The sequence below is a fragment of the Fodinibius sediminis genome (assembly GCF_900182555.1).
Taxonomy (GTDB): Bacteria; Bacteroidota; Rhodothermia; order Balneolales; family Balneolaceae; genus Fodinibius; species Fodinibius sediminis.
The window spans coordinates 115344-173014 of the sequence record NZ_FXTH01000010.1 but is presented as its reverse complement, the minus strand read 5'-3'; the positions used below and the strand labels follow the sequence as shown (position 1 = coordinate 173014).

Genomic DNA, 57671 nt, shown 5'->3' with positions numbered 1-57671 from the left:
TGCGGTATGGGAGGTCCCGCGGGATATATTTTTTACGGGGCGCTATGCACATACTTTAAGTGATCCCTCAGGCAAATCATACGCCAGGGGATGGCTTAACAATACTAATCTGCTGTTGTCGGTGCAGCGTCGCTCCCGGGTAGGGTTCTTCTACACCTTCTCGGTTAACAGGGTAGGGCGGGACTACAGCCCGGGTCTGGGTTTTTTGGATCGCTGGGATTTTACCAGGTACGGTGACCGCATGGCCTATGGCTGGGTAGCACCGGAGTCGTCGGTTTTTCAAAAAATCCAGCTGATTGCGGATGCCTTTGTATACACAAAGAATACCGGCAATGAAATCGAGAGCTCCTCTATAGGACTGAAAAATTATATTTCCTTTAAATCGGGTTTTTCATTACAGTTTGGCCTCAAGCGGCAGACCGAAAAACTGTATGAGGGCTACCCGTTGTCACCTGCGGCTGATATTCCTGCCGGAGGCTACCGGTTTGGGGAACTATTTTTAACGCTTTCATCCGGCCAGGGCCGAGCCTTTCGATTTAACACTACCACTTCAGTGGGTTCCTATTTTGACGGAAGGGGAATTGCCGGCAGCTTTTCCCCGGAGTGGACGATAAACTCCAATATTGAGTTGAGCGGTGAACTGGAATATTATAACATACGTTTTCAAAAGCGGAGTCAGCATTACAAAAGCCTGCTGATTCGCGGCAGGCTGGATTTTAAACCTGTTTCGCGTATGGCGGTTTCCGGCTTGGCCCAGTATAGCAAGCTCACCCGCATCTTTTCCTCCTTTGCCCGGTTGCGGTTTAATATTGTTGATGGGGCAGACCTTTTTTTAGTCTATAAACACGGGCGGAATTCCTCACCACTGGAACGGATTCGAAACGGTGATTTTACAGGGATCCATTCCGTGCGGGCGAAGTTCAGCTATACCTTTCGCTACTAAGGATGCCCAGCGTATCCATTGGGTCAGAGAGCGGAATTGATAGTATGGATGGGATTTTCGGTGATCACTTTCACAGCAGCGAGAATGTTGTTTGGGCCTATCTGTACGCCGGCTATCCCAACCGGTTTCTCGACGAAAATACCTGCCAAGCCACAATGGACGGCGGTGAACAGCAGGATGACAGCATACATTTTGAAAGAGTGGTGCAACATTTTTCAGAAGTGGCGAAGATCGTTCAATACATTGATAACCAACATCTGTACTATGCCTTTATCAGGCACGGCTTTAGTTCGTGCAGCGCTGGGCGACTGGGAGGCTGCTGTGGTCGATGTATCGTCAGTTCCCGCCGATTACCGATTTGAGTCTGTTTCTTCCATTAACAGCGGCAAAAATAATGATTGGCCTGAAATAGCAATAGAGCGAGGTGAATACAGCGCCTGGGGTAGAACATGAATGAAAATTTATAATCTTGTCTGAAAATTTGAATATTGTCTCTTGGAGAATATGGTAATTAGAATTGGGTGTTTATAGCCGCGGATGATCAAATGAAGGAAAACCATAAGTCTATGAAACTGTTGACATCACTGTTCAATCCCAAAACAATTAGGTACTACGCGGTACTGCTTGTGTTTTTGTTTTTGGGCTGTTCGCCAGAGCCATCCGGTAGGGATCTTCGCAGTAGCCACTCAGATCGGGGAAAACGCCTGGTGGCGGAACAGGCGATGGTGAGTTCAGCTCATCCCCTGGCCAGTGAGGCCGGACTTGAGATGCTTGAAAAAGGCGGAAATGCCGTGGATGCCGCGGTTGCCACAGCTTTTGCGCTGAATGTAGTGGAACCGAATATGTCGGGTATTGGCGGAGGTGGGGGCATGCTGATATGGAAGCAGGAGCAAAAACAGGCAGATTACGTTGACTTTTACACCGCCAAGAGGGGCGAATCGTATAAGGGGTTGGATTATGAGCAGTATGAAAAGGGGGCGTTCAATCTTTTGTCTACGGGGATCCCTGGTACGGTTGATGGGCTGCTGCAGGCACTGGAGCGCCATGGGACCATGAGCCGCAAAGAGGTCATGAAGCCGGCGATCAACTATGCCAGGGAGGGCTTCCCGGTCTATTTGACGCTTGCCCAGTTCATTCGGAACAGCGAGGAGAAACTGAACCGGTATGAAGGAGCCCGGAAGATCTTCTATCCCGACGGGGAACCCCTTGATGTAGGCGAAATGCTGAGGCAGCCCGAGCTGGCCCGGACACTGCAGAATATTTCTGACAGGGGGGCAGCAGCTTTTTATGAAGGACAGAATGCTGATGATATTGTGGAAGTGCTGAATGAGGCAGGTAATCCGGCTACTTTGAAAGATCTTGCCGAATATGAGCCGCAGTGGGATAAGCGACCCCTGCGTGGTAATTATAAGGACTATGATGTTATTTCTGCGCCGCTCCCCCAAACGGGGTTCTACATCATTCAGGCTTTGAATATACTGGAATCTTTTGATCTGGCTCGGAAAGGGCTGCCCACCGAATCAGCTGAAGCCTTTGATATCATCAGTTCTACCATGCGGTTGAGCTCTGCAGACCGAAGAGCCTATGTGTCGGATCCCAACTGGGAAGAAATACCTGTGGATGGGCTGATCTCTGAACCGTATGCATCCGAACGCCGGAAGCTTGTGGGAACGGGCTCGGTCCGGGAAGAGGTGACGTCCGGCCGGCCCGGAAAATCCCTGTCACTGAAAAGCCCGATGGTCGGATATCCAATCGTGGGTGATGAAGCTGAATCAAGGAAAGCCCGGGATCAGCATTCGGTTCCGCTTGCGTCGGCAGGCCCTGGTACCTTGGGATACGATGAAGCCGGGGGGACGGGCGAAACGACCCACATATCCGTGGTGGATCCCCGGGGAAATGCGGTTTCCCTGACCACTACCCTGAGTCATGTTTTCGGATCCGGCGCGTGGGTGAACGGTTTTATGCTGAACAACTCCGGATTTAATTTCTCTCACCTGGAAAGTAAGGAAGAATGGCGGTCGAGTCATCCCTACAGGATCCGTGCCTCTACTATTTCACCCACCATCATCCTGGATGAAAACGAGCAGGTCAGACTGGTGATCGGTGCTCCGGGCGGAGGGCGCATTCCCACGGCTATCCTTCAAAATATCCTGTATGTCGTTGAATACAACCTGGATCCGCTCGATGCGGTGGAGATGCCCCGGATATTTCCAGCTTCTTCGAGCCCGGAGGTACAGATAGAGAAGGGGTTTGCCCCTGATGTATTGGCCGAGGTGCGCCGGATGGGATACGACCTTCAGGCTCTTTCCGAAGGATATGCACGGCTATACCTGGTATCCAGTGAAAACGGGAGGCTGATCGGTGTTGCCGATCCCCGTCACGATGGAGAGGTCAGGGGATTTTGAAATGACCACAGGGCAGCCCGGATGAAGCGAAAAGGCTGTTATGGCGGCATCAATCTGCTGTTGCGTAGGTCAGCTGCTGGCCGGCATATCTTGTTAGTTGCGTCCGAAAACGGTTCCGTATAACTTTTCTCTGTAGGCACGGCAAACATTTCTGCCGGGCTCTGCAAGGTTCATTTGACTAACGTGCAATCAGGTGTTGAGAAGCTCCATCAGGTACTTGCGGGTTGCCGCATCAAACTGACCGGATATTTCCAGCTCAAAATTGGTGGCTTGCAGCTGTTTAACACCGCCCTCCGTCTTGGGACCATAAATACCGTCGGATGTGCCAATATCAAATCCGGCTATTTTCAAGGCATCCTGCATCGCGACGACGGCTTGTCCTATATCGCCCCGTTTCAGTTCCCGGTCCGGCAGGGATATTTCTTCCTGGTTGGGGAGCCTGCGAAAATCCAGCAGCCGCTCCCTGGGATAGGCAGAAATAGAAACCGAGTTATTCTGGTTGCCGCCCAGGGTATAAATGCGATCATGATCACTTGAAAATCCAAGGAAAATCCCTACGTGTCCCTTGTGAGATTCCGGATTCCCGCGCCAGTACACCGCAATATCTCCCGGTTCCGGTTTTTGAACGGAAAAGCCCACATTCAGCCAGGATCGTGCAGCTGCTGATTCGGATTGTTTGACTCCGGCCTTGAGAGCTACCCAATTCATGAAAATACTGCACCAGGGAGTCTCATCATCGTTGATCCATGAGAGACCAATATCTTCAGCATATTGAAGAATGCGTTCATTATGGGTCTCGCCCCCTATTTCGGTCACGCCGAGCTCGCCGGTGGCAATTTTGAGTAGATTATTCATAGTGACTGGATCAGGTTGAGATTGAACAGGAACAGCCGTTTAAGGCTCCTGTGATTTTATGGTACAATTACAGCCTGCAGGGGCTTTGCTTGGTTCATGCTCCCCCTGCTTGAGGGCTGTTTATCCTTATTATGATAGATGAAATTTGTATAAAGTTATAAGTTTTGTTTGTTTATTGTTATTATAAAATAAGATATACGTAGGGATTATCTTTTAAAATTGAGCGAAAACCGGGGAACGCTTCCTTTCCAATCCACCAAGGCGATGGTTTCGTTCAGCACATGTTGGATCATGACATGGAAATATGATCCCATAGGGAAGTAATATAAAGTAATAAGTCAGGGAAAAATCATGAGTGCTGAGTCATTACACATTTCTGAATCCGTTGAGAGATTGAATGCGAATCTTCGACAGGTTGCTCAAGTGGTTGAGTGGGCTGATCTGATGGGATATCAAAACCCCAAGAAGTTTTCACGCAGGTTTTTGAGGCATTACGCGGTGCGCCCGTGCAGGATGCTGGTTTCCGTTCGCCTGCAAAGCATATACAAGTTGCTGAAGGCCGGCCAGTATTCAAATTTTGAGATCGCCCGCCGTCACAGCCTGCCCGATGAAAAAGCTTTGAATAAATTTGTCAACTATCATCTCGGTTGTTGCCCCAGCAAATTAGAGGCGATGAACGAAGACCGCTTCGAAGAGAAGATGGAAAAATTTGGTAGTAAAATTCGGTAGTGTTACTCTGCAATTTTTTATTTAGTCTTCCTTTTTGCGTTCAAAAGTAGCAAGGGGAAACTGAAGATTCAGTCATAAGGGTACACTGCATGATTCATTCATCGCTTTCTTTTCTTACCCAACAATTGAATGAGTATTTACAATTAAAAACGGGCACCCCTGATATAGACCGGGTGTTTCTGACCAGTGTGGCAACAGAAAAAGACGGAGTAGTGATACCGGACAGCTCATTGGGATTATCTCTTATTAATATTGAAGAGGAGCGTGTTTTAAAGGATCAAAAGACAACCGCAATAAATGGGGATGGCATTGCCCATAATCAGAATCCGGATATCAAGCTGAATTTATATATCCTTATTTCGGCCAATTTTCAGGATACTACCGGACAGGAATCCGACGATTATGTGGAGGGACTGAAGCAGTTATCCTACGCCATCTCGTTTTTCCAGGCGAAAAATGTATTCACCATTGACAACTCTCCGGCGCTGGCTGAGTTCGATCCGGCAATCCAGAAATTGATAGTTGAGCTTTATTCCTATTCATTTGAACAGCTTTATAATTTCTGGACGGTGGTGGGAACCAAATACCTGCCTTCGGTTTTGTACCGGGTTCGCCTCTTGCGCATTCAGGAAGAAGCTATTACAGATTCAAACCTGCCTATAGAAAAGATTGGAATCGACAGTCACGGGAAACAATGATTAGTATAAATTACAACCGTCTCTTCAATCTGCGGCTGGCTCATACCTATTATCAAAATGAACGGTTCCGTGGATTGACGCTGCAGCCCACCCGCAATACCCGGCGGCTTCTGCGGGGCGGAAATATGTTGTTCAAAGCTATTCCCTTCGGTATTACTGTGCTGTACCGGGCTGCAGGGGATGAAGTGAGTCCTGTGGTTTCTCTTCCGGATGACCTCACGCTCACGTTCAGCCTGAAAGCGAATGACAGGGCGGAGTTTCTCAATATTACCGATCTCGATGAAAGGCCTGCGAGAACGTATACGGCTTCTGATATCCTCTATTTTACAAACGACCCCTCTGCGGCTTCAACCGACCCTGAGAATCCTGAAGAAATTTCCCATGAACTGCTGGCGGGGATCAGAAATAGCCTGTTTATGTATGAATTTAGTCTTGGAGGTGCCCCCGGAGAAGTATTGATAAGGGTGAGCGATGCTGCCGGTAATCTGGTCTCTATAGGTCAGACGGCTGATGGTGACCCGTTGCCCACAACACTTACACTTTCAAAAAACGATGATGGGAGATACATCCGTCAGATCGATCTCGGGAACAATCCGGCCGGCCGTTATGTCGTGACTATTCGTAATACCGAAGATGATACCACACTGAAAGAAGAGGTCTTCTACGTACACGATGAGCTGGCGTCGCAGGATGTGTTGGGCATTGTTGATATTACCTACGATTCGGTCACCAATCTTTTGTACGCTGATACCGAGGAATATGAACTGCGATTTTCAAGGAAAGAGACGATCTGGAAGTATTTCATTGTGAACAAGAATAAAAAAGTTCGGTTTTCCACCGAAACCCTCACGATCAATGATCTTGGTTCGCCCGACTACGGGGCAACCAATTTTACCAGAGAAGGGGCCGCCCCGCATCCCGGCGTACAGATTAACGGGTTGGAAACCGTCATCTTTAAATCCGATGATCCCATTCCTTTTTATGAAATTCCGAAGACCTCCATACAGCTGGAGAAAGATCCGGGAGATGTTTTAATCGGTAATCTTCCCAATCCGTCACATCGGGGCGTGGTTAAAAATCGGGGAGGTACCCTGGAAAGCGAAATTTACGTATTCATTTAATATAAATTCTAGATCCCATGGCAGACTATAAAACACCCGGCGTATATATTGAGGAAATATCCAAACTCCCTGCATCGGTCGCCCCGGTCGCAACGGCCGTTCCGGCTTTTGTGGGATACACCAGCAAGATGGTGCGTGATGGTGAGACACTTGATCCGAATACCCCCGTGCGGATAACATCACTCATGGAGTTCGAAACGATATTCGGGGGACCTTTTCCCGAGGACTATGCCGTTACGGTCGGGGATCCGTCTTCCGGAGAAACAAATCCGACGGTTGCTGTTGAAGCCGATCCTCCCGGGCTTTCGCCCTACCGGCTTTACTACCAGGTACAGATGTATTTTGCCAATGGGGGTGGTCCCTGCTATATCATCTCGGTTGGTACCTATATCGAGACGGATCCCATTCCGAGCAATATTTCAGAATCTGAGCTTATTTCAGGACTCGCCGCCTGCGAGGAAGAGGATGAAATCACGTTGTTGACTGCCCCGGAAGCTATCTGGCTGGATGCCAATGGCAGGAAAAAGATCAACAACGCCATGCTCAGCCAGTGTAACAAGCTGCAAGACCGGTTTGCCATCCTGGAGGCGTTCACCGATCCTGCGGAAAGCCCCGTTGATGACGGCAGTAACTTCAGAGACGATGTAGGTACCAGCTACCTGAAATACGGATCGGCCTATTATCCCTCCCTGGAATCGACGATCTCGTTTTTTTATGAAGATTCGGACGTAAGCATTACCGACAACCGCGGGGGTGCAAGTAGCGGCTTTTTCCATGGTAATACGTTAAACGAGCTGATTGACGGCTCTAAAACAGGTGAAAAAGCAACGGGTTCCATAACCATCGATGACAATGCCAAGATTGTCGGTGATTCCTTTCTTCTCAACGGAATTGAGTTTAAGATCGTCGGCACCGCCTCTGAACCGAGAGAAGTTGAAGCGGGGGCCTCAGCCGCAGGTACTGCCAGCAACCTGGAATCTGCAATCAATAGCGCCGGTGTTGGGATAACAGCATCCCGGACCGCAGGCAGCGATCAGGTAGACCTTGAAGCCGCATCGGCGGGTAACAGCGGCAATGCCATAACGCTGGAATATATCGACGGGGGAACCGGCAAAGCCGCCTCGCTTTCGGGGCCTACCCTGACGGGCGGGCAGAGTAATATTGACCGCACGTTGTACAGTCTGATAAAGGCCGAGCTCGACAAGCAGCTGGTGACCCTTTATCCCTCCGGAGCGATAGCGGGCGTCTGCGCACGGGTAGACCGGGAACGCGGTGTATGGAAAGCCCCGGCCAACGTAAGTCTTAACCTGGTGGAGGAACCCACAAAACTGCTCACGGACGATGAGCAGGCTTCTCTGAATGTGGATGCGGATACCGGAAAGTCGATCAACGTCATCCGGAAGTTTCAGCAGAAAGGGACCATCGTGTGGGGCGCCCGGACACTGGCCGGCAATGACAATGAATGGCGATACGTACCGGTCCGCAGGCTGTTTATTTTTATTGAGGAATCCATACAGAAAGCCACCGAACCGGTCATATTTGAACCCAACAACGCCAACACCTGGTCGAAGACCAAGTCCATGATAGAGAATTTTCTGACGGGGCTCTGGCGCGACGGCGCCCTGGCAGGCGCCACCCCGGAAGAGGCCTTTTTTGTAAAGGTGGGGCTCGGACAGACCATGAGCTCCGTGGACATCCTGGAGGGGCGCATGATTATCGAGGTGGGCCTTGCCGCTGTACGGCCGGCCGAATTCATCATACTCAAATTTTCACACAAGCTCCAAGAAGCCTAAAATCCAACCAATATGAATTACAAGACCCCTGGTGTATTTATTGAAGAGATCTCGACCCTGCCGGCTTCCGTAGCCGGTGTGGAAACCGCCGTTCCCGCTTTTATCGGCTATACCGAGAAGGCGGAAAAGGACGGGGACAGTACTGCCCTGCATTTTGTACCGACCAGAGTTACTTCGCTTCTGGACTACAGGGAGAAATTTGGCGGGCCGGTGCCCGAAACGTTTAACCTGACAATCGAGGATGAATACAACAGCGATGCCGAGCTCGTATCGCGGAAGTTCAGCGCTTCCCCGGCTTCGCCTTCGGATTTTATCCTCTATTACAGCCTTCAGTTTTATTTTAATAACGGGGGCGGTCCTTGTTATATCGTCTCGGTCGGGGAGGCGACTTCGGGAGGCTCCGTCAGCAAAGGTTCGGCCGATCCGATGGACGGACTGCTGGGCGGGATCAAAGCCCTGGAGAGGATGGATGAACCCACCCTGATTGTGTTTCCGGATGCGGTGAACCTGGGCTCTACAACCGATTACGGGGAAGTGGTCAGGGCAGCGCTTGCCCAGTGCAACAACCTGCAGGATCGGTTTACGATCAGCGATACGTACGATAACGGAACCTCCAGCGCGGTTGAAGACTTCCGGGATGCGGTTGGGATGTCGTTTCTGAAATATGGTGCAGCATATCACCCTTACCTGGAAACGTCCCTTAATTATGCCTTTGATGCATCGAATTCGACAATATCGCACAATATAAATCTTCCGAGTTCTGTCTCGCTGCCCGGAGATGCTCTTGACCTCACATCGGGGCCAAGCCTGGCATCTATCGAAAGCAGCAACCCGAATATCTACCGTTCGCTGGAGGCCGAGATCAAGAAATCCTACATCACCCTGCCTCCATCCGGAGCGGTGGCCGGAGTGTATGCTCGGGTGGACCGGAACCGCGGCGTGTGGAAGGCCCCGGCCAACGTAAGTGTAAATTCTGTTATCCAGCCCACCGTAAAAATTACTAACGAGAGGCAGAACACACTGAATGTGGATCCCACTTCCGGCAAGTCGATCAATGCGATCCGGTCTTTTACCGGCAAGGGAACGCTGGTATGGGGCGCCCGGACGCTGGCCGGTAATGACAACGAGTGGCGGTATGTACCGGTGCGCAGGCTGTTCATTTATGTGGAGGAATCTGTCAAAAAAGCTACTGAGTTCGTGGTGTTTGAACCCAACGATGCCAATACCTGGGTTCGGGTTCGGGCCATGATTGAAAACTTCCTGACCGACCTGTGGCGCGATGGCGCCCTGGCAGGTGCCACTGCGGAACAAGCTTTTTATGTAAAGGTGGGACTGGGCGAGACGATGACCTCTCAGGATATTTTGGAAGGACGGTTGATTGTAGAGATCGGCATGGCCGCCGTGCGACCGGCCGAATTCATCATCATCCGCTTTATGCACAAGCTTCAGGAATCCTAATCAATTAAAAAACACAGATCACTATGGCTGTTAACTATCCAGTATCCGCTTTTCACTTTCAAGTAGAATGGGGAGGCACCCGCATTGGTTTTACCGAGGTTTCGGGGCTCACCGTCGAACTTCAGTCTATCGATTACCGCGAGGGCAATGCCAAAGAGTACCAGGTAACGAAGATGCCCGGTATTCCGCAGTATAGCAATATTACCCTGAAACGCGGCATATACCGGGGCGACAACGAATTTTTTCAGTGGCTCAACACCGTACAGATGAACAATATTGACCGCCGCGATATTACCATCAGTCTGCTTAATGAAGAGCATGAGCCGGTCACCGTCTGGAAAGTGAAAGAAGCCTGGCCCTGCAAAGTGGAAGGGCCATCGCTGAATTCAACCGGTAACGAGGTGGCTGTTGAGTCGATTGAACTCTGTCATGAAGGGTTAACCATTGAATTCACATAGAATAGACATTATGGCAAGCTATTATCCTCCGGTAGGGTTTCATTTTCGGGTCAATATCGAGGGCCTTACCTCGGGTACCAGGGATATAAGCTTCCAGGAAGTCTCCGGCATCAATGCCACGGTGGGAGAATTCACTCACAAGGAGGGCGGCGAAAACCGTTTTGTACACCGCCTGCCCGACCGGGTCACATACGATAAACTCACGCTTAAACGAGGCATGCTGGTCGGTTCGGAGATGATCGGATGGTTCAGGGATGCTGTGGAGTCATTCAGGTTTGATCCGCGGAATGTGCTGGTTACACTTCTCAACAGCGAGCACGAGCCCCTTGAGTCCTGGAGTTTTGTGAAGGCCTACCCGGTCAAATGGTCGATAGGAAACTTCAACGCCGAACAGAATGAAGTGGTGGTGGAAACCATTGAACTATCGTTTCAGTATTTCAAACGCATGGAAGTATGAAATATAAATCGTCAACCTGTTTTTATGGCTATAGAAATCAAAGAACTGGTCATCAGGGCCACCGTTGATACTGAGAAGACGTCAACGGAGCGCCCGGACCGTGGGAGAAACAAACACATTAATGAACTGCATCGGAGGATGGAGCAGCTGCAGCAAATGATCAAACTGAAAAACGAGCGGTGATGGGATTAACCGACGGCAAACTTTCCAAAATGATGATTCTCTCCTTTGCCACCGACAATGAGGGGCAGAAGAAGGGACCGCCCCGGCCGTTCCCGGTGATGTATAACCCGGAACGATTCTCCAAGAGCGTCAGCACTCGTTATCAACCCCAGTATGAACCGGGTGACAGCGGTGAAGAACAGGCTTTTGAGCGTATTGAGGGCAGTGAGGTGTCTTTTGAATTCCTGTTTGACGCCACCGGTGCCTCGGTCAATTCCATACAGGGGGAAGCGGCCAGTAAACGGGGAGGTGTTGATGCTCAGATTGAGCTGTTCCTTCAGCTTACACATGAGCGGGATGCCCAGGAACATCAACCGCCGAAACTGACACTGGTGTGGGGAACCTTCATTTTCGACTGTCGGCTGGTTAGTGCAGATATTGAATATATGATGTTCAACCCCTCGGGCCGTCCCCTCAGGGCCAAAATAAATGCAACATTCAAGGGCGATCGTCCCCGTGGCCTGCAGGCGGCTGTCGACAAGCTTTTTTCTGCTGATCTCACGCATGTACGCGTAGTGAAGGCCGGGGAAACGCTGCCATTAATCTCCGAAAAGGTCTATGGCGATCCAAAATACTATCTGCAGATTGCCGAAATAAACGGTATTACGAATTTCAGAAATGTTAATCCGGGTATGGAGCTTATCCTCCCACCCATTGATAAACAGAGCACCTGATGCTGAACCGATTGCTCAATAACAACGTGGTTGATAATCCACGCTATACCATTTTTTCGGATGGAACGGAATTGCCGCACGATTTCATGATTCATTCTCTGTCCATCAGCAAATCGGCCAACAGGATACCGCACGCGCGGCTGGTGTTGAAGGACGGGGATCTACCGCGCGAGGATTTCCCCGCCAGTAATAGTGAAAAGTTTGTACCGGGTGCGGAAATAGAGATCCAGTTGGGGTATCGTGATGAGCAGCAGACCGTTTTTTCCGGTATCGTTATCAAGCATGGAATCAAGAGTCAGTTTGAAGAGTCTTCACAGCTTATTGTGGAGTTGAAAGATCCGGCCGTCAAAATGACGGTGGGACGCAAAAACAAGTATTTCAAGGATTCGACCGACACCGACATCATTGAGAATCTTATCCAGCCGTACAGCCTGCAGGCGGAGGTGGAAAGCACTTCGGTCAATCATGCAGAAATGGTTCAATATTATTGTACCGACTGGGATTTTATGGTGACCCGAGCCGAGGCAAACGGTAAACTGGTTTTTGTGGATGACGGTACGATCACTGTCAAAGCCCCCTCTCTGTCTGCCGAACCGGTGGCTGAGCTGGTATACGGGCAAAATATCAAGGAGTTTGATGCTGAAATGGATGCCCGCGACCAGTTTGACGGGGTTACCGGCAAATCGTGGGATTTCTCGCGGCAGTCCGTTATCGAATCGGAAGCTGTGTCACCCGGTCTTCCGGAGCAGGGGAATGTAAACGCCGATGATCTGGCCGCCGTCATAGGCCTCGATCAGCTGCCGTATCAGCACAGCGGCCGTTTGGATTCCGAGGAGGTACAGCATTGGGCGGATGCGCGATTTTTGCGAAGCAGACTGGCCAAGATCAAAGGCCGTATCCGGGTGTTGGGGCTGACCGAGATCAGCCCGGGCGATGTAGTACGGCTCGGCGGGCTGGGCGACCGGTTTAACGGGCTGGCTTTTGTTTCGTCTGTGGCTCATTACTACGGGCTGGAATCTTCCTGGTATACCGATATTCAAATCGGCCTGTCGGCAGACTGGCTTATGGAGTTATATGACAATGTAATGGAGAAACCCACCTCGGGCCTGCTGCCGGGTATACACGGACTCCAGGTCGGGGTTGTCACCGCCATTCACGAGGATCCGGACGGGGAAGATCGCGTACAGGTGCGCGTGCCAATCATCGATCCCGAAGACAGCGGCATCTGGGCCCGCGTGGCCGCCCTCGATGCCGGTGAAAACCGAGGCACCTTTTTTCGTCCCGAAGTGGATGACGAAGTAATTGTCGGATTCATCAATGATGATCCGCGTGACCCGGTTATCCTGGGAATGATGAACAGCAGTGCCAAACCTGCTCCGATTACTGCCACTGAAGAGAATAATGAGAAAGGCATCATTACCCGCGAGGAATTGAAGTTGTTGTTCGACGATGACAAGAAAAGTGTCACCATCGAGACGCCCAATGGCAATACGGTGGTGATCAGCGACGATGAGGGCAGCATTAGCCTGAAAGATGAAAACGGGAATGAGGTGGTGATGGATTCCTCGGCCATTACCCTGAAAAGTGCCGGGGATATATCCCTCGAGGCCACCGGAGATATCAAACTGGAAGGCAGCAATATTAATCAGAAAGCGAATATGAGTTTCAAGGCCGAGGGCGCCTCGGGAGCGGAACTATCCTCCAGCGCATCGGCCGTGATCAAGGGATCTATCGTTCAAATCAATTAAAAGACAATTCGATTTATGCCACCAGCAGCCAAACTTGGAGATGTAAGTACACATGGAGGAACCATCGTGGGACCCGGGGAGCCAACCGTACTGATCGGGGGCATGCCAGCCGCCGTTGTGGGCGACATGCATGTATGCCCGATCCCGCCATCCCCGTCCGGACCGCATCCGCCGACCCCCTTTTCAATGGGCAGTGCCACGGTGTTCATCGGCGGCAAACCGGCCGTGCGGGTCGGGGATGTCTGCGGATGCGGGGCCAGTCCGGCCGCAGGTGAACCAACAGTAATGATAGGCTAGGAGAAATATGACCGACACGAACAATCAAAAGGAGCAGGGGAAGGCTTTTCTGGGACGGGGATGGAAATTCCCCGTACAGTTCAAGGAGGGGACCGCACAGCTCAGCCAGTATGAGCATGACATCAAGGAGAGTCTCACCATCCTGCTTTCCACCACACAGGGAGAGCGTATCATGCGTCCCGGCTACGGTACGAGGGTTCAGGACCTGATGTTTGAACCGCTGGATGTTTCTACGGCTACCCTCGTTGGAGAGGAAGTCAAGAAAGCAATATTGGTTCACGAGCCCCGTGTGGATGTGAATAATGTGGATGCGGTGCAGGAATCCCTGAATGGATTTATCGAACTGACCATCGACTATACCATCATTGCCACCAATACCCGGGCCAATCTGGTATTTCCCTTTTATTTGAATGAAGGAACGGATATCGAACAATGAGTGAAAACTGTCTGTCTCAAAATCCTTTGGTGCGGGACGGCACCAGCCGCCGCCAGCGACTGCTGAAGACGTTGCTGCCATCCTATGCTCCGGTGGATGAGCGAAGTATGAAAGATTTGGTCAACTTCGCCCGCAAATTCGCGGGCGAGATCAACTACTTTGAGTCCGACAGCGCTGCTCCCGACGGAGAGTGGGATGACTTCTTCAGGTTTACCGACCGGGACTGGCAGGATTTTTCGCTGGAGGAATTCATTCAAAAACTGAAGGAGACAGGGGAAGCTGCACCGCACCTTGCCCTGTTTCTGGGTTTCCTCTATATGTTTAAAACGGCTCAGGATGACCTGAATACGCTGACCCGTCGACATCTTGAATTTTACTACCGGGACGTCCTGCAATTGGAGCAAAAGGCAGCGGTGTCTGATCAGGTTTCTGTTATTTTCAGGCTGGCCAAACATGTGGACCGCCATTTGGTAAAGGAGGGGACCGCCCTGAAGGCGGGAAAAGATGCGCTCGGAGTAGAACGGATTTACGAGGTGGAAAGAGATCTCGTGGTCAGTGAAGCCGAGATTGCATCACTGAAAACTGTTTTTGTGGATATTAACGACCGGTTTAGCAGCGACCTTGAAACGGATCCGGAGGTAAGTCACCGTATTTTCAAATCTCCGGTGGCTGACTCGGCAGACGGGCTGGGTGCCGACATCGAGACCGAAGAAAAAAGCTGGCGTACGTTTGGGGAACCTCATTTCCCAAAGCTGGGCACTTCCGCTCCCGATTCCGCCGAGCCGGACCGCAAGCAGGCGGAGGTGGGATTCGCCCTCGCTTCCCCCATCCTGTTCATGGCCGAAGGGGACCGGACCGTGACCCTTAAGGTCACGCTGGAGGAAGAGCTGGATGAGACCGTGGACCCCGAGGATTTCAAGATCCTGTTCAGCGGGGAAAAAGAATGGATATCCGCCGAAATTACCGGCGCAGCCGCCCACCCCGTTTCTTCCGACTATCAGCTGGTTCTTACCTGCCGTCTAACCCCCGCTGATCCTGCTGTTGTCCGCTGCAACCCAGAGGAGCTGGAGGACCCTTTCTCCACCAATTGGCCGGTAATTAAAGTATTGCTCGATCCGGGACGTGATCGAAATCCCTTTTCCTATTCCCTGTTCCGTGATTGCCAGGCGACCAACATTCACATTACAGTGGATGTGGAGGGCGTAAAAAACCTGGTGCTCCAGAACGATCAGGCGGTGCTCGATGCAGGAAAGCCCTTTCTGCCATTCGGCAATCGTCCCTATGTGGGCAGCAACTTCTACATCGGGAGCCGGGAAGTGTTCCGGAAGAAGCTTAGCTCACTGGACGTCAAGTTTCGGTGGAATGATTTACCCCAGCATGAAGAGGGATTCAAGGATCATTATAAAAATTATCAGGATTCAGTCAGTGGTTGGCTAAGAAGCAACCACGACTTTCAAATAGACATCGATATTCTGGACGAAAAGAATTGGCACCAACTAAGGGGCAATACCTATTTGTTGACCGACGGGAAAGGAGATCCTCTGGGTAATACCGAACAACTACCCGGTCCTGATGCTGACCGCAGTACGTTAAGTGTGTCTGACAACCCGGATCTTGAAAACATAACAAGAGACAGTGAACTCGGTTCACTCACTGGCTATAATGTGGATACCCAGAAGGGATTTCTTCGCATAACCCTGAAAAACCAGGACTTCGGGCATAATTCCTTTCAAAATTCCTATGCGAAAAAAGCGATAGATCTGGCCAAAGGCGGCTCCGGGGATCTGCCCAGGCAGCCCTATACACCCGTGGTCCAGGATCTTTCGCTCAGTTATGTCTCCAAAGTAGACTATCCGCTTACCGGAGAAGCCGATAAGGTGGAACAATTTTTCCATATCGAGCCCTTCGGAGTGTGGGCGGTTGACGGATCGCTGCAGAACACTCCCCTGATGCCCCGATTTACCCACGAAGGAAACCTCTATGTTGGTATCAGCGACCTGCAGCCCCCGCAAAGCCTGTCGGTGCTTTTCCAGGTAGCCGAAGGAAGTGCCAACCCCGTAAAAGCCAGTCCCGATATCGAATGGAGCTATCTTTCCAATAACGAGTGGAGAACATTTGACCAAAAGAGCATTCTTTTTAACACGACCAACGACCTGCTGACCTCGGGTATCATCCGGTTTGCCTTTCCCAAGGATGCAACTGATGAGAACAACCGGCTCCCTGCGGGTAAACACTGGGTCAAAGCCTCAGTAGAGGCCAATTCGGATGCTGTCTGCCGTCTGATCGATGTAAGGGCACAGGCAGTTCTTGCCCGTTTTGAGGATCGGGGCAATGATCCGGACCATCTGAAGGATCCGCTGGAAGCCGAAACCATCAATAAGCTTCTACGAAGCGACTCGGCCATCGACAGCGTGATGCAGCCCTATGCTTCTTTCGGGGGCAAGGTGAAGGAACAACAGTCTGCTTTTTATACGCGGACGAGCGAACGGCTCCGCCACAAGCAGCGGGCTATTGCCATCTGGGATTATGAACATATTATTTTGCAGCGGTTTCCGTCGGTGTACAAGGTAAAATGCATCAACCATACGCGTTTTGGGGGTAACCTGACCGACTACTCGGAAATGGCGCCGGGTCATGTTACCTGCATTGTAGTTTCAAATGTACAAAATAAAAACGCTGTGGATCCCCTGCGTCCCATGACCAGCCTGAATATCCTTGATGAAATAGATCGGTACCTGCAGACCATTATCTCCGAAAGTGTCGATTTGCATGTCAAAAATCCGATTTATGAGGAGGTTATGGCTGACTTCAGCGTAAAATTCCGTTCCCCGGATACTGGTTTCTACAAACAGAAGTTGCAGGAAGACCTTAAAGAATATCTTGCACCGTGGTCGTCGGATTGCGGTACCGACATCTCCTTCTCGGGGCGTATTCACAAATCGATGATCCTGAATTTTGTGGAGGAGCGTCCATATGTGGATTACGTCAGCTGTTTTAAGATGTACCATATTGTTCCCACTGATCCAGAGAATAACTCCAGTAAGGATGTGGAGGAAATAAGGGCAACGACGGCCGTTTCTATCCTGGGATCGGCGGAAAGCCATAAAATCAATGTCATTGACTTCTCTTCTGAAGACTGTGACTGTGAGGATAACGTCATTAAAAGTTCCGAGGAATGGATTTCGGCCGACGACTGCCCCTGTCAGGAAGAAATAACATCATTGTCGGAAGAATCGACTGGCTAATTTTTTAAAAGGAAACATGGAAGACAGTTCGCTGACCATATCGAAAAAGCCATCTGAATTTAAAAGCATGCAGTACGATACGCTTCGTGAACTGGCGATCCAGCATATTCAGGAGATGGCTGGCAAGCTATGGACCGATTACAACAGTCACGACCCTGGTATCACCATACTGGAGGTGCTCAGCTATGCCATCACTGATCTGGGGTATCGCAGCCGTTTCGATATAAAGGATCTGCTGGCCCGGGAGAAGGCCAGTGATCCCGATCCCGGCAATTTCTACACGGCGGCCAGGATTCTGCCCAACCGTCCCCTGACCCTCCAGGACTACCGCAAGCTGTTGATCGATGTGGAAGTAGTGGACAAAGAAGATGAGGGCTGCCGTTATGCCGGCGTCAAAAATGCCTGGCTTCAAAAGTCGGATGAGGCTGAGGAAGAGATTTTCGTCAATACCAAAGACAGCCAGCTTTCGCTCGATCCGGTTTCGGGTAAAGGGGAGCAGGAGAGTTACTATATAAAAACATTATACGATGTACTGCTGGAATTTGATGAGTGCGAGAAATTTGGTGATCTCAACGAGAATACTATAGAAGAGGAGTTCGTGCTCTATGAGCACCCGCTGGACAGCACACTTGAAGGACTTATTTTCAACATCAAAATTCAGTTTCCGGTGTGGGATCATTCCGGGGTCGACTGGGACGATCCTGTCAGCGTGCGCAGTAACATTCAGTCCATACAGATCGATATTGCTAACCTCCCTGGTAATTATTCGCTTACGCCGGTGGTCTCGAACCTGAATAAAATCATTTTAAAGGGAAACAAAACATCCGGGGGCACCAGCAGCGCCATTGCGGGAATAACAGAGATCATCGACAAGCTGAACAATTTCCTGTACCATCCGGACACGGGTCTGCTGGCCCTCTACATCGAGAAGGTGAACAAGATTTTCGAAATCGTGGCGGCCGCCCGGTCCCGGTTACAGGCCAACCGGAATCTCTGTGAAGATTTTTTTCGGTTCCGGGCCGTAAGAGTGGAAGAGATCATTCTTTGTGCCGATATTGAAATTGCTCCTTCCGCCGACGTTGACCGGGTAGAGGCCCACATTTTTCACCTGATATCCCGGTTTTTATCGCCCACCGTGCATTTCTATACGTTGGAGGAGATGCGCAATAAATGCCGGAGGGGCACTCCATTTGATATCGTAGAGATAAATCCGGCTAAACAATTATTTACCGTTGAGGCAGCAGATAATGATAAGTTGCCGGTCAAGGATGAGACGATTACAGTTTTCGGGCTGGGCGCCAGTCCGCAGGAGTTCACGGTGCGCTGCGTGGATCCTAATCACGATGAGGTGAACAGATATGAGATTGAAGTGGCGGAACAGCTGTTGGGAAATGACCTTCAGGAAGACGCATATCTGATCAGGGGGCGTTTCGAGGAAAAAGACTGCCTCACTGTTGATCAAATCTTTGAAGGTCCCCTCCTGAAACACGGCTTCATTGACGAGGAGGAGCTGGCCTCGGCCGATCGTAAAAAAGTGATCCGCGTGTCCGATCTTATTCAGATCATCATGGACGTTGAGGGGGTTGTTTCTGTCAAGGAGATCCAGATTGCTAACCGTCCGCAGAACAATGATTTCGATATTGAATCCAAAAGCGTACGCTGGTGCCTGGAGCTGGCCTTTGATCATGATTATGTACCTCGGCTGAATACCGAAAACTCCAAACTCACCTATCATAAAGATGATCTGCCATTCCATGCGAATGATGCAGAGGTTGAAACTCTTATTCAAGAGTTTGGGTCTGAAGAACGCGGGCAGAAAATCCGTTATCCCAAACAGGATCTGTCCGTCCCGATCGGACAGTATCGGGATCCAGCCGATTACACCAGTATCCAGGAAGATTTTCCCCTTGTCTATGGCGTGGGCTCGGAAGGAATTCCCGGACTGGCGGAACTCTCTCCCGGCGACAGGGAGCAGCGCAAGATCCAGGTTGCTCAATTGAAGGGCTACCTGCTCCTGTTCGACCAGTTCCTGGCCAACTACCTGGCACAGGTAGCCAATGTGAAGCATCTGTTTACGATGGAGAGCCGGATCGGGGATACCCATATCGACAAAACCTATTACACCCAGCCGCTTAGCGATGTTGTACCGGACGGGGGACCGCTGTACCGCGATCTGAACGATCATGAAGAAACGCTGCAGCAGATAACCGAAGATACTCAGCTTTTTGAGCGACGGCGCAACAAGTTTCTGGACCACTTGCTGGGACGATTTGCGGAGACGTTTGCCGACTATGCAATGCTCTCTTCCAAAATATCGGGTCCGAAGGCGCCGCGGGAGATGATTGACGACAAGCTGAATTTTCTGGGGCAATATCCCGAATTAAGCAGCGGAAGGGGCATGGCCATCAACTACCGCGACAAATGCAGTATCTGGCATGTCAACAATGGGGCCGGACTCGAAAAGCGGGGGGGTCTGCTGCTGGGGATGTCCCCCAAAGAGGCCGAAGAGCTTGTCTTCCGCGATCCTTTTATTATTGCCAATCCTTCTACATCGGTCTACCGGGTGATTATCGAGGATGGTTCTTCGACCACAGTGATGTATGCCGATCAGGATTTTGAGTCTGAGGGTGTTGCGCGGGCCCATATGGAACAAATGATTGTAACGGGCGTGTTTAAACAAAACTATGAGATCCGGGCAACCGACAGCGGAGGGTTCCATTTTGTACTCCGCTGCGGAGACAAGCTGCTGGGCGTCAGCGAAAACAGGAATTATACCAGTGAGACAGCCGGCGGAGATGCCGATACGGCCATCGACCAGCTGGTGGCGCTGTTTAAGGAAGAACTGTACGGAAATCCCGAAGCAAATCGCAAGAACCTGACGTGTCCGCTCGAAAATTATATCGATCATGAAATTAGGGTGGATATGTCGCCCCTTCCCGACGCTCCACCGACTTATACGGTCAGCTATACGCTATACAAAAAGGCATTTGAATTTACGGAAGAACACGAACTGTTGACCGGATCGGTAACCCGTGAAACTGAGAAAGACGATCCCGAGGAAGAGGTTCTGCAGAAAGCGAAATCGGCGCTGCACGATATTCTGTGGGATCTGGTTAATCACGGTGCGCACCGGCAGACCTACCGTCTTGATCCCGAAAGCGCTCCATATTCTCCCTACTCTTTTCTAATCCGTAATGCCCGCGGAGAAGATATTGCCCGGAGTGTCGATACCGATTTCAATCAGGCACTGGCCGACGATATAAAGGCCTTGTCCCCGGGCACCATCCATGTGCATGGCTCTACGGCCAATGATGGAGAGTACGACATTGTCAGCGCTGTGGCTGATGGACCCCATGTAACTATCGAGGTTGATCCGGCTCCGCCTTCTTCGGTTTTCGACGGCCGCCTGACCATGGGCGAATCCTACGATATCTCCTTCATTGAGAAAGAAAGCAGGAATGTCATTCTGACCGATCTGGATCCTGAAATTTATGAAGGAGATACGGTGGAGCTCAGGGACACGGAGGATAACAACGGGGTTTTTACGGTCCAAACGATTCGGCGATCGGGAGACAAAATATATCTTAAGCTGGACGAGATGATCTCACAGGATGAAACGGAAGGCTCCCTGCGCAAGGCCTACAATATTACTGGTATTGAGACGAATGCCTTTGTAATAAGGGGAGGCAGGGGGAAACAGGCCGTCGCAGATTCGATCGGATTTATTGAGGATACGTTCTTCTCTCATGAAGGCTTCCACGTGCTGGAGCATCTGTTGCTGCGTCCCCGTACCGACCAGCAATTATTTGTGGATGTTGAAGAACCGGTGATGGATGAGAGTGCTTCGCCGGCCGGAGAGCTGTGTTTCTGGAAGAGACTCCCCGTGACCGAAGCCAGTGCTGAAACCAATACTTTTACCGTAGCTGGCGATATCAGCACGGAACTGGTCGGTGGTGATACGCTCCGCGTGAACGGCGGCAGCTTCAATGACGGAGAATATATCGTCAGGGATGTCAGCCTGCAGGAGGGAGCGTCTGTTGTAGAAGTGGAGAGCGAAGATGTGCAGGATGCCATCCTGTTTGACTTGCCGGCGAATTCCTTCACTGCCGGCGTAGTTTCCTACAGGAAACAAGCATCAATTGACAGCATTGGGGCGTCGGAACACCAAATTATTGTTTCCGACCCCGATGCGGCGCTGCTCGGAAAAGACAGCGAGATTGAAATAAGGGACTCTCAGGATCAGCGGAATGACGGGGTGTACCTGGTCTCGGAGGTTGAGGAGGCGGGAGAGCAGGTGATCATCACTATTTATAAAGTTCAGAAATGGGTGAAGGACCGGCTGCTGCCGATCCACCTGGACCAGGACTGCGAAACCTGCAAGATCAAGGATCCCTACTCCTATGTGGTCAGTGTGGTCGTCCCTTATTGGCCGGGTCGCTTTGTGAACATGGATTTCAGGAAGTTTGCGGAAAAGCGGCTCCGCATGGAAGCTCCCGCTCATGTGATGCTGAACATCTGCTGGATAAGCTGTGAGCATATGCGTGAATTTGAGAAGAGGTACAAACAGTGGTTGGTAGCCGTCAATTCACAGGATGTCGGTCCTGCAGGCATTTCCGAGGCTCTGGATGGCTTGATTGACATTCTGACCCGTATGCGCAACGTATATCCCACGGGAACCCTTCATGACTGTGAGGAAGATGATACACTGGATGGGGCCGTCATTTTAAATAATTCTGTATTAGGAACCTTTTAAATCATCACGTTATGAGTACTTTAATCAACAATTATCCGGTCTTCGAGGACAATCAGGTTCTTACCAGTAGTCAGCTGAATCAGCTGCAGAACTACCTCAACCAGCAAAATCGCCTGACCCGCGTCACCCTGATCGGTATCGGCGTTGTTTGCGGTATGGATATTGTCTGTTCTTCCGAGAACGATGAACTGACCATTACCAAGGGGGTGGGCGTCACTTCCGAGGGACATCTTATCACTATTGGCGACTGTGTGACTACGCAATACCGTACCTATGACAAACCGAACAGTGTTAGCTATCCCCCGTTTGAAGACCCGGTGACTCAATTACAGGACGTGGAGCTCTACGAACTGCTGACTGAAGAGGCTGAAGTTGATCCCGAGGATACGGTGACCGAGTTGAGTGAAGACTTTCTGGATGATAAAATTGTCCTGTTATTCCTGGAGTGTTATGACAAAGACCTGAAATCCTGCCTGGGCAAAAGCTGTGACGAGCTGGGGATTGACCGCATTATCTCCCTGCGTAAACTCGTGATTTCGAAAGAGGAGCTTGAGAAAGTGAAAGAACGGATCAACGGGGGACTGCTGGAGGCGGCCTACCCGGCAAAGTATGACCTGCCCGTTCTGCAGGTCAAGCGGGCACTGATCCGGCCCGGAACCCCGGCGTCGCGCTATTATATCGGGATGGCTGGAGAATACCTGGAAGCCATCGACGAGGTTTGGGAACCCCTGTACGAAGCCCTTTATCAAACGTATGAGGTATATGAGCCTGTGCTTGAGGAGCTGTATCCGGCTAACCCATTTGAAGATGATATGCTCAAAGAAATCAAAGAGGAATTTGAGGCGTACCTGGCGTCCTATTCCGATTTTTCTGAGCCGGTATTCGGAATACAGTATTTCTATGACTTTGTGAAGGACCTGATGCTGGCCTATGAAGAATTTCGGCTCACTGCCTTTGATCTCAGTGGGGCCTGCTGTCCCGACAGGTCGCGTTTTCCCAAACACCTGATGCTGGGGAAAGCGTGCGCCAAAAGCGGGGACTTGTGTGATGATGTTGAATTTCGGAACGAGTTTGTTGCGTCACCTGTGTTCAGTAGGCAGCGTAACCTGGCTGACAGGGTCCGGATGCTACACAAGCGGCTGGTGCTGTTGTGGGAAAGCTTTGACTTGGAACGGCTGGAGGATCCATGGGAGCGGGAGATCAAAATAACCCCCAGCTGCGAGAAAAAAAGCTTTATTTCCGACCGGGCCATTCCTTTCTATTACGATGCCAGCCGGGAAAGCGGCTTCGAGGAACTGGGCACGCTGGAAAACAACTGGGACTTTGATTTGCAGCGACAATGCCGAACTGAAGAAATGCCTCTTCAGCTTTCCTATGACAATCATCAACCGAACTCCGACCGGGATAATCCCATAGCGACACCGCTGAAATATGATCTCGACCCCTATAACTTTCTTCGGATTGAAGGTCACATCAGTAAAGATGTTGACAAGGCGGAAGCTGCACTACGGGAAATAAAAAATGCGAACAACCTCTCTTTTGATATTAAGAAGGTCTACTTTGGTGACCTGATGGAGGAAAAACCGTTGCCGGACTGCCTTGTTGAAGATCTGCAGCCACAGTATTCAATCTGGCGCAACAAGGTTTTGCTGTTTCTAAAGAATCTCGTCCGCAGTAGCAAAACAGCCGAGCGGGCTATCCTGAATCGCAATATGATCACAGCTGAACCTTCTGCTTCTCGCAAAAGGAGTAATTTTGCCTTCAGCGGGATGGGGGATATCAACCTGAACATATCCGACTTTACCAATATTTTTACGGGGGCGGATCCCTCCCGGCTTGATGAGTCAGCCAACCGGTTTTATTCGGCAATGAGAAACCTCGAGCGGGCCGGCAGCCCGGCATACCAGCCGCGGACGGCCGCTTACGCGAGCTATACCGATACCTCCATCCGGGATCTTTTTTCCTCATTGAACAACTGCCTGCATCAGCTAATTGACGCAATGCCCCGCGACCTCCGCGATTTTGATATGGAAGCCTGGCTCACCCATTATAAATGTGCCCTGCGGGTGGTTGTAAATATTATGAAATGGATTGCAGGTTATGCTACAACACCTGAGATGCGGATGGTAGTGTTACTGTACCTTTATATTATAGCAGCCGTACACCGGTTGCTGTCTTTTGTAGCTATCTATCCCTATATCACCATCCGTATTCTCAATGACACGCTGCAGGAGCGGAGGGAAGCCCTGGTGAAATCGTTGCAACTCTCCCGATTTCGCGACCATCATCCGGGAGCCGATCATAAGGCTGGCGTTGCGCCGGGACAGACGTTCCTGTTGGCCTACCAGCTGCCCCACCAGATGGAGGGTGTTGCAGATAATGGCAGTGCAGATGAGAGGTTGAGGAACATAAAGGAACTTTCAAAATTTCCGTTCGGTTCAGGGGACCAAAACCTGGATTTCGAGCAGTATCTCGAGATGGCTGCGGAGCTGGAGGGGCTTGTTGTTGCCGATTTTACGCTCCCGTTCATCTGCTGTGATGAATGCGAAGATGTCCCTTCGGAAGCTGTTACACTCGATCCGTTTGCTCCGCCGGTTACCGCTGTTGCCAAGCCCGATAATCTGATGGATATCAATGGTTATGATAATGTGGAAATTCAGCTTATCAATGATCTGTATGATCCGGCTGTCTATGAAGCCGACATAACGAGCAGCCCGAATTTTGGGACTCCTTCATTCAGGGAAGATCCGTATGAACCGGATAACACCAAAACCAAGCAGGTTCTGGTGTATGAGGTGGATCTCCAGAAAGTGGCAGCGGAAATTCAGCGTACCGACGACTTTTTTATCATTGATGAATTCAATTATGAAATCAAAGATTTGAACAGGCAGGAAGTGGTCGGCAATGATACAGTCACTGTTTTCATACCCGTGGAACGTAGTACCAAGCCACAGACAGGCATAGTCACCGGAACAGTGGAAGGTGTCGATGTACAGGGTAACCGGGAACCGCTGGTGGGGGGCAAAGTAACCGTGGAGGGTGAGGCTATTGGAGCTACATCAGATCTTAATGGGGCGTTCCGTTTATCAGACGTACCGCTGGGAGATCAGACGCTGGTTGCATCGTATGTGGGCTACATAAATGATACAAAAGACATAACGGTGGGAACGGGAACAAATACCGTAAGTCTTGTCCTGAACCAGGCCGACGATATTCATATCAATTATGAGCGGATACTGAAAGCCCATGAAATAGAAGATGACACGGAAGACGCCAGAAAAATTAAGAAATATTATGCTGCAAGTATGACCAATGCCAAGGAAAGGGCGGCTGATATCGAAAAGCGGGAAGCCAAAGAGGAGATAACCACCATAACCAAAACAGCCTCTGCGATTGAGATGTTCTCCGATGAAGAGGATATCAATGTGGTTAAACTGAATAATGAATATAACACGCGGAGAAATGAACTGGTCCAGGCCATTCAAAACACCAGTGGAAGGGAAAAAGAGCTCCACAGGGAGGCACTGAAAAATCTAACCGAAGCCTATTTAAACCGTCTGGCTTACAGTCAGCCGAAAGAGCTGAGCAGCACGACCAGGGATGTATTGAAAGAATCATCCACCATCTTCAATGCCGAGTCTGACCTCGACATGAAAAAGACCGTTGATGAGTGGAAACAAAAGTCGAAGGGCTATATCAGCGAGGACTTTAAAAATAACCTCAACGACAACCTGAAGCTCAAGTAGATCGAATACGGACAAAATCATATCATCAGAACTTGTACGATGGATCTGCACCTTGCAGAACGCAGCAAGGCGGACAACATCCGGGACCGGATTTCTACAATCTGCCATGAACAGATTATGCCGGCCCTTTCCAAAGTCTGTGATAAATTGACGGAAAATAAGGAGCAGCTGTTTCTGGATAAGCTGGAGCTCGACCTTGGCACCATCCGGGAGGATGAATTGGAGCAAGTGCTGGTCAGAAAGCTGGTGGATAGGTTTGAAGAACAAGTCAAAGAACTGATTTTGATGTCGGCTGTTGAGGAAAGAACAGGCTCTACCACCGGTCGAAAAGAAAAGAATGGTGATGCTGCAAACCGCACACGGGTCGATGTGCTGATGCACTTCTTCCGCATGGGTACTATCCCCTGGTGGTGTCCAGACCGGGAGGCTGATATAGCAGGATGGATTGAGGAGCAGTTTTCAGAAGATGCTGAATCCTTAACCTCAGCGGTAGGACAGGAGCTGGGATCACCGGCCGTCCGGGCCCGGCTGATTCGCTATTTTACTGATACTCAGTTCCAGCGGTTTTTCGATATACACAAACTGACGGATGTTTTTCGGTTTTATACCTCCTTCAGACAGGTTGTTCGTTCGGGCGGCATGCAGCTATCCCGGTCGTGGGAAGAGTTCCGGAAATTTTTCCTGGATGTGGTGCTGGACCAAATGGGAAGGGGCGGTTCCGCCTTGTCAACGCCCGCTTCTTCGGTCCTGCCGCGGTTATCCATCACGCAAAAACAACGCGCTGTGGTCGGCGCCGTTTCTCTGCTGGTCGACAAATATGATCTGCCCCAAGAGATTATAGAAGAACTGTTTTCCAAACGTTCAGAGGGGATTGCTCTTTTTCCGAACGGTCAATGGGAGCAAGCCTTCAATACGGTTGACCCCCCAGCAGAAATACCTCCAGGGGAGAAAGCCAAAAGCCGGCCTTTAAAATCTGATACGCAGGCAGAGTTCCCCGCTGCCAGGAAGGAAGATCAATTTGTCGAAATCTCAAATGCGGGACTGGTTCTGGTCTGGCCCTATCTCAATACGCTCTTTGAACATCTCGATTTTGTTGAGGAGAGAGCTTTCGTAAGTGTCCCGGCCACGCACCGGGCGGTACACCTGCTGCACTTTATCAGTACGGGACACGAAGAGGGGGAAGAACATGAATGGCCCCTGAACAAGCTGCTTTGCGGGCTGGAGCCAGAAACCCTGGTCCCGGAAGATATCGAATTGTCGGACCGTGAGAAAAACGAGGCAGAGGCTATGGTGAAATCGGCTGTCGATCGATGGAAGGCGTTGAAAAACACCTCTGTAGGTGGATTCAGAGAAACCTTTCTGCAGCGACAGGGTATCCTTATGACGGATCCCCACGGCTGGAAGGTCGAAATCGAACGTATCACCTACGATATTTTGCTGGATAAACTCCCGTGGCCGATATCAGTCATTAAGCTTCCATGGAACGAAGAGATCATACACGTACAATGGTAACGGAAAAAATTGAACATAACGCCCGTGACCTGAAAGCCGAGCTCAACTGGTTCAGGGAGATCCTGAGAACCCGGTCCAAGCTGAATGCCGGAGAAGAAACCCGGCACGAGGATATCTACGATATCGCCCCGCCGCATTTCAAGGGCAGTCGTTCCACTTATGCCCGGTTTGTCGGGAAGCACAAGCTGGATTTCGAAGCGCGTTTTTTGCTTATACTGGCCATGGTCCCCCATATAAAGCCGGAGCTGCTTGATGTATTCTTGACCAAAAATAAGAATACTCAGCAAATTTTTACGGAATTCGGTGGCAAGAAGGGGAAAAATCATCAGGGGTTTTTACCGACTGGAGAAACGGCCCTGTTCATTCTTGCCAGCAGTGATTTAAGGCGGCGTTTTTCCATTCAGCGGGCTTTTGATGCCAACCACCTGTTCAGGCGGGAAAATATCCTGTGGCTGGAGAATATGGAGAACGGGGAGCCACGGATGAGTGGGGCCCTGCAGATATCAAAAGAGGTATTGGATCTGCTCACCATGGGAGAACTTCGCAAACCGGATTTCAGCGCCGAGTTTCCGGCCAAACTGCTTACAACTAAAATGGAGTGGGATGATTTGGTGCTGTCATCCAAAACGCTGGGGCAGCTGGATGAGCTTGAGACCTGGATCCGCCATCATCATACCCTGAGGAAGGACTGGGGGATGGATAAGAAGCTGAAGCCGGGATACAAGGCGCTTTTTTACGGACCGCCGGGAACCGGAAAGACCCTGACGGCCACGCTGCTGGGCAAAAAAACAGGCCGCGATGTATACCGCATCGACCTCTCCCAGACAGTTTCGAAATATATCGGGGAAACAGAAAAAAACCTGGCTAACATCTTCGACCGTGCCGAACACAAGGAATGGATCCTGTTCTTTGATGAGGCCGATGCCCTGTTCGGCAAGCGTACCAGCACCAAAGATGCCCATGACCGCTATGCCAACCAGCAGGTTTCCTACCTGCTGCAACGTATTGAGGATTATGACGGTCTGGTTATCCTGGCCTCAAATCTAAAAAACAATATTGACAATGCGTTCCTGCGGCGGCTGCAGGCGATGATCCATTTCCCGATCCCCAGCTACAGCGAACGGCTGGAACTGTGGAAACAGGGTTTCAGCAATGAGGCCAGCCTGAAAAAGGAGATCGATCTGAAAGCGATTGCCAAGGAGTATAAAATTTCGGGCGGTACCATTATCAACGTTATTCAGCACAGCTCCCTGAAGGCGCTGGGCAGGGAAAGCAATGAAATACGTCTGAATGATATTACCGGCGGGATTAAACGGGAGTTTCACAAAAGTCGAAGAACCATTTAATGGAAGCCCTGTAACGATGTTTAAGCGCGTACCATATTCCGGGCAACAGGATATCGAACGATCCCGGTCGTCTCGTCCCGGGGGAACTGGGTCCAGGCAGGAAGCCATTCCGGCGCAGCCTGAAATGCATTCCAGGATGAAGATCGGTTCACCCGAGGATAAGTACGAACAGGAAGCCGACCGGGTGGCTGACACTGTCATGCGCATGCCCGATCCGCAGGTGCATATGAAAGCTGTTCAGGAAGAAGAGGAAGGGCAACTGCAGATGCAGCCGAAACAGGGCGTCCAAATACAGTTGAAGCACCAGGTGCCAGAGCTGCAACGCATGTGTCCACGCTGCCGGGAGCGGGCCAAGCAGGGAAAACCGCTGAACTGTGGCGAGTGTGAACAAAAGCTGCAGATGACTCCGCCTATACAGCAGAAGAATCATGGTCCAACGTATGTATCACCCGAAATAACCAGCCAGCTTCATGCATCGAATGGGCAGGGAGCATCGCTTCCAACGGGTGTGCAGCGGGAGATGTCGCATAAAATTGGTGCTGACTTCAGTGACGTAACGGTCCATACCAATTCCAAATCCCATCAGTTAAACGAACAGTTGGGAGCAAAGGCCTTTACCCATGGAAATGATATCTATTTCAACCGGGGTAAGTATGATCCCGAATCTTCTGAAGGAAGACACTTATTAGCTCACGAGCTGACCCATGTGGTTCAACAAACGGGAAGGCAGCCTTCATCTACAACGTCCCAAATTGATAATACCAAGATCAATAGTAGCCGTTCGGTCCACTTCAATGGATCTCCCAATTTCGTACAACGCAAAAAATCAGAAGATCCGCTATGTAAGAGTTATGTTTGGAGTAATCATCGCACAAACATTGAAGAATTTATTAAAAAGCTTAAAAAAGATTCATCTGTTGAGAACCGACTGACTTTGATAAGGGAGCTGAAATGGACGTATCGCTGTAGTTCAAATAATGAAAAAAGTACAATACGCAGAAAACTGGTAGCAGAATTGGGTTCCGATCAAGCCACGGCCTTGTGGAATGAAGCTGGAACTCCCTTTGGAGGGTACAGGGGCTCTTATCCCGGCTACTATGGAGGAGCAAAGGGACGACTTAAAAAACTGGGTACCAGTGAGATAGATCCATATAGAGCTTTCAAATTTGATCCGCGTACAGATGATGCTTCTGCTTTTAGGGCGGGTAGGACTGCGGCGGCAGTTTCGGAGAAATCGGTCCTCAAAGCCACAGACATACTTTATTTTTATGGTCACCAATACGCTCAATATAAGAGTCCCGGTGTTTTTGCCAATGGTATGCAGACCCAGTTTATTGATCTACGGGCACTTGCAGCCCATGGGAGGTTCGACAAGGTCAAGCTTATCATCAGCACTTCTTGTGCCACTATCTGTAAAGAAGCTGTAAATGTGTTTTCTTCGCTTTTTCCCAATGCCGTTATACTTGGATACCGTAAGTCTGCTCCTCTCCATGGCAGTTCTGTGAGAAACGATTTTGAAACTGGAATTCGCAGTTTGAAACGGCCGCTTTTGTTAGAGAAAAATATTGACGTGAACGCCATTATTGATGTCTGGAAGACGGTGGTCAAAAAACATCATCCCAATGAGGCTCGCCGTTTCCCCGGCTACTATAAGGGCGGTACGGTCTATTACCTGGAAAAAGGTAAATGGAAGTCCATAGCAGCCACCAATTCTGCAAATACCTGTAAGAAAAAAGGATCTCAAATACGAGAAGCTGCCGATTAACGCGAATCAAATAGCCTATTGAATTTTCAATATTACATTCGTTTTCTACAGCAATACCTTAATGACTCCCTTTGACAGGCTTATTGGACGAAAACTATATAACATAAGATGGTCTTGTTTTTTGCTCAGAAGTTATTATACGAACCGGTCAGGCTGACTAAGTCACGGGCCGTAAGGAAACTTTATCTATAAAGATACCGGATACATAGCCAATCCGGGTATGTTTGTCCCGTCCACTGAGCTATGTGAAGATCAACAAACAGGATATTTATCTTCTGGTTGAAAACAGCAGCATATGAACACAACCACTGTAAAATCTGATTCAAACGGTACCCCCTCCAGCCGACTGGAGGTGGATGAACCGGATAGTGCACAGGAAAAAGAAGCGGAAAGCGTAGCTGATCAAGTTATGATGATGCCTGAACACCCGCCCGTCACGGCTTCCGATGATGAGGAAGAGGATGGAAAACTTCGGATGAGTCCCAATTCAAGCGCTCCCCTTCAGATGAATACCGGACGTGACCAATTGCAGGCCAGTCTAACGATGAAACCCTCCCCGAGGAGTACAACGCTCGACAGCTACGCATCACCGAAGCTTTCTGCCCGGATAGCCGGAACCAGGGGACAGGGTTCCGGCTTGCCGCCGGAGGTGCAGCAAAGCATGTCAAAAAAGATGGGAGCAGATTTTTCAGATGTTTCGGTTCATTCCGATTCGAAGGCTGCCTGGATGAATGAATCTCTGGGTTCAAAAGCCTTTACACACGGTTCAGATATCTACTTCAACAGGGAACAGTATAACCCAAACTCAAGGAAGGGGCAGCACCTGTTAGCCCATGAATTAGCTCATGTGGTACAGCAAAAAGGAAATAATCAGTCTGCGCTTATTCAACGCAATGACAATGACAATGGTGGAGAGCAAGATAATTTCGCGCCTTTTTTAATTACGACAAATGATTGGCGGATCATGAAAAATGATGGGCTCCGTATTGCCCGATCTTTTAGCGGCATAAATGTCCGGACAGTAGTCGTTATAACCAATAGGGTTCGTGCATTTAACATACAGGAGGACCTTTTGGGCAATTTTGCGCTTAAAGGCAATTTCCGATTACGAAATGGGGTTTTTCTTATCGGTTCCGATGCTAATTTACGGTTTGGGCGCCGCGGTGAAGACGTATCTACCATGTCAATCGGATTTAATCTTGAAAATCTTGATGAGGAATTTCAATCCCAGGTAGAGGGTCGCGATATATACATGTCTGACTGGGTGGATATACCAGAAGGACAGGATGATATTTTTATTATGCCGATGCTAATATTGGTAGCCAGTCAAGAAACGACGGAAGATACCGGGGGCGAAGGCTGCGAACAATCAGGGGCTCCCGGCTGGGCCTGGGAACTTTATCAGGCTGTGAAATTACGAGTGGAAGATATGCGCGCTGCCGGGGCCTCTTCGAGAAGACTGCCCAGCGACTTGATTTTACTGCGGGCTGATGAAGAGGGCAACACTGGCATTAATGTCTGGCTCAATCCCGAGAATGAAGAAGGACAGCACGCAGGTCCCCGCCGCCGGGTACCAATGCAGGAGAATCAAACGCCCGATGAACTATTGAGCATAATACTTGATGTAACTGAAGAGCTTGCTCAACAAGATTCAACCGGCGAGAGGGAGGGCGAAGCCTCTGAAGAGCAGGGCCAACAGGTGGATGAAATTCGATACAGTGCACCATTTGGAGAAGAAGGGGAGGGGGAAGGATTTGAGTATCCCCCGCTTGATGCACAAATTCACGGATTGTCCCTCCAGCCCACCGGAGGTACCGGGGTTTTCTCAATGGATATCGATTATTCCCAGTCGGCCCCCGATCTTCTGGGCCAGGTATCATGGGCTTTCCAGCATACTTACTACCGGTGGGAGGTGTGGGACATCACCAATTCAGAAAGCGTTCAGCAGCGTGCAGAGGAGATACAATCAGGAGGACTTTCATCCGAAGAGGATGAAGTGGGAAGGTTTGAACATATTAGTGGCGACTTTGGACGCCAAATGCAGCAGTTGGCCGAGCGTCCCGAACAGATTCGTCAAGATCGAAGAGAAGCCCTGATGGAGGGACGCTATATGGATGTTGTTGCCAATGAATTGAATGAAGATTTATACGGCCTTGAAGCTGCGATGGCACTGGGAGGAGAGCTGTTGGGTGCAACGGCGGATGTCTTTTCGGACGACCAGGAGCGCTCAATCCACTGGACCCGTCCCGGTATTTTTGTTGTCCGTTGCATTGGTGTGATTAATCCAGGGGCTGAAGAAGAGGAGCCTCGACGCGCTCCCAGTGTATCTACGCTGGTTGTTTCAGTACGTGATGTTGAGGAGATCTCAAAAGAAGCGATAGGTATGCCGGCAGCCCAATTGGAAGAACTGCGACTGCAGCTTTTGTTGTTGCAATCTTTGCCTGAAGGCCATCCGGACAGGGCAAATATCCCACTGCTTCAGGAGCGACTTGAAGAGGCTGAACTCACGGTGAGTGGTACTCCCACGGAACTGATCGAATACAGATTAGACAAAAGAAGGGAAGAGCTGGCCAATGCCCGTGAACAATCCATATTTTTGGAACATGGCCTGCATGACAGCAGGGTATCCAGGCTTGAGCGTGAGGTGGAAGTTCTGGAAGATCAACTGAGACTTGCAAATCTTCGCAGGGAGCAGCTGCAGTCGGACTCTGGAAACAGGCCCGTGCACCGTGCACAAGGCGTATTGGTAAGTAATGTTACGGGACAAACGTATCCATTACTTCTCCAGATATCGGAGCCAGTGTTAGTGGATGATGAGTGGAAATGCTTTTTATCGGATGTCACCAGCAGGGATGCGAATAAATATGAAGGATTTGCTCCCAATGAGGGTCCCGTTGAAGATGCAAAAGTACGTGCTGTTTGGGAAGCCGTGGAACGCTTTGCAGGGGATGCCGGATATGGAGAAGGACAGCTTACGATCAGCTTACCCAGTGAGGGATACTTTGCCTCACTCATTGATGATGCCAGAGAAAAAACAATTGAAAGTCGTCCCCGTGACTGGACGGCAGCTCGACAACGACTGGAAGAGTTGGCCCAGGTCATAGCGGTATTGGGATTGGTCGTTACCAGCCCAGCTGTTGGAATAACGGGTGGTGTGTTAAGTGCGGCCCTGGCGGCAGAACGCATTGTCAGTCGGATGGAGAACGATACTTTTCGCTGGGATTCTCAGGCCATCGGAGATGTAATTGAAATCGTCACGGCCGGGGTATCCATTGCCAATGTTGGATCGATCGGGGCTCTTCGTAAAATACCGGATGGAGAAGGAGGATTCTATCTCAGAACGGCCCGCAGTGCAGCAGAAGCAACGCATACCACGGCTGAAGTTGCTGAAGAGGCTCTGGATGTGGCTGGAATCATACACTGCAATGCGGAAACAGCCGGACAGATAGCAGAAATTAACGAAGCTGTGGCCAACGGGGAGATGACAAGAACGGAAGCCCGGCGCCAGAAAGCATCGATCATGGCCGGTGCTATTCAGTCAAACGGGATGAGTTTCATAGGTCGCGTGAGAGGAGCCTCAGGGGATCCTGAATCGCGAAATGCTTCCCGGGAACAGCCTTCCGGGCAAGATATTGAAACCGATGCTACACCGAGCGATGATACGAAGTCTCCCAGCCGGTCTGATATTGATGAGCCTACTAATCGAATTGAAGAAGCGCCTTCCTCAACTGCCGGACAACATCATGCGAGAAGGGGCGCCGAACTGGAAAGATTGAGAGCAGCCATGGGTGAGTTTGAAGGCCGTGTACCCATTATTGAACGGCCGAATCTCGGGCAAGGAGTGCAGGTGCGGTATAAAGATGGCAGCCTTGTGCTTGAAGTGGGACCGCGTGCCACCGATCGCCATGTCGGATATCATGTGGAAACGATGAGACAGTTGGCCCGATATGAAGGGGTCGTTGGCATGATTCGGCAACTGGCCTCCCGAATCAGGCAGATGTTGGGTCTGGGGCCGGGATATGGATCGCGCGGCTTCGAGGCACGGCTGGAAGTTGATAAGTTAAGACGAATACTATCCGACCTTGACCAGTTGAAACAACAGATTGATGCCAGGGCTGAACGACTCAGTTCCGATGCCTCACTCGCGAAGGCTCAGGCTGAACAGGCAGCGATTCAACGAGAAATTGACAGCATAACGGCACAACTGCAGGAACATCAACGAGCGGTAGAATCCACTGCATCCGGTGCCGGCTATGTGGCTGCGCGCGATGAACCGCGAAGCAACCAGGCTGCCCTGGATGCGGGGTACCCCCCGCTCGATGAAGCCCCCGGCCACTATTACGTCCAATCGCCGACCGGGGGGTACTATATTCGCCGCTTCGCCGGTAGTGATGCACCCCCGAAACAGATTGTATGGGAAAACGGAAATCCGGTAATTCGGGATCGCGAGGAGGGATCGGTTACTTATGAGCCACCGGAGACTTTGCGACCGGGTGAGACGCGGACATATACGGGGCCTCGTGGCACTACGGCCTCAGCGACCCGACGTCGACATGACCGTGCTGTTGTTATTCGTTCTGAGATTGGTCCGGGACGTGGGCGACTTGGATATGAGAGAGCAATGTTTAGAGGTATAGAAGTTGGACTGGAGGGCTGGCACCGAGCCCATAGCCAGGGGCAGGGAACGGGACACGAGAGCCCTTTTGGAATTTTATATGCTCCCGGGGAGGTTAATTTGAAGTATCAGAATAGCGGTATCGAGCAGCATATCAGGGACCTGTTTACACAGATATCTCCCGATGTTACGTTGCACCTTACCACTGAAACTATCGCTCATGCAGATAGTCGACGACTAAAGAGTATAACCTATAAAATTGGAGCTGAACGTGGTGGAGAAATTGTACGATTATTTGAGGCTGAAATTCAGGTTCATGATCGTCTGGATAATCCTAATGTTCAGATAAGTGGCCAGGATTATGCTGCTCTTGAGAACTTTTTAGCAGGAACGCCCGGTCGCGAAAGAGGAACCGAACCTGCAGAAACAGGTACTCACGCTCGTCAAGCAATAGATGTTGGAAATCTGCCACCTCAAGCAGAAGGTGCAGTTGGTGCTATTGATGATGCGATAGACCGAATTGAGAATCGTCCTGATCTGGCGTCGTATATTGAAGTATTACAGGATGAGCGGCGCCGCCTGCTTGAAAATCCATCGGAAGAAAATATCGAGAATGCTTATGATACGATTTCGGATATGGAGAGTGTATTGGGTACTCTCCCTTCGGAGTAGCAGAAAGTTGGTTAGGTATCGTTAATTTACTTTATGTTACTGGGTTTTATCATTTTTAAAAAGTAGGTCGGTGCGGTTGAGGAATTGCAGGCATTTTTCGCTGTCTTTTTCCGACCGTAAGATTTACATGTGCTATGACGGGTATAATGACTAAAAGAAGAGGTTTAATTAACCTACAAGCTATTTAGTTACGATTTAATTTTTGTTACAGTTTGTCTCAGAGGTAATTCTGCGGGCTAAGGTAAGTTTCAAGTAAAAGGTCAATTCAACACTATAACCAAACACTATGGCACTATACAGAAGAGGGTCGATGGGGGAAGAGGTCAAGCGCATACAGCGTCGGCTTCAGGAGCAAGATCACTATCGGGGAGCGATTGACGGGATTTACGGTGGGGGCACGGAGAGCGCTGTCAGAGCTTTTCAGCGAGCTCAGCAGTTAGCTGTCGATGGGATCGTGGGGCCCAATACCTGGGGTGAACTGTTTGATGAAGAGGAGGTAGCCCCGCCGGCCATTCTCGGGGAGACCCTTTCCTATCGCTGTCTGGCACTCACGGGATCATTTGAGACGGGAAAGCCGCCTCCCGATTGTTTTGCGGGCGTTGCGGGTGACTTCGACGGGCAGGGGATCAGCTTTGGAGCCCTGCAATGGAACTTTGGCCAGGGAAGCCTGCAGCCTCTCCTGCAGACCATGGATAATCAATACCCGGACCTGGTACATGATATTTTTGCCGGGCGCTATTCAGAATTTCAGGAAGTACTGGAAGCCCCCCGGGAGCAGCAAATGGCATGGGGGCGATCGGTACAGGATCAGAACCGCTATGTGTTACGGGAACCATGGCGCGGGTTGTTCAAGACGCTGGGCCGGTGCGGGGAATTCCAGGAACTGCAGGTGGAAACTGCAGACCGACTGTATAAAGAAGCCACCGATTTGGCCCGGGAGTATGAATTCGAATCCGAACGGGCCGTTGCCCTCATGTTTGATATCAAGGTGCAGAACGGGAGCATCTATCCCTATGTTAAACAGCAGATTATGCGTGATTTCGAGCAACTGCCGGAAGATGCGGGCGAGGAGGATCGCCTTTCTATCGTGGCTAACCGGCGCTCCGAAGCCTGTAATCCGCGCTGGATTGAGGATGTTCGCCGGCGTAAGCTGGCTATTGCGCGCGGACAGGGTACTGTGCATGGCATGCATTACAATCTCAGCGAGGATTACGGCATTCGACTGGCTGCTGCTTTTATTTCCTAAGTCAGCCTGTCAAAATATCTCGCGAATAGGATGCACATAGACCAGGTACAGGTAGAAAAAGGCCAGGGATAGGGCAAGTATGATGACGCCCAGTACTGGAGAACTTACTTTGATCCCACTGGCGGTGGCCTCGAATTCCGTTAGATTCTGCCCGGTGGAGTCCGCGTCTGACGCGGGTTCACTGCGGATTGATTTATAGAACTGTATACCGGAAAAGGAGATTCCGGAAAATACCAGCAGCAGGACACACCAGAAAATAAGTTTTGATGAGAAAAGCTGCCAGGCAAACACTTGCTTGCGGTGTTCAAAGCCTGATACACGGTACTCATAATAGGCATACATGGCATCTCGGTAGACGGCCAGAGTGGAGTCGTCCAGCAGTTGTTGCTGGGCTGGCGTCGGCGGGACAATAATGGAGTCGGGAAAGGTGGAGGCCGTTTTCGTCTCTTCTTCCATTTCCTGGAGGATTTGTTGTACTCTCTGATTTCGGGTTGTGGAATCGGTGTCATTTTGGGCAGTTGTCTGTGCCGTTGAGGGCTTGGAAAGCCAGCAAATCAGCAGAACCGCGTTTATGATGATCAAAACAGGTCGATATATGCTGGCCATGGCTGCTGTTACGGTCTGTCCTTATTGGATATTATGTTGTTGAAGCTTTTCCAGGAACGTATAGCGAAGGCTGATCTTCTGGTACAGGGAGGAGCTGTTGTCCTCTTCAAAGGTTTGATAGTTTTGGAACGATTCCTCGTCGTTCAGCAACAGTTGAATTCTGACAAGCTGCTGGCTGGCCAGATATTCAAGCCAGTCATTAAGGTCTCTCAGCCAGTCTTCATCGGCCTCGGAGTCCGTGGACGGAACAAAACCAGGGGGCTCGGCCGGCTGTGAAGCTTCCTGCACTTCATATTTCAATGTCTGTACAAATGAGGTGTCCCCGGTTTCAGGATTAATGAAATATCGCTGCCCCGACGGTAAGCTGCCCCAGATGGCGCCATCGGAGTAATGGGTTTCAATGGTACCATCTTCCTTGATGACCTGTCTGACTACCTTGCGCTCTCCCGATGAGGTATCCTCTGAAGTCTTTGCGATATACTGCTGCAGTATCTTCTTGGACTTTGGATAGAGAATGCCGGGCTTGGCCAGGGTATATTTTGAAGAGGAAAAGGTGTAGTCGACAGGGAGGTAAAATTCAAACAACAGCTCTTTCTGGTCGGAGCTCAGAACCTGTACCCGGAGCTGGTCGACGGTTACATTACCCGATCGTATGGTGAAGTTCGCGTTTTCTTGACCACGGCCCCTGAAAATGGATGAGCCGCTGGCCGAATAGTTGGGCGTTAGAGCTCCTGACGTCATTGGGCGGATAAAAATCCGTGCTCCGCTTTCATTCGATATGTCGTATTCAAAAGTGATGGAAACCTGTTGCTCAAAGTCCAGCCGGGCGGGGGATTCCGGGGAGAGGGCCTCTATTGAAACCGACTGACCTGATGCCGCGCCGTGGAACAGGAGTAAACAGACGAAATAGGTAAGGAAAAAGAGTAATCTATGCATGGTTTACCTCACAATGGTAGTATTTTGCAAGGCCTGGAATAATGAACTGATTTTAAATATAATTCATAATCAAAGAGAAAAACACTACCGAACTTTACTACCGAATTTTCCGTTTTTATAAACAACAGTATCTTGGTTGAGAATCGAATATAGAAACAAGGTTGCAGGGGTGAGTGTTTCCTTATTTCTTGCAATATCCACCTTAAACTGCTTTATTAGAAGATAAGGCAAGGATGTCTAACCCGGTCCTTGAATCCTTATGCAAAAATGAAATAAATTTAGTTTGTTATGGCTGAGAAAGTTAAGAAGTTCGAAAAAATGATTGAGAATCCAACCGCTCATCAGCTAAAATCCTATTATGATGCCAAAGAAAAGGCTTGTATTGATGCCATGAAATCAACCAGGTCTAAAAATCCCCATAACAAAGGATCAAATTTGGCTGAGTTTTGGGATTATGTCTACCAGCAATTTTATGAAATCCAATAGGTAGAAAACGTACTGTTATTATCTATATAAGAATGGTCTGTAGGTGTTTTTACACTTACAGACTTTTTTTATGTCTTTTTGCACCCAATTCGCTTTAATTTTATTTAATATTAAATAAAATTCTATATATTAATATATAGAGAAAAGTAAAGAGAAGGCTCAAGCGAGGGTGAATATGGATATCAAATTTGTAGACCGAGAAAAAATTAAGAGTGCCAAAAAACGATCATCAAAATTCAAGCCGCTCCTGGAGGCACTGGATCAGCTTGAAGTGGGGGGAGATGCTATTGAGGTATCATATGAAGACGACAAAAATGTAAATTCCATGCGTACGGCTGTTTATCAGTACAACAAGGACAAAGGGGTTAAGATTAAGAGTGGAAAAGACGCCGATAAGAAAAAAGTATACTTTTATCGGGAGAAATAACACGCATAGATCTGTCGCAGCGAGCAGGATAAACGTTTGCTTGTTAATATAACCGCCCATCTTCTCCCCTAAAGGAGCAATGAGCGTATCACCGTTGTCCTGCGGTATAACATAAACAGTTGAAAAGGGGAAGGAATCTGGCTAAAGGATAGAACGGTACTGATAATTCCGGCAAAACCGACAAAATTCTCATGGAACTCTGATGGAACTCTGATGGAACTCAAATTTGCGGGTAATTTGTGATCTGAACCCCCGAAAGCGTCGTTTAAAGGCTGTTGAGTGAGCTGGTGACTGGATTCGAACCAGCGACCTATTCTTTACGAGAGAATCGCTCTACCCCTGAGCTACACCAGCTTGTATTTGGAAGTCAAAGACTGATAATATAAGCATTGTTCTTATTTGATAGCAAGTGATGAGTGTAAAATAAAGAATTGGCGTTCAAGGGAGCTCTTGATTATTTTCAGGGAGCAAAATATTATCATCTATGCAAAACTTTCTGACAAACTACCCGGTAACTTTTTATTTAATTGCGGCGAATGTTCTGATTTCGCTGGGAGCCCTGTATGTTTATCCTGCGCTGCTGCAGACGGGTTATCTGAAACCTTATCGGACGGTCCGCCGGAATACGTGGTATGAACTGCTGACTTCGGGTTTTCTGCATGCCAACCTGGGGCATCTTTTTGTCAATATGTTTACGCTTTATTTTTTTGGTCCGGTCATGGAGCAGGTAGTGGGATCCTCCTACTTCATAGGGCTTTACATTACGGGGCTGGTGGCGGCCGGCATCCCTTCCATAATAAAATTCCGGAATGATCCCAGCTATGCGACCCTCGGCGCTTCCGGGGCAGTGGGGTCGGTGCTCTTTGCTTTTATTTTTCTGTTTCCGATGGAGAGTATTTACCTGCTGCTCATCCCTATTCCCATTCCGGCTTTTGTATTTGCCATTGCCTATCTGCTATACAGCATGTATGCCAGCAAACAGGAACGCGGGAAGATCAACCATGAAGCCCATGTGGCCGGTGCCCTGTGGGGCATCATTTACCTGGTGGTTTTTGTTCCACATACGATCGATCATGTACTGACGATATTTGGTCTGCTCTAAAGGTGTTAAAAAAAGGCGGAAGGGGAAGGAATTGGTGAAAACAACAGCATTTCCTGTACCTCCCCGTTAAAAGAAAGGTACAGGATCAGCATAGAGTTGGTTCCCGGCCTGTTGCAGCAGAGGATAATTGTCTTACCGCATGCCATTAGGCTTTGCCCGGCGACGCATCAGCCGTTGTTGGAGCGGAAGTCAGCCATAAAATTGACCAGCGTTTCGACGCTTTCACGCGGACATGCATTGTAGATGCTGGCGCGGATACCGCCCACGCTTCGGTGACCTTTGAGGGTATAGAGGTCAATCTTTTCAGCTTCTTCCAGGAACTGCTGTTCAAGCTCTTCCGAGGGTAGGCGAAAGGTCACGTTCATCAGTGACCGGGAATCTTTCTGGACTGCTCCGCGATAGAAATCATCCCTGTCTATCTCATCGTAGACCAGGGCGGCTTTTTCCTGGTTGTACTTTTTGAAGTAGGACAGGCCGCCTTTTTCCTGGATCCACTCCAGTACCAGATTGACCATGTAGACATTAAAGACCGGAGGGGTGTTGAAAATCTTTTCTGCATGGGTCTGATACTGCAGGATAGTCGGCACATTCTCGGTATCGGCTTGGGCCAGGAAATCCTTTCGGATGATGACAATGGTTACGCCGGCCGGTCCTACATTCTTCTGGGCACCGGCATAAATAATACCGTATTTCGAAACATCGATAGGCTTGGAAAGAAAATCCGAAGAGGCATCGCAAACGAGGGGTACGCCATTGGTTTCCGGATCCGTGGCAAACTGCGTACCGGCGACGGTATTGTTGGAAGTGAAATGCACATAGACGGGATTGGCACTCAGTTCAAGCTCATCATCGCCGGGAACCCGGTCATAGCCGGTGTCACTGCTGCTGTAGGGACGGTGCACATTTCCAAAAAGCTTCGCCTCTTTAATGGCCTTGTTGGACCATCGACCGGTATCAATATAGTCGGCGGTCTGGTCTTCGCGAAGGAAGTTGTAGGGCGTCATCATAAATTGTGAGCTGGCACCGCCTTGCAGGAACATAATTTCAAAATCGTCACCCAGTCCAAGAAGTTCGGTGAGGCGTGTTTTAGCCTGCTGGTCAATGGCTTCATATTCGGCGCTCCGGTGGCTCATTTCAGCAATGGACCGGCCTTTGTTTTGATATTCAAGCAATCCTTCTGTTGCTTTCTCAAGGACCTCTACCGGCAAGATAGCAGGACCTGCGCTAAAATTGTGAACACGATTCATAATAGAAAGAGTCTTTGTTGGATTAAAAAGTGTGGACAAGAAGTCCGGATCGTAATTTGGGTTCAAACCATGTTGACTTCGGAGGCATAAGCAGCCCCTCGTCAGATACATTGATTAGTTCTTCAATACTTGTGGGATACATGCTTACAGCCATGTCAACCTTTCCGCCATCAACGAGCTGCTCCAGCTCTTGCGTTCCCCGGATACCGCCTACAAAGGAGATATTCTTGTCGCGACGGGGATCCGTAATACCGAGCAGGGGATCAAGCAGGAATTCCTGCAGCCGGTGTACGTCCAGTTTCTCTACACTGTTTGGGTTGTCAGCAATCGGCAGGGTGGTTCCATACCACTGCCCGTCAATATAGATAGACAAGTCTCCTTTGGAGGATGGTTCAGGGTCTGCCCCGGCGCGGAGATCAAATTTCTCATTGAGCTGGTCCAGAAATCCCTCCGGCACGGAATGCACAACCCGGTTGTAGGCCATAATATGCATATCCGACATCGGGAAGACCACGGCGGGGAAGAAATTATATTCTTCGGATCCCGTGTGATTGTCATTGTTCTGACGTTCTTCCGCGGCGGCCCGGGAGGCACTCTTGCAGCGGTGGTGACCGTCAGCAATATACAGTTTGGGAATATCCTCAAAAGCTTTTTCAAAGGGGGCTGTTTCTTCTACTTTCCACAGTTTGTGGGTCACGCCGTCGGAAGCGGCGAAGTCATACAGCGGATCTTCCTTGACTGCCTCATCTATAAGTTTCTGGGTTGACTCGTCATCCTTGAAGGTGATCATGACGGGTTCAGCATGGGCCTGCTGGGTTAGGATATGACGGGTACGGTCATCTTCTTTGGTTGGACGGGTCAACTCATGCTTCAGGATGACTTCATTATCATAATCCTGGACCGAAACGCAGCTGAAAATACCGGTCTGTTTTCGTCCCTTCCAGATAAGACGATAGATGTAGATGCACGCCTCATCCTCCTGCTGCAGGATATCCTTGGAAAGCAACTGGGTTAGATTCTCAGCGCCCTTCTCATAGACCGCATCATTGTAGGGGTCGGTATCTTCAGGGAGATCAATCTCTGGACGAATAACATGCAGGAAACTATTGGGCTTTCCTTCCGCCAGAGTTCGCGCTTCATCGACATTGATAACATCATAGGGCACACAGGCGATCTCCTCTACATCCCGGGGAGTAGGCCGCCATGCCTTAAAAGGGTGCAAATGGGCCATTCGATTGGTATGATATACGGTTGAATATTGTTGTAATAAAACAGCTAACAAAGGTACTTGATTGACGGCAATAATTAAAATGCAAATGGGGATAAAAAAGCGGCCGGCTGAAATCTTCCCGCCCCTCTTTATCCCCGCATACCTGCTCGCAGCTGTTTATAACTGATATTTTAGTCTAAGACGTGAATGCGCAGGTTTTTCCATCGGACCTTTACTTCATTTCCGGGCGTGGCGGAATGGATCTGAAGGGCAATGGAGCCGGTGCCCTCCCCGATTTTTTCGTCTTCCAGGTGAACCATCTGCGTACCATTCAGCCAGCTGGTAACTTCATCTCCTTCCACCCGGATTTTCATATGGTTCCAATCATCGGGTTTGAGGGCTTTCTCGTCTTCCGGGCTGGGCTGGATGAGCCATCCCCTTCCGTACGATTCATAGATACCTCCGGTGTGCGAACCCATGGGAGCAACTTCAACCTGCCAGCCGCTTATTTTGGTACCCTCCAGATTCGAACGTATGAAAACACCGCTGTTGCCGTTGGATTCCTGCTTGAAGTCGAGAGTGAGTATAAAGTCCTTGTAAGTTTCATTCGTCCTGAGATAGCCGTATTCTTTGTCAGGCCCACTCTCACAAATGAGTTCTCCGTCTTCTACATACCACCGTTCGGTGCCATGTTCCGTCCAACCCGAGAGGTCTTCTCCATTAAACAGCGGTTTGAATTCCTGTGCTTTTGCGGGAATGCTCAACAGCAGGAACGAGCATATCATTAAAAAATATTTCATGACTCTTATTATTAATTTATCTTTGCTATTTCAATTGCAATACAACATCGAAGTACGATATCGAATGATTGGAATAATTACAAATTTGATTGGCTTCGATGTGATTCAAACTAATCATAGTTAAAAGAGATTACGGTAGTTTATGGATCAAATAAATATGGACAAAGAGAATCTCTCGGAAGAACAGCAGCAACAGTTGCTGTTTATGATGCTTGTACAGCAGCATCAGCAGATAGCGATGATGGGAATGGGCAAGATTGAGAACCCCAATACCGGTAACGTCGAGCGTGAACTGAAATCAGCGAAATTTGCCATAGACACCCTTTTGATGCTGCAGAAGTATACCGAGGGGAATCTTCCCAAAGAGCTCAACAACTATTTGGCCGAAACTTTGAACAACCTGCGGATGAATTATGCCGACGAAGCGGGGAAGGATGCGGAAGAGGAGCAGGAGTAACCTTGCAGAAAGTAACAGCAGCAGGAGGTGTTCTGATACGGTACAAGGCCGGCAAGGCGGATCCCGAGGTATTGCTGATATTTCGCCGGGGGGTTTGGGATCTTCCCAAGGGCAAGCGTGAAGAGGATGAGAGTGTTGAGGCGTGTGCTGTGCGCGAGGTGGCCGAGGAAATTGGTATTTCCTCGCTCCCCGAAATCCTATCACCCCTGGTCGATACCTATCACGAATATCGACAGGATGGTGTCTTGTTTGGGAAGACCACCCATTGGTTTGCTATGCAACTTGCAGAAAGTGAAGTGTCATTCACGCCCGAGCGTCGGGAGGGCATACAGAAGGTCGCCTGGCATTCGCTGACCGAAGCCAAACACAAGGTGGGATATCCAAATTTGCTGGAAGTACTGGATGCTGTTGAGGCGTTATAGGATTTTGATTGTCTCACCCGATTTATGACCAATATAAAAAAGGACCTGCCGGTAGGGCAGGTCCTTTTTTATTGTAAAGTGTTTGTATTAGTTCTGGAGACGGAAAATAATGGGCAGGCTGTACTGCACGCGAACAGGATTTCCACGTTGTCGTCCGGGCTTGAATTTTGCCTGTCGAACTACGCGAAGAGCCTCCTCGTCAGCGCCGCCGCCGATGCCGCGAATGACTTTCGGGTCTTCCACATTACCGTTTTCGGTTACAATAAACTGGATAATTACCCGTCCCTCGATGCCGGCACGACGCGCTCGTTCAGGGTAATTGATCTTTCCCTGCAGCTCAGCAAGACCGCCGATCAGTTCCGGCATCTGCTCAACAGCGACAAAAAAGTCTTCTTCTTCCTCTTCTTCCTCTTCTTCCGGGGGAGGAGGCATGTCAAGCGGTTCGTTCATGTTCATGTCGGCGTCCAGGTTAATATCCTGGTCTTCGATAATTTCATCGTTGGGCACCTCAACGGGAACCTGCGGCTTGGGCGGAGGCGGTGGTTGTTCCTGCTGCTGGGTCTGGACTACTTCTTCCATTTCCACCACTTCCTGCTCTTCGATCAAATTTACATCTTGTTGTTCAGATCTGAAGTCGACCTTCATAGCCACGATAAATAGCAGCAATACAGCGACAAGCCCCAGCTGAAGAAAAACTGTATAGTACTTTCTTAAGTCGGATTTAGGTTTTTTTCTTTCGTAACGCATGATTACCTCCGCGTTGTATTAGGGAAATTTTCTTTCGAGTTTAGCTAATGAAACAAATAATTATGCAAAATCTCTAATTTCTTAACTAAAAAGGCGGGGATTTATTTTCTTGAAATTTATTTAGGGGTGGATAGAGAAATAAATGAAAAGGGAGAAGGGGATGTGGAGCAACATGTTCGCGGTCGGATGATGGCCTCCAAAAAAAAAGGACCTGCCGCTAAAGCAGGTCCCAGTAGTTTTAAAATAAGTGGCTGTTAATTCTGCAGGCGATAGATAATGGGCAGGCTGTACTGCACGCGAACAGGGTTTCCACGCTGCCGTCCGGGCTTGAATTTAGCCTGTCGAACAACGCGAAGGGCCTCTTCATCACATCCCCCGCCGATGCCGCGGATCACTTTCGGATCTTCCACGGAGCCATCTTCAGTTACAATAAACTGAACAATCACGCGGCCTTCAATACCGGCACGACGCGCTCGTTCAGGGTAGTTAATCTTGCCCTGCAGCTCAGCAAGACCGCCAATCAGTTCCGGCATCTGCTCAACAGCGACAAAGAAATCTTCTTCACTGTCCTCTTCTTCTTCAGCGGCCGGAGGGGGCGGCATTTCGAGGGGTTCATTCAGACTGAGATCCGCATCAAGGTTGATCTCCTGATCTTCTATAATTTCATCGTTGGGTACTTCAACGGGAACCTGCGGCTTGGGCGGGGGCGGCGGCTGCTCTTGCTGTTGAGTCTGGATAACTTCTTCCATTTCCACCACTTCCTGCTCCTGAATAAGATTCACTTCTTCTTGTTCCGACCTGAAATCAACCTTCATCGCTACAATAAAAAGTAACAACGCAACAATCATACCCACCTCCCAGAAGAGTGTGTAATACTTGCGAAGGTCTGCTTCAGGCTTTTTTCTGCTATTTTTCTGAGGCATAATTCATTTTGGAATTAAACGTTCATAATTGCTCTGTTTAAATTAGTTATGTTTATAATTTAAATAATTAGATATTTAAAGCAAATAAAATTGATTGTTTTTTTAACACTTGCTGCTGACAGTCTCTCATAGCCCATCGTGATTTATCAGCTGTTTTCTGAGTCGAAAGAGACGGCGTGGCTATTTATGCCCGAACGGTCTTGCCGGGCTGATATCCCGGTGAGAAGAAGGTTTTCCGGATGACATCCAGCGTCGCCTTGTCACCCGCCGCCGATGCCGCGAATGAACCGGGCGTCTTCCACATCGCCCTTCCCAGTTACGATAAATTGTACCCTCACCCGTCCTTCAAGACCTGCTTTTCGCGCCCGATCCGGGTACTTTAACCGTTCATAAAGCCATTTCTGGCCGCCCTTCATTTTGGCCATATGCTGCACAGCGATAAAGAAATTTTCCTCATCCTCTTCTCCAGCAGAGGGGGCATTTCGAGGGGTTCATTCAGACTGAGAGCCGCATCAAGGTTGATCGCCCGGCCCTCGATAATATCATCGTCGGGCACTTCCACCAGTATTTTCGGACTGGCGGGTCTGGACGATCTCCCCCCCATCTGTACTATTTCCTGCTCCTGGACAAGATTTGCCTCCTGCCGGCTTGACCTGATATCCATGCTGGCAATGAAGATGAAACCCAGGAGGATGATTATGGAGGCTACCTGCAGGAAGATAGTATAATGGTTTTCAGGACGATAGATGGTTCTTTTCGGTATACAATCATAATATTAACTTATTAATACTAAATTAATAGTAAGTAAAAATGTATTATGAAGGGAATCAAGAAAGAGTAATTTATTTTTTGGGAATGATTATTTTCAGCACGCCGAGGGCGAGCAGGCAGCCAATCGTATCGAATACGACATCATAAACATCCGCATGGCGGTTGAGGCTGGGCAGGCTGTATTGCAGGATCTCGATGATAATGCCGAAGGAAATACCGAGCAGGAAGATGATCCATAAATTCGTGTTGCCCGCCCGGCTGATGCTATGGTTGAGGCCGAGCAGCAGGGTCCAGGTGCCGAAGATTAGCAGGTGGCCAACCTTGTCATAGCTCCAGATTTCGTTCTGTGAAAACGTTTCTGCGGGCAGAAGGGTCAAGAGCAGGGTTACAATTGTTAAGATGGCAATAGCAGACGTCAACAGGTAGCTGCGGTCCGACAGGAAGGAATAGAAAGGGTTGGAATTCATATAAAATCTCTCGGTTCTGGTAAATCGTCTGCGTTCGTTAAGTAGTGATCCAGTTTTTTCTTGCCTCTAAGCAGCCCTTCGGCACAGCTGGCATCCGGTGCACGGCCGCGTGCCAGGGAAGCCCCGACTTTGCCGGCTAAGACGTCGCCGCTGCCGGCGCGGGAAAAATACCGGGTATCATAGTTGGTTAAATAGCATTCTCCTGATGACGTTCCGATAATTCCGGGCATCCCTTTCGAAAGTATAGTCAATTGCCGGCGCGATGAAAAGTTCCGGACAAAATGAAGGCGATGGGCATCTGATTTAATCGGCTTATCAGAAAAACGCGACAGCTCGCCCGGATGGGGAGTCAATATCCACTGGCTGCCGCGGGGTTTCTCCCACTGCTCCCACTGTGCAAGGGCCCAGAGCCCGTCGGCATCGATGACGGTATTCCGGGGATTGCGCGGGAGAAACCGGTTTATGAAGGCAACCGTATCGTCCTGTCGCCCGATGCCCGGCCCAAGCAATACGGCTCCCTCTTTTTCCTCGAGGATGTCCAGCACCTCGGGCAGGTGGTCCGGTTTGAAAAAATCATCGGATTTATTGCCGACAGCTTTTTTGATGATGGAGGGAAGACCGATCTCGTAAACAGGCAGCAGTCCACGGGGACAAACCAGGATTACAGCCCCGAGTCCCTCGGCCCAGGCACTGCGTGCCGCCAGCATGGCGGCACCGGTAAGTCCTTCGGAGCCGGCAATGAGATAGAGTACGCCGGAGGCGTATTTGTGTCGGCCCGGGCGCGCCTGTTCCAGGGAAACCCAGGATTCATCGAGCAGAAAGGTATCGCAGCGTGCTTTATATGAATTGGGAAATGGAAGTTCACAGTAGAGGACGGAACCGGTTTGAAAGGGCCCCTCTTCCAAATAGAGTCCCTGTTTGCGTCCCCCGAAAGCAAAGGTATAGTCAGCTTCGATGCAGGCCCCCATCAGCTGTCCTGTATCGGCATGCAGACCCGTCGGAATGTCCATGGAAGCTACCGGTAGGTCCTGTTCGTTGGCCCAGTGAACGGCCTCCAGGTAATCACCACGCAGGTTGCTGTCGAGGCCGGTGCCCAGCATGCCGTCAATAATAAAGTCCCAATGCTCTGTCTGTTCAAGGGTGTCCCAGCTTTCGTACACCTCAATACGATGATGATCGTCGAATTGCTGCAGCAGTTCGAGGTTTCGCTGGGCGTCGGGGGAGAGGTTGTCGGTTCCACTCAGGAAAACGAGGGTGGCTGCAATCTCGTTCTGGAGGAGGTAGCGGGCCACCACCATGGCATCACCGCCATTATTGCCTTTTCCACACAGGTACACGCCATGGGAGAGGTTAATATCGCTGCCGAGCAGGTGTTTGGCAGCCGATAAGCCTGCGATCTCCATCAGTGTAAAGCCGTCCATACCGGTTTCTTCAATGGTGCGCCGGTCAATCTCCCGGCTTTGGGATGCAGTAAACAGGTAGTGCGGCAGGGTAGCATTCAGCATGATATCACCACAGGTTGTTGAGCAGAACCAATTCAATTGTAGTTAACAGCAGGCCGGCTGCTGTGCCTCCAAACAGTTCGGGCAGCGAGTGGACACTCAGGCGGTACCGTGCCCAGATCGTTACAGGTAAAAGTAGCAAAAGGATTATTAAGGATAAAATACCAGCGGTGAGGGAAAAGGGGTAGAACGGGAGCAGGGAGAAGCAGAAAAGGATGGCTCCGGAAGTGGCCAGGCCGGCGGCATGCATGCTCATCTTCCAACGCAGATTGATGAGGTAGCCGGCAATGAGGTTCAGGAGGTACACCATGGTAATTACCAGCACACCCGTGGGGATGAGGACACCCGCTGCCAAGCTGAGAGCAACAGCAGCAAGGGCGCTGAGGATCGAACACAGATAGAGCGGGTTCCTGGTTTTCCGGTCCGGTAGGTCGAGCGAGCGGATTCGCTTGGAACGGTACAGGTACAGGGTGCTGGCCAGCGGTATGAAGGAATAGAAAAGAAGGGCAAAGCCAAACAGGGAGCCGATGGCGACCGTTGAAAGACCAAGTAACCAGCCGGTAACCGCCAGCATGACTGGAGGAAACAGCAAGGGATTCATCAGGTCAGAGATCAGCCGGGCCGCGCCGTACCCGCTGCGATGAGGCGCCTTACCACTTTTATCCACTGATATCCGATCCAATGCGTCCTCTCTTTTTTCTTAATATGCCCGGGCAAAAAGTACTTTTTGCCTGGAAGGCTTGCCGGTTACCATGCATTCGCCCTCCTCGCCTTCTTCCAGGGGAATGCAGCGAATGGTAGCCTTGGTTTCTTCTTTTATCTTTTCTTCCGTCTCGGCGGTGCCGTCCCAGTGTGCGTAGACAAAGCCACCCTCGTTTTCAATGATCTCTTTAAATGACTCGTAGGAATCCACAGAATGGGTATTGGACTCGATCCGGTTCTGTGCTGCTTCAAAAAGCTCATCCTGGATGGTGGTGAGCAGGTCAGCGACTTTCCGGGCCAGGCCTTGGCGGTCGGTAATTTCTTTGTTGCCGGTATCGCGGCGGGCGAGCTCAGCGTTGTTGTTCTTCAGGTCTCGGGGACCGATTGTGAGCCGTACCGGGATGCCGGCGGCCTCATGTTCGTTGAACTTCCAGCCGGGGCTCATGTTCTCGCGGTCGTCCAGTTTCACCCGCACGTTCAGTTCTTTGAGCTCCTTGATGATTTCCCCGCAGTAGTCGAGCACCCCGGTTTTTTCTTCCTCACTCTTCCAGATGGGGACTATAACCACCTGACTGGGAGCCAGCTTCGGCGGGATGATCAGGCCCTGGTCGTCGGAATGCGTCATAATAAGTCCCCCGATCAGCCGGGTGGAGACGCCCCAGCTGGTAGCCCACACATATTCGTGCTGGCCCTCGGAACTCTGGAACTTAACGTCAAAGGCTTTGGCAAAATTCTGGCCGAGGAAGTGTGAGGTGCCTGCCTGCAGGGCCTTGTTGTCCTGCAGCAGCGTTTCAATACAATAGGTGTCGACGGCACCGGCAAAGCGTTCTGACTCTGTTTTGACCCCGGTGATTACCGGCATGGCCATGAATTCTTCGGCAAAGGTACGGTATACTTCCAACATTCTGCGAGTTTCTTCTACTGCCTCCTCTTTGGTGGCGTGGGCCGTATGGCCCTCCTGCCACAGGAATTCCATCGTCCGCAGGAACAGCCGCGTGCGCATCTCCCAGCGTACCACATTGGCCCACTGGTTGATGAGGATGGGCAGGTCGCGGTACGACTGGATCCAGTTTCGGTAGGAGTCCCAGATGATGGTTTCTGAGGTGGGACGGACAATCAGCTCTTCTTCCAGCTTCGACTCAGGGTCCACTTCCACGCCGCCGTTGGCGCTTTTGAGCCGGCTGTGAGTTACCACCGCACACTCCTTGGCAAAGCCTTCCACGTGCTGAGCTTCTTTGGAGAGGAACGATTTGGGGATAAAAAGAGGAAAATAGGCATTCTCGTGGCCGGTATCTTTGAACATCTGGTCGAGGGCCTCCTTCATATTTTCCCAGAGCGCAAACCCGTTGGGTCGGATAACCATGCTGCCGCGAACGGGGGAGTGGTCGGCCAGCTTGGCCTCCCGGATTACATCTTGATACCACTGTGAAAAATCTTCAGATTTAGAAGTGATTTTTTTAGCCATGAGAATGTTTATGCGCTGGTTGAAATAAGGTTTAGCTGTGTTGAAATGTAAATGCTAAAAATAAGATGAAATTGAAGAGCCTCAAAAAAAGAAGTGGTCGTCATGCGAAAAAGATCGCAAAAAGACTTAATATTTATTTTCAAATGCCTTATATTTGGCAACTCTTGATCGCGATGGCGTGGTAGCTCAGTTGGTGAGAGCGTCGGATTCATAACCCGGAGGTCGGCGGTTCGATTCCGCCCCACGCTACAATGGAAAATCCCTGAGTAGTCGTAAACGGCTGGTCAGGGATTTTTTGCTTGGCGACGAACCATAAGGTTGCTGATCCCCTCTAATGTACTGTACGGGGCCTATCCATTATCATATTTCAGGCTTTGAGCACGGAAAAGAAAGTTCTTCCTTACATCCCATCCCCTGGCCAATGGTTCGTCTGAGATCTTCACGCAGGTTCAGCGGAAGCGATAGTCTTGCTGTGTTTCCCCAAAAGAACGGCATTCCGGGTTGACATTTTACAGCAAATAGGCGAGACTAACCACATTCCAATAAGAGAAAATATTAACTAAATAAAGTTACCAACTATGGCACGTCCTGTAACACTATTTACCGGTCAATGGGCCGATATGTCGCTGGAAGAGTTAGCGGAAAAAGCATCGTCATGGGGTTATGACGGACTGGAGCTCGCTTGCTGGGGTGATCACTTCAATGTGCAGAAGGCACTCAGTGAAGACGGATACTGTGAGGAGCGCAAGAAACTTTTGGCAAAGTATGATTTGAAGGTCTGGTCAATCAGCAATCACCTGGTGGGGCAGGCCGTATGTGACCCCATTGACGAACGGCACAAAGAGATCGTGCCCGAACACGTATGGGGCGACGGCGATCCGGAAGACGTGCGCCAGCGGGCTGCCGATGAGATGAAGGATACGGCTCGCGCGGCTTCGAAACTGGGCGTGGAAGTGGTTAACGGCTTCACGGGTAGTAAGATCTGGTCAAAAATGTATTCCTTTCCACCTAACACACCGGGCATGATCGATGACGGCTACCAGGATTTTGCCGACCGGTGGAACCCCATCCTGGATGTGTTTGATGAGGTGGGCGTGCGCTTTGGACTGGAGGTGCACCCGACAGAAATTGCTTTCGACATCTCTTCGGCGCAGCAGGCCATTGATGCCCTGGACGGGCGCGAGGCCTTCGGCTTCAACTACGATCCCAGCCATTTTGGCTATCAAGGGGTGGATTACGTGCAGTTTATCCTCGAGTTTGGCGAGCGCATCTATCATGCCCATATGAAGGATGTGTGGTGGTCGGACGAGCGCAAGCGGGCTGGCGTCTTTGGCGGACATCTGGATTTTGGCCATGAGGACCGCTGCTGGGACTTTGTCTCCATCGGCCGTGGCAACATCGACTTCGACCGGGTTATCCGGGCACTGAACCGCATCGGCTACCGCGGGCCGCTCTCTATCGAGTGGGAAGACAGTGGCATGGACCGCGAGTTCGGTGCGGAAGAATCCTGCCAGTATGTGAAGGATATCGATTTCTCGCCGCCTTCAGCTGCCTTCGATTCCGCTTTCTCGGAGAAGGAATAACAAGTGCCATTGAGCCGCATCTCTTCTTCCCGGAGGGATGCGGCTTTTTTTATGTTGCAAGGGGATATTGTAACAGTATGGAGAGGGGCAAATAACGGACGATACGGGTTGTTGACCGGAAACGTTGGTGAAAAATTGGTACTGTTTGTATATCCATAGCTGGTTCGGAAAACTGCCTCTTCAATAGTATTAGGTATATTTTTCCTGCTGCAAAAGAGAGAAGGATCTGTACTGAAGCTTTGGAAGCGGCGCGTGGTTCTGCCTCCGTTGGTGGTAGGCGTAACATGGGATGATCCGTACTTTGCCACCTGCCGGGCAGCTATTATCTGTGAATGTGCAATAAGCGGCTTTCGGTTGTAGTGGTATACCCATTTTTAGCCGTTATAATAGTACGAATAGAAGAATGATCAAATAATAAACATTTCAGAGCCATAAGATGGATCAGCCCGTAAGCAGAGAAGAGATCATACGCGTCATTACCGGGGATTGTTCCTGGAGAGATCGTGAAAGGGTTGCGGAGTGGATAAAGGAGGACCGGGGGAATAAAGAAAAATTCGAGAAGCTACAGGAGACATGGCGTATAGCAGGGCGTTTGGATCTTTGGCAAAATGAAGATCAGGCATGGGCAAAGCTGTCAGAGCGTATTTCACGCCCCAGTCATCTGAAAATTCATCGCCTTGACAACACCGGCCGGGCAGAAGAACAGCCGACAGGATCTCTTGATACCCTATATCCGAGAAAAAAGCATGCGTACCTGCCGTGGGTATTCCGTGCTGCTGCTGCCTTTCTTCTTCTGTTCGGCATCCTGTATGCAGCACATTATTATGCGCCCGAGGAAAAAGGAAATGAACCACCTGCGTCTGCCATGGAAGAAGTAGAGGTTGGCCGAGGGCAACGCCTGAATCTTACACTGGGGGATGGAACGAGGGTTGTGCTGAATTCGGGAAGCATGCTGCGTTATCCGCCGCAATTCAGAGAGGCTATACGCGAGGTAGAATTGGAGGGGGAGGCCTATTTTGATGTAGCGAGGAATGAGTCGGAACCCTTTATTGTACATACAGCGAAAGCCAGTGTACGGGTTTTGGGAACTGAATTTAATATTAGTGCCTACTCAGAAAAAGTGGATGTGGAAGTGGTGGTGGCAGAGGGCAGGGTAGCGGTTACAGCTGAGCCAAATTCGGGGGACAAAGATACAGTATCCTTGACCAGCTCAAGGAATGAAGTTGTTGTACGGAAGGGCGAATACACTGCGGTAAGGGAAGGAGCTTTGCCGACCACACCTGTCAGGGCAGCCTCAATGGAATACCACCTGGGCTGGGTGGACGGGAACCTGATATTTGAAGCTACCCCATTGAGGGAAGTAATCCGGAGATTGGAACTGTATTATAATCGTGATTTCAAGGTAGCCGACCCCGGGCTCCTGGATCATAAATTTACAGCTGCCTTCAAAAAGAAACCGCTCTCGAAAGTATTGGATGTTCTTTCAGTTGCAATGGATCTGAAATACAGGCAGGCCGACTCCCTGATTTATCTGGAGCGGTACCCGCCGGGTGCTGGGCCTGTCCATGGCAATGAGGAATAGAAACCCAGCGCAGCAATCGGTGTATTTCATGCCAGCAACCTCATTAACAGACAGTCATCCCCCCTGTTTATGGTTGATTTTCCCCTTTCCCACAATCCCACTGGATGTAGACGGTCACCGCAAAGCCTACGTTGAACTTGTATGCCTGCTGTTGGTATTCGCGGTGTGGCTTTTTCAGCAGCAGAGAAATAATATTTTTCTGTCATGGAGAGCGGTAGTTTGTTCGTATTTACTTATAAGAAGCTGAAAATAAGGGCAGCTACTTGCTTTTTTGGGTTTCAAGCAGGGGTTGTAAGGCAGGAAAGGGATAAGGGATGGTCTTGCAAATCGCTTTCGATAACTGACAATGTATTCAGAAATAAAAGGAGGGGTTATGAGGAAAAGGAGACAGGGATTCAGCACCACTTTAATGATCCTTTGTATAATAATGCTATGTAATCCATACGCTGAAGCACAGAAAGTGGAGGATCTGCTGGCCAAGTCGAGGTACCCGGCCATGATTGAGGATGAAGCACCGTATATGACGCAGAAGGTAAGTCTCAATGCCCGGGATCAGCCCCTGAAAGAAATATTGGCGGCATTGGAAGATAAGGTGCCGATCATTTTTTCCTATCGGGAAAATATATTGGATGAGACCGGTTCATATTCTATTCAAGTGACGGAGGTCTCATTTAAGGAGGCACTGGCGATGATCTTTGAACATTCGGAAATAGAGTATTTGCCGATCAAGGGGGGGTATGTTGTTCTGAAGAAGAAAACACCGAAACAGCAGGAGATCCTTCAGACTACATTGACGGGTACCGTTACGGACGCTGAGACCGGGGAAGTGTTGCCCGGTGCGAATGTGTCGATTGCAGGAACAACGCAAGGAGCCTCTACCGGAGAAGACGGGCAGTTTACTATTACGGATGTTGAACCGGGTACCTACGAGCTCGTCGCTACGTTTATAGGCTATCAGGAAAGTTCGCGTGAAGTCACTATTTCGGAGGGGCAAGAGACGGTAACAGTCAATTTCGAGCTGCAGTCGGAAGCAACTTCGCTGGAAGAAATGGTGGTTACTGCCTTTAATGTGCAAAGGGAGCAGCGATCACTGGGCACGGCTGTAGGTAATGTGACAGGCGAGGAGATAGCGGAATCTCCCAATCTGAATGTAGCCAATTCGCTGTCGGGTAAGGTGTCCGGTGTGCGCGTCAGCAGTGCGTCCAGTGGTTCGGGTGGTTCTTCAAGGGTGATTATTCGGGGTAACACATCGCTCGGCGGTAATAATCAGCCTTTGTATGTAGTGGATGGAGTCCCCATTGATAATACCAACAGGGGGTCTGCAGGCCGATGGGGAGGATATGACCGGGGCGATGGCATTCAAAATATCAATTCCAATGATATTGCTGAAATATCGGTGCTGAAGGGGCCGAATGCTGCTGCGCTGTATGGTCAGCGCGGGGCCAACGGTGTCATCCTGATCACCACCAAATCGGGTGGAAGCCGGGAAGGCATTGGCGTGGAGATCAACAGCAGTATTACACTTGGTGAACCCTGGATATTGCCGGACTATCAAAATAAATATGGCCTGGGCAATGAAGGGTCGCACAGATTCTATAATGACGGTAATGGCAAGATCATCTCCCGGGCCGAGTGGAATGAAATGGGACAGCCGGGCAATTATACCCCGCAAATTACGACCATCAATGACGGAACGGAAAGTCCCGTTAGCTGGGGCCCTCGCATGGATGGCAGTGAAGTGTACACCTGGGACGGCAAGCTGATGCCCTTCAGCCCGCAGCCCAACAACGTCCGCGATTTCTACAATACCGAAACGACCTACGAAAATTCCCTGGCTTTGACGGGAGGTAACGAATCAACCACATTTCGCCTCTCTCTTGCTAATGTGACAAACAACGGGCTGTTACCGCAAAACAGGTTGAAGAAAAATACGGTAAACTTCCGGGGTTCCCATCAGTTTACGGATCGATTTTCTGCAGAAGCCCAGGTTAATTTCGTTTCGCAGGATGTCGACAACCGGCCCGGGCTTTCCGACCAGCAAAGAAATGTGGCTTACGCTTTTCGCTACATGCCGCGGAATACCAGGCTGGAGAGTTTATACCGGTATGAACTAACCCAGGAGGATCTCCAAAATCCCAATGGGTTCCATGGGTACACGGATGAGCAGCTGACAGAAGGGTATACCCGGCACTGGACTAACGCTACATTTACCGAACAGCCGTACTGGACGGTAAACAATACAACGGCCAATGATACCAGGCAGCGTATTATAGGTCATGTTTCCCTGCAGTATGACCTCAGCGACTGGGCGTCTCTTTCGGCCAAAGCATCCAGGGATACCTATACCGACCAGTTCTTCAACTACAGTACCATCGGAACAAGGGTTGATATACCGGGATCGATGAGTGAATCGGTTGACCGCTTCCGCGAAGACAATGTGGAATTCCTGGCATCGGCAGAAAAAGCTGTCACCGAAGATATAACCGTAACCGGAAATATCGGTGGTAATTACCTGAAGAGTTTCTACCGTTCTGTAGGGCAAAGTGGCAACAGGTTTTCAGTACCGGATCTGATTACTATCGGCAATACTGAAGTTCAGAGCACCAGCTTCGGTCTGTCGGAGTATGAAATTCACTCTCTCTTCGCTTTTGGACAGATCAGTTTCAGGGATTTCTGGTATATTGACTGGACGGCCCGCAATGACTGGTCTTCTACGCTGCCCGCCGATAATGCTTCTTTCTTTTATCCATCCATCAGTACAAACTTTATCTGGTCGGATGCTCTTGGGCTGGACTCGGATGTGCTTTCCTATGGTTCGGTGCGAGCATCCTGGGCGCAGGCGGGCAATTCGGGTGACCCCTATCAGCTGACGGGGACCTATTCGCTGGCGAATGAAACCCAGGATGGACGAGCACTTGCAAACTTTACCAACACGATTCCGCTGCAGGATCTGGAAAATGAGCTTACAACATCCATCGAGGTAGGTACGGACTTCAGGTTTTTTTCAGGCAGATTGCGGGCGGATATCACCTATTATAATGC

General features: G+C 50.0%; 45 protein-coding genes and 2 tRNA genes (2 of these 47 cut by a window edge). 32 read left to right on the top strand and 15 right to left on the bottom strand.

All coding sequences use genetic code 11. From position 1 onward, the window contains the following. From FN808_RS12355 to ggt, 3 genes are all read left to right on the top strand, one after another. Window positions 1-943, top strand: the 3' end of a protein-coding gene (locus FN808_RS12355; protein WP_142714907.1) for a DUF5916 domain-containing protein. The gene continues 1178 nt to the left of window position 1, outside the view; 943 of the gene's 2121 nt are visible here — the last part of the coding sequence; the start codon falls outside the window, past its left edge; its stop codon occupies window positions 941-943. Between the two features lie 264 nt (window positions 944-1207). Continuing rightward, window positions 1208-1396: a hypothetical protein gene (locus tag FN808_RS12350; RefSeq protein WP_142714906.1), complete on the top strand. Its 189-nt coding sequence runs from the start codon at window positions 1208-1210 to the stop codon at window positions 1394-1396. Window positions 1397-1509: 113 nt separating this feature from the next. After that, window positions 1510-3348, top strand: coding sequence for a gamma-glutamyltransferase (gene ggt / locus FN808_RS12345; RefSeq protein WP_185958382.1), 1839 nt, complete (start codon window positions 1510-1512; stop codon window positions 3346-3348). Between the two features lie 189 nt (window positions 3349-3537). Here the strand turns inward: ggt and FN808_RS12340 are convergent, their stop codons facing one another. Further along, window positions 3538-4203, bottom strand: a complete 666-nt coding sequence (locus tag FN808_RS12340) for a C40 family peptidase (protein ID WP_142714904.1) — start codon at window positions 4201-4203, stop codon at window positions 3538-3540. A gap of 351 nt (window positions 4204-4554) precedes the next feature. Here FN808_RS12340 and FN808_RS12335 point away from each other — a divergent pair, with 351 nt between their 5' ends. The 20 genes from FN808_RS12335 (at window position 4555) to FN808_RS12245 (ending at window position 37194) form a co-directional block, all read left to right on the top strand. After that, on the top strand, window positions 4555-4932 hold the full coding sequence (locus FN808_RS12335) for a helix-turn-helix transcriptional regulator (protein WP_142714903.1): 378 nt from the start codon (window positions 4555-4557) through the stop codon (window positions 4930-4932). Window positions 4933-5021: 89 nt separating this feature from the next. Further along, a complete protein-coding gene (locus tag FN808_RS12330; RefSeq protein WP_142714902.1) occupies window positions 5022-5630 on the top strand; it encodes a Pvc16 family protein in 609 nt (202 codons plus the stop codon). Then, complete coding sequence (locus tag FN808_RS12325; protein ID WP_142714901.1) at window positions 5627-6751, top strand: hypothetical protein; 1125 nt, start codon at window positions 5627-5629, stop codon at window positions 6749-6751. Before FN808_RS12330 ends, FN808_RS12325 begins: the two co-directional genes overlap by 4 nt. Before the next feature lie 17 nt (window positions 6752-6768). Continuing rightward, window positions 6769-8544, top strand: a complete 1776-nt coding sequence (locus tag FN808_RS12320; RefSeq protein ID WP_221930037.1) for a phage tail sheath family protein — start codon at window positions 6769-6771, stop codon at window positions 8542-8544. A gap of 12 nt (window positions 8545-8556) precedes the next feature. Further along, window positions 8557-10002 carry a phage tail sheath family protein gene (locus tag FN808_RS12315; RefSeq protein ID WP_142714900.1) on the top strand — a complete coding sequence of 482 codons (1446 nt, stop codon included), beginning with the start codon at window positions 8557-8559 and terminating at the stop codon, window positions 10000-10002. Between the two features lie 23 nt (window positions 10003-10025). Then, window positions 10026-10460: a phage tail protein gene (locus FN808_RS12310; RefSeq protein WP_142714899.1), complete on the top strand. Its 435-nt coding sequence runs from the start codon at window positions 10026-10028 to the stop codon at window positions 10458-10460. A gap of 10 nt (window positions 10461-10470) precedes the next feature. Then, complete coding sequence (locus FN808_RS12305; RefSeq protein ID WP_142714898.1) at window positions 10471-10917, top strand: phage tail protein; 447 nt, start codon at window positions 10471-10473, stop codon at window positions 10915-10917. A 24-nt stretch (window positions 10918-10941) separates the two neighbouring features. Beyond that, window positions 10942-11100 (top strand): DUF5908 family protein, encoded by a 159-nt coding sequence (locus tag FN808_RS18925; RefSeq protein WP_185958381.1) that lies wholly within the window; start codon window positions 10942-10944, stop codon window positions 11098-11100. Continuing rightward, complete coding sequence (locus FN808_RS12300) at window positions 11100-11813, top strand: CIS tube protein (RefSeq protein WP_142714897.1); 714 nt, start codon at window positions 11100-11102, stop codon at window positions 11811-11813. The genes FN808_RS18925 and FN808_RS12300 overlap by 1 nt, the downstream gene beginning before the upstream one ends. Beyond that, entirely contained in the window at window positions 11813-13561 is a 1749-nt protein-coding gene (gene vgrG, locus FN808_RS12295) for a type VI secretion system tip protein VgrG (protein ID WP_142714896.1), read from the top strand. Before FN808_RS12300 ends, vgrG begins: the two co-directional genes overlap by 1 nt. 15 nt (window positions 13562-13576) lie before the next feature. Next, complete coding sequence (locus FN808_RS12290) at window positions 13577-13858, top strand: PAAR domain-containing protein (protein ID WP_142714895.1); 282 nt, start codon at window positions 13577-13579, stop codon at window positions 13856-13858. 7 nt (window positions 13859-13865) lie between these two features. Continuing rightward, window positions 13866-14294, top strand: a complete 429-nt coding sequence (locus FN808_RS12285) for a GPW/gp25 family protein (RefSeq protein WP_142714894.1) — start codon at window positions 13866-13868, stop codon at window positions 14292-14294. Beyond that, entirely contained in the window at window positions 14291-17539 is a 3249-nt protein-coding gene (locus FN808_RS12280; protein ID WP_142714893.1) for a baseplate J/gp47 family protein, read from the top strand. The genes FN808_RS12285 and FN808_RS12280 overlap by 4 nt, the downstream gene beginning before the upstream one ends. A 16-nt stretch (window positions 17540-17555) precedes the next feature. Then, window positions 17556-22292, top strand: coding sequence for a baseplate wedge protein (locus FN808_RS12275; protein ID WP_142714892.1), 4737 nt, complete (start codon window positions 17556-17558; stop codon window positions 22290-22292). Window positions 22293-22303: 11 nt separating this feature from the next. Next, window positions 22304-26038 carry a carboxypeptidase-like regulatory domain-containing protein gene (locus FN808_RS12270; protein WP_142714891.1) on the top strand — a complete coding sequence of 1245 codons (3735 nt, stop codon included), beginning with the start codon at window positions 22304-22306 and terminating at the stop codon, window positions 26036-26038. A gap of 39 nt (window positions 26039-26077) precedes the next feature. Then, window positions 26078-27550 carry a contractile injection system tape measure protein gene (locus tag FN808_RS12265; RefSeq protein ID WP_142714890.1) on the top strand — a complete coding sequence of 491 codons (1473 nt, stop codon included), beginning with the start codon at window positions 26078-26080 and terminating at the stop codon, window positions 27548-27550. Then, on the top strand, window positions 27544-28896 hold the full coding sequence (locus FN808_RS12260; RefSeq protein WP_142714889.1) for an ATP-binding protein: 1353 nt from the start codon (window positions 27544-27546) through the stop codon (window positions 28894-28896). The genes FN808_RS12265 and FN808_RS12260 overlap by 7 nt, the downstream gene beginning before the upstream one ends. Window positions 28897-28912: 16 nt before the next feature. Further along, complete coding sequence (locus FN808_RS12255) at window positions 28913-30661, top strand: eCIS core domain-containing protein (protein WP_221930036.1); 1749 nt, start codon at window positions 28913-28915, stop codon at window positions 30659-30661. Between the two features lie 295 nt (window positions 30662-30956). Then, window positions 30957-35948, top strand: coding sequence for an eCIS core domain-containing protein (locus FN808_RS12250; RefSeq protein ID WP_142714887.1), 4992 nt, complete (start codon window positions 30957-30959; stop codon window positions 35946-35948). 286 nt (window positions 35949-36234) lie between these two features. After that, window positions 36235-37194, top strand: a complete 960-nt coding sequence (locus tag FN808_RS12245) for a peptidoglycan-binding domain-containing protein (RefSeq protein ID WP_142714886.1) — start codon at window positions 36235-36237, stop codon at window positions 37192-37194. Between the two features lie 9 nt (window positions 37195-37203). On the opposite strand, the gene FN808_RS12240 is transcribed toward FN808_RS12245, so the two are convergent. Together FN808_RS12240 and FN808_RS12235 are read right to left on the bottom strand one after the other, a co-directional pair. Beyond that, window positions 37204-37776: a hypothetical protein gene (locus FN808_RS12240; protein WP_142714885.1), complete on the bottom strand. Its 573-nt coding sequence runs from the start codon at window positions 37774-37776 to the stop codon at window positions 37204-37206. Window positions 37777-37821: 45 nt separating this feature from the next. Continuing rightward, window positions 37822-38736: a hypothetical protein gene (locus FN808_RS12235; protein WP_142714884.1), complete on the bottom strand. Its 915-nt coding sequence runs from the start codon at window positions 38734-38736 to the stop codon at window positions 37822-37824. A 288-nt stretch (window positions 38737-39024) separates the two neighbouring features. On the opposite strand from FN808_RS12235, the gene FN808_RS12230 reads away from it, so the two are divergent. Continuing rightward, a complete protein-coding gene (locus FN808_RS12230; protein WP_142714883.1) occupies window positions 39025-39222 on the top strand; it encodes a hypothetical protein in 198 nt (65 codons plus the stop codon). A gap of 175 nt (window positions 39223-39397) precedes the next feature. Beyond that, on the top strand, window positions 39398-39649 hold the full coding sequence (locus tag FN808_RS12225) for a hypothetical protein (protein WP_142714882.1): 252 nt from the start codon (window positions 39398-39400) through the stop codon (window positions 39647-39649). Window positions 39650-39931: 282 nt separating this feature from the next. Here the strand turns inward: FN808_RS12225 and FN808_RS12220 are convergent. Next, window positions 39932-40003 (bottom strand) — tRNA-Thr (locus tag FN808_RS12220). 130 nt (window positions 40004-40133) lie between these two features. On the opposite strand from FN808_RS12220, the gene FN808_RS12215 reads away from it, so the two are divergent. Further along, window positions 40134-40751 (top strand): rhomboid family intramembrane serine protease, encoded by a 618-nt coding sequence (locus tag FN808_RS12215; protein ID WP_221930035.1) that lies wholly within the window; start codon window positions 40134-40136, stop codon window positions 40749-40751. A 167-nt stretch (window positions 40752-40918) separates the two neighbouring features. Here the strand turns inward: FN808_RS12215 and serC are convergent, their stop codons facing one another. The 3 genes from serC to FN808_RS12200 form a co-directional block, all read right to left on the bottom strand. Continuing rightward, window positions 40919-42001, bottom strand: coding sequence for a 3-phosphoserine/phosphohydroxythreonine transaminase (gene serC / locus FN808_RS12210; protein WP_434084135.1), 1083 nt, complete (start codon window positions 41999-42001; stop codon window positions 40919-40921). A 19-nt stretch (window positions 42002-42020) separates the two neighbouring features. Beyond that, window positions 42021-43229, bottom strand: a complete 1209-nt coding sequence (locus FN808_RS12205) for a DUF1015 domain-containing protein (RefSeq protein WP_142714880.1) — start codon at window positions 43227-43229, stop codon at window positions 42021-42023. Window positions 43230-43399: 170 nt separating this feature from the next. Beyond that, entirely contained in the window at window positions 43400-44008 is a 609-nt protein-coding gene (locus FN808_RS12200) for a 3-keto-disaccharide hydrolase (RefSeq protein ID WP_142714879.1), read from the bottom strand. Between the two features lie 142 nt (window positions 44009-44150). On the opposite strand from FN808_RS12200, the gene FN808_RS12195 reads away from it, so the two are divergent. Continuing rightward, complete coding sequence (locus tag FN808_RS12195; RefSeq protein ID WP_246068348.1) at window positions 44151-44465, top strand: DUF1844 domain-containing protein; 315 nt, start codon at window positions 44151-44153, stop codon at window positions 44463-44465. A 2-nt stretch (window positions 44466-44467) separates the two neighbouring features. Then, window positions 44468-44887 carry an NUDIX hydrolase gene (locus FN808_RS12190; RefSeq protein WP_142714878.1) on the top strand — a complete coding sequence of 140 codons (420 nt, stop codon included), beginning with the start codon at window positions 44468-44470 and terminating at the stop codon, window positions 44885-44887. 87 nt (window positions 44888-44974) lie between these two features. Here the strand turns inward: FN808_RS12190 and FN808_RS12185 are convergent, their stop codons facing one another. The 8 genes from FN808_RS12185 to proS all read right to left on the bottom strand — a co-directional run bounded on the left by FN808_RS12185 (window position 44975) and on the right by proS (window position 51464). After that, the gene (locus FN808_RS12185; protein ID WP_142714877.1) at window positions 44975-45634 is read right to left on the bottom strand and encodes an energy transducer TonB; all 660 of its coding nucleotides are present in this window, start codon (window positions 45632-45634) and stop codon (window positions 44975-44977) included. 254 nt (window positions 45635-45888) lie between these two features. Beyond that, on the bottom strand, window positions 45889-46557 hold the full coding sequence (locus tag FN808_RS12180) for an energy transducer TonB (RefSeq protein ID WP_142714876.1): 669 nt from the start codon (window positions 46555-46557) through the stop codon (window positions 45889-45891). 260 nt (window positions 46558-46817) lie between these two features. Continuing rightward, window positions 46818-46982 (bottom strand): TonB family protein, encoded by a 165-nt coding sequence (locus FN808_RS12175; RefSeq protein WP_142714875.1) that lies wholly within the window; start codon window positions 46980-46982, stop codon window positions 46818-46820. Continuing rightward, window positions 46970-47221, bottom strand: coding sequence for a hypothetical protein (locus FN808_RS12170; protein ID WP_142714874.1), 252 nt, complete (start codon window positions 47219-47221; stop codon window positions 46970-46972). Before FN808_RS12170 ends, FN808_RS12175 begins: the two co-directional genes overlap by 13 nt. 178 nt (window positions 47222-47399) lie before the next feature. Then, complete coding sequence (locus tag FN808_RS12165; protein WP_142714873.1) at window positions 47400-47795, bottom strand: VanZ family protein; 396 nt, start codon at window positions 47793-47795, stop codon at window positions 47400-47402. Next, window positions 47792-49300 (bottom strand): NAD(P)H-hydrate dehydratase, encoded by a 1509-nt coding sequence (locus FN808_RS12160; RefSeq protein WP_142714872.1) that lies wholly within the window; start codon window positions 49298-49300, stop codon window positions 47792-47794. The genes FN808_RS12165 and FN808_RS12160 overlap by 4 nt, the downstream gene beginning before the upstream one ends. Before the next feature lie 4 nt (window positions 49301-49304). After that, window positions 49305-49979, bottom strand: a complete 675-nt coding sequence (locus FN808_RS12155) for a hypothetical protein (protein WP_142714871.1) — start codon at window positions 49977-49979, stop codon at window positions 49305-49307. A gap of 18 nt (window positions 49980-49997) precedes the next feature. Next, the gene (gene proS, locus FN808_RS12150; RefSeq protein WP_142714870.1) at window positions 49998-51464 is read right to left on the bottom strand and encodes a proline--tRNA ligase; all 1467 of its coding nucleotides are present in this window, start codon (window positions 51462-51464) and stop codon (window positions 49998-50000) included. A 175-nt stretch (window positions 51465-51639) separates the two neighbouring features. On the opposite strand from proS, the gene FN808_RS12145 reads away from it, so the two are divergent. The 4 genes from FN808_RS12145 to FN808_RS12130 all read left to right on the top strand — a co-directional run. Next, a tRNA-Met gene (locus FN808_RS12145) sits at window positions 51640-51713 on the top strand. A 329-nt stretch (window positions 51714-52042) separates the two neighbouring features. Continuing rightward, window positions 52043-53047, top strand: a complete 1005-nt coding sequence (locus FN808_RS12140) for a sugar phosphate isomerase/epimerase family protein (protein WP_142714869.1) — start codon at window positions 52043-52045, stop codon at window positions 53045-53047. 436 nt (window positions 53048-53483) lie between these two features. Next, window positions 53484-54629 carry a FecR family protein gene (locus tag FN808_RS12135; RefSeq protein WP_142714868.1) on the top strand — a complete coding sequence of 382 codons (1146 nt, stop codon included), beginning with the start codon at window positions 53484-53486 and terminating at the stop codon, window positions 54627-54629. A gap of 427 nt (window positions 54630-55056) precedes the next feature. After that, window positions 55057-57671 carry the 5' portion of a SusC/RagA family TonB-linked outer membrane protein gene (locus FN808_RS12130; RefSeq protein ID WP_185958380.1) on the top strand. The gene runs 955 nt beyond the window's last position, so 2615 of the gene's 3570 nt are visible here — the first part of the coding sequence; the start codon lies at window positions 55057-55059; the stop codon falls past the right edge of the window.

Bases quoted from the DNA above. Each gene is read 5' to 3' on its own strand.
- FN808_RS12340 (WP_142714904.1), bottom strand. From the start codon at position 4,203: ATGAATAATCTACTCAAAATTGCCACCGGCGAGCTCGGCGTGACCGAA.
- FN808_RS12350 (WP_142714906.1), top strand. From the start codon at position 1,208: ATGCCTTTATCAGGCACGGCTTTAGTTCGTGCAGCGCTGGGCGACTGG.
- FN808_RS12135 (WP_142714868.1), top strand. From the start codon at position 53,484: ATGGATCAGCCCGTAAGCAGAGAAGAGATCATACGCGTCATTACCGGG.
- FN808_RS12255 (WP_221930036.1), top strand. From the start codon at position 28,913: ATGTTTAAGCGCGTACCATATTCCGGGCAACAGGATATCGAACGATCC.
- FN808_RS12275 (WP_142714892.1), top strand. From the start codon at position 17,556: ATGGAAGACAGTTCGCTGACCATATCGAAAAAGCCATCTGAATTTAAA.
- FN808_RS12170 (WP_142714874.1), bottom strand. From the start codon at position 47,221: ATGGATATCAGGTCAAGCCGGCAGGAGGCAAATCTTGTCCAGGAGCAG.
- FN808_RS12215 (WP_221930035.1), top strand. From the start codon at position 40,134: ATGCAAAACTTTCTGACAAACTACCCGGTAACTTTTTATTTAATTGCG.
- FN808_RS12245 (WP_142714886.1), top strand. From the start codon at position 36,235: ATGGCACTATACAGAAGAGGGTCGATGGGGGAAGAGGTCAAGCGCATA.
- FN808_RS12305 (WP_142714898.1), top strand. From the start codon at position 10,471: ATGGCAAGCTATTATCCTCCGGTAGGGTTTCATTTTCGGGTCAATATC.
- FN808_RS12300 (WP_142714897.1), top strand. From the start codon at position 11,100: ATGGGATTAACCGACGGCAAACTTTCCAAAATGATGATTCTCTCCTTT.
- FN808_RS12250 (WP_142714887.1), top strand. From the start codon at position 30,957: ATGAACACAACCACTGTAAAATCTGATTCAAACGGTACCCCCTCCAGC.
- FN808_RS12270 (WP_142714891.1), top strand. From the start codon at position 22,304: ATGAGTACTTTAATCAACAATTATCCGGTCTTCGAGGACAATCAGGTT.
- FN808_RS12310 (WP_142714899.1), top strand. From the start codon at position 10,026: ATGGCTGTTAACTATCCAGTATCCGCTTTTCACTTTCAAGTAGAATGG.
- FN808_RS12285 (WP_142714894.1), top strand. From the start codon at position 13,866: ATGACCGACACGAACAATCAAAAGGAGCAGGGGAAGGCTTTTCTGGGA.
- FN808_RS18925 (WP_185958381.1), top strand. From the start codon at position 10,942: ATGGCTATAGAAATCAAAGAACTGGTCATCAGGGCCACCGTTGATACT.
- FN808_RS12185 (WP_142714877.1), bottom strand. From the start codon at position 45,634: ATGCGTTACGAAAGAAAAAAACCTAAATCCGACTTAAGAAAGTACTAT.
- proS (WP_142714870.1), bottom strand. From the start codon at position 51,464: ATGGCTAAAAAAATCACTTCTAAATCTGAAGATTTTTCACAGTGGTAT.
- ggt (WP_185958382.1), top strand. From the start codon at position 1,510: ATGAAACTGTTGACATCACTGTTCAATCCCAAAACAATTAGGTACTAC.
- FN808_RS12320 (WP_221930037.1), top strand. From the start codon at position 6,769: ATGGCAGACTATAAAACACCCGGCGTATATATTGAGGAAATATCCAAA.
- FN808_RS12180 (WP_142714876.1), bottom strand. From the start codon at position 46,557: ATGCCTCAGAAAAATAGCAGAAAAAAGCCTGAAGCAGACCTTCGCAAG.
- FN808_RS12225 (WP_142714882.1), top strand. From the start codon at position 39,398: ATGGATATCAAATTTGTAGACCGAGAAAAAATTAAGAGTGCCAAAAAA.
- FN808_RS12175 (WP_142714875.1), bottom strand. From the start codon at position 46,982: ATGGCCAAAATGAAGGGCGGCCAGAAATGGCTTTATGAACGGTTAAAG.
- FN808_RS12160 (WP_142714872.1), bottom strand. From the start codon at position 49,300: ATGCTGAATGCTACCCTGCCGCACTACCTGTTTACTGCATCCCAAAGC.
- FN808_RS12335 (WP_142714903.1), top strand. From the start codon at position 4,555: ATGAGTGCTGAGTCATTACACATTTCTGAATCCGTTGAGAGATTGAAT.
- FN808_RS12330 (WP_142714902.1), top strand. From the start codon at position 5,022: ATGATTCATTCATCGCTTTCTTTTCTTACCCAACAATTGAATGAGTAT.
- FN808_RS12205 (WP_142714880.1), bottom strand. From the start codon at position 43,229: ATGGCCCATTTGCACCCTTTTAAGGCATGGCGGCCTACTCCCCGGGAT.
- vgrG (WP_142714896.1), top strand. From the start codon at position 11,813: ATGCTGAACCGATTGCTCAATAACAACGTGGTTGATAATCCACGCTAT.
- FN808_RS12165 (WP_142714873.1), bottom strand. From the start codon at position 47,795: ATGAATTCCAACCCTTTCTATTCCTTCCTGTCGGACCGCAGCTACCTG.
- FN808_RS12325 (WP_142714901.1), top strand. From the start codon at position 5,627: ATGATTAGTATAAATTACAACCGTCTCTTCAATCTGCGGCTGGCTCAT.
- FN808_RS12265 (WP_142714890.1), top strand. From the start codon at position 26,078: ATGGATCTGCACCTTGCAGAACGCAGCAAGGCGGACAACATCCGGGAC.
- FN808_RS12235 (WP_142714884.1), bottom strand. From the start codon at position 38,736: ATGCATAGATTACTCTTTTTCCTTACCTATTTCGTCTGTTTACTCCTG.
- FN808_RS12230 (WP_142714883.1), top strand. From the start codon at position 39,025: ATGGCTGAGAAAGTTAAGAAGTTCGAAAAAATGATTGAGAATCCAACC.
- FN808_RS12195 (WP_246068348.1), top strand. From the start codon at position 44,151: ATGGATCAAATAAATATGGACAAAGAGAATCTCTCGGAAGAACAGCAG.
- FN808_RS12140 (WP_142714869.1), top strand. From the start codon at position 52,043: ATGGCACGTCCTGTAACACTATTTACCGGTCAATGGGCCGATATGTCG.
- FN808_RS12200 (WP_142714879.1), bottom strand. From the start codon at position 44,008: ATGAAATATTTTTTAATGATATGCTCGTTCCTGCTGTTGAGCATTCCC.
- FN808_RS12290 (WP_142714895.1), top strand. From the start codon at position 13,577: ATGCCACCAGCAGCCAAACTTGGAGATGTAAGTACACATGGAGGAACC.
- FN808_RS12315 (WP_142714900.1), top strand. From the start codon at position 8,557: ATGAATTACAAGACCCCTGGTGTATTTATTGAAGAGATCTCGACCCTG.
- FN808_RS12280 (WP_142714893.1), top strand. From the start codon at position 14,291: ATGAGTGAAAACTGTCTGTCTCAAAATCCTTTGGTGCGGGACGGCACC.
- FN808_RS12260 (WP_142714889.1), top strand. From the start codon at position 27,544: ATGGTAACGGAAAAAATTGAACATAACGCCCGTGACCTGAAAGCCGAG.